This is a genomic window from Pseudomonas fluorescens HK44, from assembly GCF_000217955.3.
Lineage (GTDB): Bacteria > Pseudomonadota > Gammaproteobacteria > Pseudomonadales > Pseudomonadaceae > Aquipseudomonas > Aquipseudomonas fluorescens_AQ.
In genome coordinates, this window is sequence record NZ_AFOY02000005.1 from 114170 (window position 1) to 170808 (window position 56639).

Genomic DNA, 56639 nt, shown 5'->3' on the forward strand with positions numbered 1-56639 from the left:
GCGTCACAAAGCGCCGTACGGGCGATCGATGAACCGCTGCTGTTTCTGGGCATCGCGACGCTGCGCCTGAACCGGTTTTGCTACCGTTTCGGCTTTGCCTGCCTGGCCTTGGCGCTACTGCTGTCGTGGATCAGCCGGCATTTTTGAGGTTCGCATCGCATATGAAAACGGCGCCCCAAGGCGCCGTTTTTGTATTCAGCCGAAACCTTACAGCGGCAAACCCGCTTTGACCCGGTACTGATTGCGCACCGGTGTTGCGTATTGCAGCACCAGGAACGGCCGATGTTCCTCGGGGCAGGCATCAAGGCGGCTTTGCCACACTTGCTGGGCCTTGGCCAGTTCCTCGGCCGGGAACAGTGTGGCTGCGCTCGGCACCTGCAGTTGCGGGTCGGCGTTGCTCCATTGGGCGTACGCCAGGTAGTGCACCGGGAACAACCGGTAACCGCCGAGGATCTGCCGGTCCAGCTCGATTGCCAGTTGCTTGGTGTCTTCGAACAATTCGCTGATCGGTGCCGCAAAGTTCACGTGGACCCGGCCTTTGTAGCCGGTGATGCCCTTGGCGATGCTCACATCGTCCTCGCCGGGCACCTTGGTGTAGCTGCCGGTGGTGGCGCGGATGTACAGCTCGCGGGCCTTGGCCTGATCACACGGGTCGTACTCGTAGCTGATCGACACCGGCGTCAGGTTCAGCGACTTGATGACCTCGCCAAACGGCTCGTCCTTGCGGCTCATGTGGAACATCTTGAGGATCGCCGACTCGGTACGGTCGTCACCGTCCTTGGCGCGGCCTTCGGCCTGGGCGATCCAGATCGACTGGCAGTCGTTAAGGATCGAGTGATTGATATAGGCCGACAGCAACTGATACGCCGCCATTTTCTCGCGACGACCGCTGATGGAACGGTGCACGATAAAGCTCTTGTTCAGGCGCATCAGATCGCTGACGAAGGGCTTTTGCAGCAGGTTGTCGCCAATCGCGATGCGCGGCGTCGGCAGGCCGGCGTGATAGATCGCGTAGTTGACGAAGGCCGGGTCCATCACGATGTCACGGTGGTTGGCCAGAAACAGATAAGCGCTGCCGGACTTGAATTGTTCGACCCCGGTGTAGGTCACGCCGTCGGTGGCACGCTCGATGGTGTGGTCGACATAAAACTCGACCTTGTCCTGCAAGGTTGCAACCGAACGGACGCCGGCAAACTCACGGCGCAGCCGATAAGCTATAAGTGGTTTGAGCATCCAGCCAAAAGCACCGGCAAAACGCGGGAAGCGGAAGTGGGTGAGGATATCTAGAAGCGCCTTGTCGCCCAGCAACCGTGCCAGCACTGCTGGGACTTCGCTGTCGTCGTAAGGTCGGATGGCATCGAATTCGCCCATCATGCTCTCTTGTTAGAAACGGCTAGGGTAAGTAATGGATTAGATCGATTACGGCAGGCGTACAGTCTGAAAAATACGCTCAAACAAAAATGGCCCTGCAAATAGACCGGCGATTATACGCACAAGTCACTTGGGAGACCGCGATGCTGGAAACCGAGCGTTACGAATGTCCTTATTGTGGTGAAGAGTCAGAGGCAGTTCTGGATTTGTCTGGAGGGGATCAGACCTATATCGAGGATTGTCCGGTCTGTTGTCGGCCAATTGTCTTCACGCTGCAAACCGATGGTCAGGAATGGATGCTCGACGTTCACACCGAAAACGAGTGAAAGGGTGGCTTCTATGCAGCGCATCTACGATCCGGAAAACCTGATGGAAGGTGAGTTGTTGCAGGGCATGTTGGCCAGCGAAGGAGTCGAGGCGCATCTGGTGGGGCGTGATCTGCTGGGCGGTGCGGGCGAGTTGCCGGTATTCGGGCTGCTTGGGCTGGCGGTGGATAACGATCAGGCGCAATACGCGCGCGAGTTGATCGCTGCGTACAATGCCGCGCTGCCGATGCCCGGCGACGAACCGGATAGCTTTCCCGACGTCCTGGTCTGTTAGGCTGGCGATTGTTTTCGTTCAGAGTCGTGTTGCCCCATGTGTGGACGTTTTGCCCTGTTTCGTTGGAACCCCGCGTTCGCGGCCTTGCCCGGCTTCCCGGCCGATCAGCAGGCGCAGTGGAATATTTCGCCCAATGATTCGGTGCTGATCCTGCGCGCCGAGGCGGGGCAGCGCACGCTGGCCCGCGCGCGTTGGGGGCTGACGCCAGCGTGGCTGACCGATCTGTCGAAGACTCCGGCCCATGCCCGGGCAGAGACCGTCGCCGAGCAACCGATGTTTCGCGAGGCTTTCCGTCAGCGCCGCTGCCTGCTGCCGGCCAACGGCTTTTACGAATGGCGCGGCACTAGCCGCAAGCGCCCGTACTGGCTGACGCCGGGCGAAGGTTCGGCGCTGTTTTTTGCGGCGATCTGGGAAGCGTATCCGGTGCAGGAACAGGTGTGGCTGAGCACCGCGGTGGTGACTCAGGCGGCCTCGAATCAGCGTCGTCCGTTGATTCTCGATGCCGCCGGTCAAGAGGCCTGGCTCAACCCCGAAACCCCGTTGCACACCTTGCAGGCGCTGCTCGCCAGCGAGCCTGCCGCCTTGCGCGAGCGCGTGCTGGCGAACCTGGTGAACGATCCGAAACTCAATGCGCCGGAGTGTTTGACCCCGGGTTGATTTGGCGCCAGTGCTGACGCTATCGCGAGCAGGCTCGCTCCCACACGGGATTTCCATTGTTCGCGAATTTTGTATCCACTGGAGATCAAATAATGAAATGGCTACCCCCGCCGCCCCCTGTGATCGCCCACTAAGCTTTCGCAGGGGGCTCATCGGAGACCGTTGCCATGAACAAAGTAGCTATTGCCGCCATCGATCTGGGAAAACACTCTTTCCATCTACACGCGCAAGATGATCGTGGTCATGAGCTTTACCGCAAAAAGTTTACTCGTGCGGCGCTCATGCAGCACCTGATGAATCTCGAACCCTGCACCGTTGTGATGGAAGCCTGCGGCGGAGCCCACTTCATGGCGCAGGAGGTCGCGAAGCTGGGACATACGCCCAAGCTCATTGCCCCGCATCTCGTACGCCCTTACGTGAAAAGCAACAAAAACGACTTCGCTGATGCCGAGGCGATCTGCGAGGCGGCGACTCGTCCAACAATGCGCTTTGTACACCCCAAAACCCAGGCTCAGCAGCTGCTGGCCATGCTCAACTCGACACGCGATTCGTTCATCAAAGAGCGCACCGCGACCGTCAATCGGATTCACGCAGCGCTTTTGGAGGTCGGCGTCAGTCTGGCCACAGGCTTCAAGCCCATCAAAGAACTGCCCGCTCGGCTTGAAGCGAGTTCAATTCCTGTGCCCATCAAAAAACTTCTGACGAGGTTGCAGGAGCACTTCACCTATCTGGATGGGCAGATCAAGACGCTGGACAAGGAAGTGGAATGCCAGGCCGCCGAAGATGATCTGGCGGCTCGTTTGATGACCATGCCCTGCGTAGGCCCGATCACCTCCAGCGTCCTGGCTGCCGAATTGGGCGATGGCAAGCAGTTCAAATGCGGCCGAGGCTATTCGGCCTCAATCGGGCTGATACCCAAACAGCATTCTACGGGCGGCAAGACCGTCCTGCTGGGCATCAGCAAGCGAGGTGATCGCAACCAGCGGCGCCTGCTTGTCCAATGTGCCCGTGTTTACCTGATGCAACTGGACCGACAGAAAGGCTGGCTGGCGGACTGGGTCCGGCAGCTATTGGCCCACCATCACTCCAACCATGTGGTCTGCGCGCTGGCCAACAAGCTGGCAAGGATCGCCTGGGCGATTGCTGCCCACCACACTGAATTTGATGCAGGGCCAACCGCGATGAACGCCTGACCCTGCTGTCACCCGAGCACCACCCACCTGGTTTTGCGATGCTGGATAACAGATGACGTGAACGGCTAACCGGCCTGACGACAACCCTGAGCTCCCACACGGCTGAAAGGCCGTTCGAATAATTAGGATCGTTAGGCATCGATTCTCATCGAGGCGCGGGGTTGCCACCCCACACAGACGCCGGATAGATGAAAGCAAGCCAAACACGCATCAAAAACAGTATTGCAGAAAAGGGGGTAACCATAGATGTGGGAGCGAGCCTGCTCGCGATGAACGATGACGCGGTCTTGCTGACCTATCGCATTACACCCACCCGCTGCTCTGCATCGCCTTGTACACCGCGAAGATGGCCAGGATGAAGAACGCCGATGCTGCCAGGCGGCGGATCAGGGTCAGGGGCAGTTTGTCTGCGGCAAAATTGCCCGCCAGCACCACCGGTACGTTGGCAATCAGCATGCCGAGCGTGGTGCCAATGACCACCAGCCACAACTCAGGGTACTGAGCGGCGAGCATCACGGTAGCGATCTGGGTCTTGTCACCGATTTCGGCGAGGAAGAACGCAATCAGCGTGGTCAGGAAAGGCCCGAATTTGCGCGCAGTGCTGGCTTCGTCCTCATCCATCTTGTCCGGCACCAGGGTCCACAGCGCCGTCGCGGTAAAGCTTGCGGCGAGGATCCAGTGCAGCGTCGCATCCGAGAAGAAACTCCCGAACCAGGCGCCGACGGCACCCGCAGCCGCGTGGTTGGCCAGGGTTGCAGCGACGATACCGGCAATGATCGGCCAGGGTTTGCGAAAGCGTGCGGCGAGAATGAGCGCGAGCAATTGCGTCTTGTCGCCGATTTCGGCCAAGGCAACGACAGCGGTGGGAACGAGCAGAGAATCCAGCATCAGGGTTTTCCTAAGGGGCGGGTCGACACGGCTATGACACGTACAGCCTTCCCGCCCCGGGTAAGGTGTGCGTGTCATAGGTCTTGTCAAACCCTGCGATCCATCTGAGTGGACGCTGGGGTCGCATACGCCATGGTCTGAGGACCAAGTATGTTGACGTATGCCGGACGAGCATGGCGCTCGTGGGAGACTACTCCCCTAGGACGGAGCGGATTCTGCCTAGGCAAAATCCATTCGGCAAGCGCTAATTTCTAGCCGCGTTTGGCCCGGTAGATTCGAAAACCCTGACCTTCGGCCTTGATCGCACACGCACCGAGATGCTCCTCGATCAGCGGCTGATACTTCAGGAAACTGTTGGCCACCAGCCGCAATTCGCCGCCGTTTTTCAGATGTTTGGCTGCTTTTCGCAGCAGATTCTCCGTGGCGTGATAATCGGTATGAACCCCGACATGGAACGGCGGATTGCTCAGAATTGCGCTCAACCCCATTGGCGCAGCGTCGATGCCATCGCCGGTCAGCACCTCGGCCTCCAGACCGTTGGCCGCCAATGTCAGGCGGCTGCTGGCGGCGGCGAACGCATCAACGTCCAGCAGGGTGACGGTGTTGTGTGGATAACGCCGTTTCACCGCCGCGCCCAACACGCCGGCACCACAACCGAAGTCGAGCAAGTGACCGCTCGGCAGTTTGTCCAGGTGTTCGAGCAGCAGGGCGCTGCCGCGATCCAGTCGACCGTGACTGAACACGCCCGGCAGGCTGATGACTTTCAGCGGACCTTCAGCCAGCGGCAGTTCGTATTCCTGCGCCAGGCTTTCCAGCGATTTGGCCTCGGGCGCATTGGCCACGGTGACCTGCCAGAGCTGGCAGTGGCGTGCGCTGTCGAGCTTGCGTGGTTTGCCGAAGGGATTCAGCTGTTTGGCCGCGCCTTCGATGCCGCTGCGTTTTTCACCCACCAGGTACAGCTCACGACCGGCCAGGCGCGAGGCGAGGGCGTTGAGGATGTAGTCGGTCAGCTCCTTGGATTTGGGCAGGAACACCACCGCCGTTTCAAACTCGCGGCTCGGAGCATTCACGCCAAAGTGGCTGCGCTCGGCAAAGCGTGCGTCCAGCGCCGCTTGGTCGCCTGCGTGCCAGCACCAGCCGTGAGCGTTGGGCAATTTGCCGAGCAAGTCATCGGCGGGCAAACCGGCCAGCAACAACTCGCCTTGAAACAACTCGGCCTGACGAAGCAGTACTTCACTGCGCGGATCCATACTCTGCTCCTTGAAAAAAAGTGCGGCAGTTTATCAACTGACGACCCGCAGCGCTGTACCGCTGAAGAAGCCTTGAGCGTTTTCGGTCAGTTGACCGACGATCCGCTGCCGCGCCTCGCGACTGCCCCAGGCGTTGTGCGGGGTGACGATCAAGCGCGGGATGTCGGCGGCCAACAGCGGATTGCCGGCGGTGGGGGGCTCGACACTCAAGACATCAGTCGCCGCGCCGCCCAGATGCCCGTTGCGCAACGCATCGGCCAGGGCTTGTTCGTCGATCAGGCCACCGCGTGCGGTGTTGACCACAAAGGCGCCGGGTTTGAGCAGCGCCAGTTCACGGGCGCCGATGAAATTGCGGGTATGCTCGTTGAGCGGACAGTGCAGGGTCAGCGCGTCGATTTGCGGTAGCAGTTCATCCAGCGGCAAGCGGTCGGTGCGGGGCGGGCGCCCTGGCAATTGGCCGAGCAACACGCGCATGCCAAAGGCCTCGGCCAGCCGCGCGACGGCGCCACCCAATTCACCATGGCCGAGCAGACCGAGGGTTTTGCCTTCGAGTTCGACGATCGGGAAATCCAGCAGGCAGAACTGTTTGGCCTGCTGCCAGCCACCTTCAGCGACGGCCTTTTGATAGTCGCCCAGGCGGGTGGCGAGGTTCAGCAGCAACATGATCGTGTGCTGCGCCACCGACGGCGTGCCGTAACCCTGGCAATTGCTCACGGTAATCCCTTGGGCGCGGGCGGCGGCCAGGTCGACATTGTTGGTGCCCGTGGCGGCGATCAGGATCAGCTTCAGTTCGGGGCAGGCTTTGAGGGTTTCGGCGTTCAGCAGGACTTTGTTGCTGATCGCGACACTGGCGCCTTGCAGCCGTTCGACGATGTTGTCGGGCGTGGTCAGTGAGCGCAGCTGCAAGTCGTCGAAGCACTGCTGCAACCCACTGAGGTCGAGGTCGCCGAGGTCCAGGGAACTGTGGTCGAGGAATACGGCGCGGCGATTGTTCGTCATTAACTGTACCTTTTGCACGTGAGTCTGAAGGCGTAATCTGCCGAGCCTACCAGATGAACTGTGGCGAGGGAGCTTGCTCCCGCTCGAGTGCGCAGCAGTCGCAAAACCGCCAACTTGGTACACCTGACGAAACGCGGATGCAGGGTTCAGGGCTGCTTCGCAACCCAGCGGGAGCAAGCTCCCTCGCCACCGGTAGGATGTTTGACCAAGAAATCTTCGATTGATCGGCCTGGCCTAAAGGAGCCCCACCATGTACTGGACAGAGTTTTTGACCGTCGCCCTGATTCACCTGCTTGCCGTGGCAAGCCCGGGTCCGGACTTTGCCGTGGTGGTGCGTGAGGCCGTGACCCACGGTCGTCGCGCCGGGACCTGGACGGCGCTGGGCGTTGGTTCTGCGATCTTCCTGCACGTGGGCTACTCGTTGCTCGGTATTGGCCTGATCGTCTCGCAGTCGATCGTGCTGTTCAACGCGCTGAAATGGCTGGCGGCCGCCTACCTGCTGTACATCGGCTTCAAGGCCCTGCGCGCGCAACCGGCGAAACCGGCCGCCGAAAACCTGCACAAGGAAGCCGGCGAGCGCACTGCACGCGGCGCATTTACCTCAGGTTTCGTGACCAACGGCCTGAACCCCAAAGCCACGCTGTTTTTCCTGTCGCTGTTCACCGTGGTGATCAACCCGCACACACCGCTGGCGATTCAGGCCGGTTACGGCGTTTACCTGGCAGCGGCTACCGCGATCTGGTTTTGCCTGGTGGCGATGCTGTTCAGTCAACAGCGCGTACGCGCCGGTTTTGCCCGCATGGGCCACTGGTTCGACCGCACGATGGGCGTGGTGCTGATTGCCATCGGCGTGAAGCTGGCCCTGACCGAGATGCATTGATCCACTATCGGAAATAAATGCTGGCGCAAAGCTGGCATTTGTACGGCTCTGCAAATCATCCCTTTGGCTGATTTAGCTGGCGCTCCGGCTGACTAAAGTGCTTATCTTTTCAGCCACGACCGTGCAGTCAGATAAAGGGATGCTTATGTTGCAGACTCGCGTTATTCCGCCAGCCGAAGGCGCTTATCAATACCCGCTGTTGATCAAGCGGTTGCTGATGTCCGGCAGCCGTTACGAGAAAACCCGCGAGATTGTCTACCGCGACCAGTTGCGCTACAGCTATCCGACCCTCATCGAGCGTGTCGCGCGGCTGGCCAACGTGCTCACGGCGGCCGGGGTCAAGGCCGGGGATACCGTGGCCGTGATGGACTGGGACAGCCATCGCTACCTCGAATGCATGTTTGCCATCCCGATGATCGGTGCGGTGATCCACACCATCAACGTGCGCCTGTCGCCTGAACAGATTCTCTACACCATGAACCACGCCGAGGACCGCTTCGTGCTGGTCAACAGTGAGTTCGTCGGGCTGTACCAGGCGATTGCCGGGCACCTGACCACGGTCGAGAAAACCCTGCTGCTCACCGATCTACCGGAAAAAACCGCCGACTTGCCCAACCTGATCGGCGAGTACGAGCAACTGCTGGCTGCCGCGAGCACCCAGTACAACTTCGAAGATTTCGACGAAAACTCGGTAGCGACCACCTTCTACACCACCGGCACCACCGGCAATCCCAAGGGCGTGTATTTCACCCATCGGCAACTGGTGCTACACACCATGGGCGTCTCGACGATCATGGGCAGCATCGACAGCGTGCGCCTGCTGGGCACCAACGACGTGTACATGCCGATCACCCCGATGTTCCACGTGCATGCCTGGGGCTTGCCTTACGTGGCGACCATGCTTGGGCTCAAGCAGGTTTACCCCGGTCGTTACGACCCGGAATACCTGGTGGAGTTGTGGCGCAGGGAAAAGGTCAGTTTCTCCCATTGCGTGCCGACCATCCTGCAAATGGTCCTCAACGCCAAGGCCGCGCAAGGCACGGACTTCGGCGGCTGGAAAATCGTCATCGGCGGCAGCGCCCTGAACCGCGCGCTGTACGAAGCGGCCAAGGCCAAGGGTATTCAGTTGACCGCCGCCTATGGCATGTCGGAAACCGGGCCGCTGGTGTCTTGCGCTCACCTTAACGAAGAGCTGATGGCCGGTACCGAAGACGAACGCACCACGTATCGCATCAAGGCCGGCGTGCCGGGGCCCTTGGTGGAAGCGGCGATCATCGACGCTGACGGCAACTTCTTGCCGGCCGACGGGGAGTCTCAGGGCGAACTGGTGCTGCGTGCGCCGTGGCTCACCGAAGGTTATTTCAACGAACCTGAGAAGGGCAAAGAGCTCTGGGCCGGGGGCTGGCTGCACACTGGCGACGTGGCGACCCTGGACAGCATGGGGGTGATCGACATCCGTGACCGGATCAAGGACGTGATCAAGACCGGTGGCGAGTGGATTTCCTCCCTGGACCTCGAAGACCTGATCAGCCGTCATCCGGCGGTACGCGAAGTAGCAGTGGTCGGTATCCCGGACCCGCAATGGGGCGAGCGCCCGTTTGCCTTGCTGGTGCTCCGTGAGGGCCATGCGATAGGCGCCAGGGAACTCAAGGAACACCTCAAGCCATTCGTCGAACTGGGGCACCTGAGCAAGTGGGCCATCCCGAGCCAGATCGCCCTTGTTACTGAAATTCCCAAGACCAGTGTCGGCAAGCTCGACAAGAAGCGTATCCGCGTCGACATCGCACAATGGCAGGCCAGCAACAGCACCTTCCTTTCGACGCTTTAAGCGTCCTTTGCCGTGCCCGAAAGGGCACGGCAAGCCCACCAAGCAAGCGCTTGGCTTGTTTATTCAAAATTTTCAGCCATCCTTGCCGGGCCGACATCTGTCGGATTGGCAACAGGACTATTCCAGAGTGGTGGGGGCTGCAAATCACACTTTAGAGGGATCAAGCAGTACTACCTGCTGGCTATAGTCCGTTCAAGGATTTTTAAGAACGGGGCAAACGCACAAAACGCGGCGATGCAACTTTGAATGACTTCGGGACGACATGGGCTCCCCGTTATTCAGGGCGTTTTTAGAAGTGCTCAATGCCATAACAATAAAAGCACATGGAGTAGCGTCGATGACATCAATAAACCAGTTCTGGCGCCGGGCGAAACTGCCTCTGGCGGTCAGTCTCGCCTCTACGCTCGCCGGGCCTGCATTCGGGGTCAGTTTCAACGTCGGTGAAATCGAAGGTCAGTTCGACTCGTCCCTCTCCCTGGGCATGAGTGTGTCTACCCAGCAGCCGAACAAGAACCTGATCGGTGTCAACAACGGTGGCAAGGGCTTGTCCCAGACCTCCGATGACGGCCACTTGAACTTCAAGAGCGGGCAAGCCTTTTCAAAAATCTTCAAGGGCATCCATGACCTTGAACTGAAATACGGCGATACCGGCGTCTTCGTGCGCGGTAAATACTGGTACGACTTCGCGCTGCAAAACCAGGACCTGGAATTCAAGAACGTCAGCAATGACGGACGCAAGGAAGGCGCCAGGTCGTCGGGTGGGGAAATCCTCGACGCCTTCGTCTACCACAACTACTCCATTGCCGATGAGCCGGGTTCCGTGCGCTTGGGCAAGCAGGTGGTCAACTGGGGTGAAAGTACCTTCATCGGTGGCGGCATCAACTCGATCAACCCGATCGACGTGTCCGCATTCCGTCGTCCTGGTGCCGAGATCAAGGAAGGCCTGATCCCGGTCAACATGTTCTACATCTCGCAAAGCCTGACCGAGAACCTCTCGGCTCAAGCGTTCTACCAGATCGGCTGGGACCAGACCGTTGTCGACAACTGCGGTACCTTTTTCTCCCAGCCAGACATCATTGCCAACGGTTGCACCGACAATCTGCGCGTACTGAACAAGCGTTCGACCATCCCGGCCGTCGCCTTGGGGCCATTGGCCGCGAATGGTGTCGACGTCAACGAAGAGGGTGTACTGGTTCGTCGTGGTCGGGACCGCGAGGCGAGCAACGGCGGCCAGTGGGGTGCGGCCTTCAAGTACATGTTCGATCCGCTGGACACCGAGTTCGGTGCCTACTTCATGAACTACCACAGCCGTGCGCCGATCTTCAGTGCGACCGGTGCTCCGCAGTCGGTCTACAACGGCGTCAAGGCATTGCCCGGTCCGTTCCAGGCCCTCGGGCCGCTGCTGGTCGCGGGTAACTCGCAGTACTTCGTCGAGTACCCGGAAGACATCCGCCTCTATGGCCTGAGCTTCTCCACCACCCTGCCTACCGGTACGGCGTGGAGCGGTGAGATCAGCTACCGGCCGAATGCGCCGGTGCAGTTGAACTCCACCGATATCCTGTTCGCCGGTGTTCGTCCGCTGGGTGGCGCGCTGACCAACGCTTCGTTGCTCCAGGGTGTTCCGGGGGAAGACCTGCACGGCTATCGCCGCAAGGAAATCACCCAGATCCAGACCACCTTCACGCACTTCTTCGATCAGGTCATGGGCGCCCAGCGTCTGACCCTGGTGGGTGAAGTCGGACTGACTCACGTCGGTGGCCTGGAAAGCACGTCCGATGTCCGTTATGGCCGCGATCCGGTCTTCGGCCCAGGCGAACTGCCCGCCACGGGTGGTCTGGACACCTGCTCGCAGATCCTTAACACCTCCACCATCAACGGTGCCGGGGCAGGTGCTGCGACCAACAACCGCAGCAGCAATTGCAACAACGACGGTTTCACCACCGCCAACTCCTGGGGCTACCGCGCCCGCGCCATCTGGGAATACCCGGACGTCTTCGCCGGCGTGAACCTCAAGCCGAACGTGGCCTGGTCGCATGACGTCAGCGGTTACTCGCCAGGCCCTGGCGGCAACTTCGAGGAGGGTCGCAAAGCGGTCAGCCTGGGTCTCGATGCCGAGTACCAGAACACCTACACCGCGAGCCTTGCGTACACCAACTTCTTTGGCGGCAAGTACAGCACCGTGGATGATCGCGACTTCGTTGCGCTCAGCGTCGGCGTGAACTTCTAAGCACTGCATCTTCAGGACAAACAAGAATATGAAAGTAACCAAAAGTCTTTTGCAAGCGGGTGTCCTTGGGCTTTCGCTGCTGGCGACCGCGGTCATGGCAGCGGTTCCGGCCGCTGAAGCGGACAAGTTGGGCAAGAGCCTGACGCCGATGGGCGCGGAAATGGCAGGCAATGCTGATGGCTCGATCCCGGCCTGGAAACCCTTGGAGAAAAACGCCGGCGCCGTCGACAGCAAGGGTTTCCTGTCCAACCCGTATGCCAGTGAGCAACCGCTGTTCACCATCACCGCGAAAAACGTCGACCAGTACAAAGACAAACTGGCACCGGGCCAATACGCGATGTTCAAGCGTTACCCGGACACCTTCAAAATGCCGGTTTACCCGTCTCATCGCGGCGCGACCGTGCCGGATCAGGTGTTCGCCGCCATCAGGAAGAACGCCACCAACACCAACCTGGTGTCCGGCGGCAACGGCTTGGAGAACTTCGAAACCGCCGTGCCGTTCCCGATTCCGAAAAGCGGCGTCGAAGTCATCTGGAACCACATCACCCGCTATCGTGGCGGCAGCGTGACCCGTCTGGTGACCCAGGCCACGCCGCAGCCAAACGGCTCGTATAGCATGGTGTACTTCCAGGACCAGTTCGTGTTCCGCGACAAAATGAAGGATTACGACCCGAAAAACCCGGGCAACATCCTGTTCTACTTCAAGCAGAAAGTGACTGCGCCGGCACGTTTGGCCGGTGGTGTGCTGCTGGTTCACGAAACCCTCGATCAGGTGAAGGAACCGCGTTCGGCGTGGGTCTACAACGCCGGTCAGCGTCGTGTGCGTCGTGCCCCGCAAGTGTCCTATGACGGTCCGGGTACGGCTGCCGATGGCCTGCGGACTTCCGATAACCTGGACATGTACAACGGTGCACCGGATCGTTACGACTGGAAGCTCGAAGGCAAGAAAGAGATGTACATCGCCTCCGACAGCTACAAACTCGACTCACCGACGCTCAAGTACGACGAAATCATCAAGGCCGGTCATATCAACCAGGACCTGGCGCGTTACGAACTGCGTCGTGTCTGGCATGTGGTTGCCACCCTGAAGGAAGGTCAGCGTCACATTTATGCCAAGCGTGACTTCTACATTGACGAAGACACCTGGCAAGCCGCGGTCATCGATCACTACGACGGTCGTGGTCAACTCTGGCGTGTGGCCGAGGCCCATGCCGAGAACTACTACGACCAGCAAGTGCCGTGGTATGCCCTGGAAGCCCTCTACGACCTGCAGTCCGGCCGCTATCTGGCACTGGGGATGAAGAACGAAGAGAAACGCGCGTATGACTTCGGCTTCACTGCGACCACCAGTGATTTCACCCCGGCTGCACTGGCTCAGGACGGCGTTCGCTAACGTGTCGTAGCACAGAGGCTGCATCCTCGAAAAACGCCCCGACTGGTTCGGGGCGTTTTTTTTGTCTCAAAAAAAGATCGGTGCATCACCAGCCCTGCAACTTTTGTTCGTAGTCTTTTTGTAGCCATTTGTAGCAGGAACCTTCAATCCGCTCCGGTTTACCGCTAGTCTGCGGACATCTGCAATGCCGACAACAGCACCTAAACAAGAGTTGGCTATGACTGACCTGTTCCGAATCCAAAGGCCATCCGGCGCGGCAATGCCTGTGCTGGAAGGGCGTTTTTACCGGCCCCCCTTGCCTGACAGCTATGTGCTGCGGCCTCGTCTGTGCGAGCGGCTGAGTGCCGGGTTGCAAGGGCGATTGCTGTTGGTCAGCGCGCCGGCGGGGTTCGGTAAAAGCTCATTGGCGGTGGAGTTCTGTCAGAGCCTGCCGGCGCATTGGCAAAGCCTCTGGCTGGGGTTGAGTCCGCGCGACAATGACCCCGGGCGCTTCCTCGAACGGCTGCTTGAAGGCCTGCAAAACTATTTTCCACAGCTGGGCAGCCAGGCCCTTGGCCTGCTGAAAATGCGTCAACGCCATCAACCGTTCGCCTTCGAAGAATGGCTGGACGGACTACTCGATGAGCTGGCCACTCACCTGTCACCGAGCACGCCGCTGTTGCTGGTTCTGGATGACTATCATTTGGCCCAGGGCCCGGTGCTCGATCGCTGCCTGCAGTTTTTCCTCAATCATTTACCCGATGGCCTGCTGGTGCTGGTGACCAGTCGCCAGCGTCCCGACTGGCACCTGGCGCGTTTGCGCCTGTCGCGGCAATTGCTTGAGCTGAGCGAACAGGACCTGCGCCTGACCCACGACGAATCCCGGGCCCTGCTGGATCGACACAGCAGTTCATTGCGTGGCGAGGCGCTGGAGAGTCTGATCCAGCGCAGCGAAGGCTGGGTTGCGGGGCTGCGTTTCTGGTTACTGGCCGCCTCCGAAGCGCGCAATGGCGGCGCGTTGCCGCAGCCGCTGCACGGTGGCGAAGGCTTGATACGCGACTACCTGCTTGAAGAGGTCATTGACTGCCTGCCCGCCGAGGTGCAGGCATTTCTGTACGACACCGCCCCGCAAGAGCGCTTTTGCAGCGAACTCTGCGACGCCGTGCGCGAAGCCCATGACAGCGCCGAGATCCTGCGCTTTTTGCTGTCCCATCAAGTGTTCCTGGTGCCGCTCGACGAGCACGGCCATTGGTACCGTTATCACCATCTGTTTTCCGACCTGTTGCGCAGCCGGCCGACCGCCAATGCCATGGTGCCCACCGCCAGCCTGCACCTGCGTGCCTGCCGCTGGTTCAACGCCCAGGGCTTGCTCGATGAAGCAGTGGAGCAGGCATTGCGCGCCGGGCACCTGGATGTAGCCGCGAACCTGGTGCAAAACCTTTCCGAAGAACAACTGTTGGCCGAACAGAACGTCGGCATGTTGTTGCGCTGGAAAATGGACTTGCCCGACAGCCTGCTGATCAGCACCCCGCGGCTGATCGTCCTGTACAGCTGGGCGCTGGGGCTGGCCTGCCAACTCGATGCGGCTGAAGAATTGGCCAGCCACTTGAGTCGGTTCCTGCCGGCACCGTCGGCCACCGCGCAGAAATCCATGTTGGCGCAATGGCTGGCGCTCAGCGGGATCGTCGCCCGTGGTCGCGGTCAGCGCGAACTGACGCTGCGCTATTGCACCGAAGCGCTGGAGAGCCTGCCGCACAAACGCTACGGGCAGCGCTTGATGTGCCTGTCGACCTTGTCCAACCTGGCGATCGCCGACGCGGATCTGTGGCGCGCCCGAGGGTTGAACCGTGAGTCGCTGGAACTGGCGCAACGGGTCGGTAATCCGCTGTTCGAGGCGCTGGCCCATTACGACCGCGCCCGGGTGCTGCAAGCGCGTGGGGAAATTCTCCGTTCGCTGGATGAAGTGCATCAGGGCCAGCAACGTTTGCAGGGTTTATCGTCGCAGCGGTTGTACGCAGTTCGCGCACGCCTGACCTTGTACGAAGGTTTCCTGCTGACCCAGCGCTTGCAACCCGAGGCCGGACTGGCGCGATTGCGCACGGGGCTGAATGAAGCACGGGCTTGTCGCGATATCAGCGTGCTGATCGGTCATTGTGTGATCGCCAAGCTTGAGGGCAGCAACGGCGAATTCGCCCGGGCGTTTGCCGAACTGGCCGAGGCCGAACGGCTGATGCACATCTGGGACGTGCCACCGATTTACTACCTGGCGATGATCACGCTGGTGAAATGCGAGCTGTGGCTGGCTCAGGGCCGCACCGATCTGGCCGAAGCCTGGCTGGCGCGACTTGGTCAGACCTACAACGGCGAGCACGCTGCGGCACCACCGGAGTTTCATCCGCAAATGCCGCTGCACATCGAATTGCAACAAGCGCTGCTGGAGTCCATCCAAGGGCAACCGATGCTGGCCGAAGGGCGTTTGAACGCACTGCTGGAACATGGGCAGAAGACCGGAAGGCAGATGCTCAGCGTGATGGTGTTGAATCAGAAGGTGGCTCTGCTGCTGAACAATGGCCGTGAAGCCGAAGCGCGCCAGGCCTTGGGGCTGGCCTTCGAGGCGGCGGCCGGTGGCGTCCTGCAACCCTTTGGTGGGTTACTGAGCGAACGTCCGGACTGGTTGCGTGAGCAACTGGCGCAGTGTCCGGCCGGTGCACTGCGTGAGAGCCTGATCGAGCGCTTGCCCCAAGCCGCTGTCCGCGAGACGGTTGAGCCGCAGCACCCCAGCGAAGCCCTCAGCGTCCGCGAACAGGCAGTCCTGCAATTGATCGCCCAAGGCTGCTCGAACCAGGAAATCAGCGATCAGCTGTTTATCTCGCTGCACACCGTCAAAACCCACGCCAGCCACATCAATAGCAAACTCGGTGTCGAACGCCGCACCCAGGCCGTGGCTCGGGCCAAGGAATTAGGGTTGTTGGTGTAAGCGCCCTCACCACAGTTGATTGATCGTTCCCACGCTGCGTGGGAATGATCATCCACACACCCACCTCACTCAATTCAACCGCAAGAAACGTAGTTCTTGCGTTTGAACACTGAATTACCGTGAATACGTCCTCTGACACAAATGAACGATCGCCTTCAATGTTCAACGACGTCTGAAGCCCCGTCGGATCAAGGAGTCAACCATGTCGTACGTATTCAAACTGATGAAATCCCCCGTCGGCACCCTCACCCTGGTCGCCAAAAGCAGCAAGCTCTGCGCGATCCTGTGGGAGAACGATAAGCCCGACCGCGTCCGCCTCGGTCCGCTACACGAAGATACCCACAGCCCGGTGTTGCTGGAAGCTGAGCGCCAACTTAATCAGTACTTTGCGGGTGAGCGTGATTGCTTTGAGCTGGAGCTTGATTTTGTCGGGACCGATTTTCAGCAAAAGGTTTGGCACGCGCTGTTGACCATTCCGTTTGGCGAGACGCGCAGTTATAGCCAGATTGCCCAGCAGATTGGTAACCCGAAAGCGGTTCGGGCGGTGGGGGCAGCGAATGGGAAGAATCCGATTTCGATTGTTGCGCCGTGCCATCGGGTGATTGGGGCTTCGGGGAGTTTGACCGGGTTTGCGGGTGGGTTGGGGGTGAAGGAGTTTTTGTTGACGCTGGAGGGGAAGGAGACGTTGCAGTTGGCTTTTTGACGGGGAAAACGGGCCGCTTACGACTCAAAGCTACTGTTGGCCAAAGGCAGAAATCGGCCCAGAGTGTGTAAAAACGCTTTCGTATATCGAGTGCGTCAACCAGGCGTTCCTGGGCGATGCGATTGCCCAAGCGTTTTCCGTGATAAGCATTACTGACGTTCCAAAGCGGTTATGTAGCGGTTTAGCGCCTTCTGGGGCTGAGAAAACCGAGACTTTACGCCCTCATCGCCTTCAGCAAGCTTGCTGTACCGATAATGCTCATAACCCGCTTCATGTTGTAGGCGAGTACATTCAGACTCATCTCCGCGCTTACCCCGACCAGTTTGCGCGTCAGGAAATGCGTTGAGCCCATCCATTGTTTGAGCGTCCCGAAGGGATGCTCAACTGTCCTTTTTCGGATTCGCATCATGTCCGGTGCATGGTTCAACCGACGCTGCATTTCCTCCAGCACCGCTTCATGTTCCCAGCGTCTTACTCGACGATTTTTGCTCGGTGTGCACTGCGTTTTCAGCGCGCAGCCCTGGCATTTCGAACTCCAATAACAGTGCATATTCATGCCTTTCTCAATACTGGAGAAGCGCCAGGGCAGCGCCTCTCCCGCCGGACAGATGTATTCGTTTTTCGTCGCGTCATAAACGAAAGCATCTTTGTTGAATCGACCATCCGCCTTGGCGCTTGAAGTCATCGGCTTTGGCACGTAGGCAGTGATGTCCGCGTCGTGACAGGCAAGGATTTCTTCACTCTTGAAGTAACCTCGGTCAGCTACCACCGCCAGCGTTTCTGACGCCATGGCATCGCGAGCCTGCTTCGCCATCGAGCTGAGTTGATCGCGGTCGGAACCGAAGTTGGTGACCTCATGAGCAACGATCAAATGGTTCTGGGTATCAACCGCTGTTTGCACGTTGTAGCCGACGATTCCCGTGCCGCGCGTCATCATGGAGCGGGCGTCTGGATCGGTCAGTGAGACCTGTTTATCCGGCGATTCGTTGAGCTGGATTTCTATCGCTTGAAGCTCTTTCATTTGCGTCTTCAGCTTGGCGATTTTCTCTTCCAGCCGCACGGCGTTGGGCTCGGAGGCTGTTGGTTCTTGCCGATCGGCAGCATCGAGTGCCGTCAGATAACGGTTGATGCTCGATTCAATTTCTTCCATTCGCCGCTTCAGTTTGGCGCTGGTGAAATTGCGGTCGCGGTTGTTGACTGCTTTGAATTTACTGCCGTCGATGGCGACCAGATTTTCTCCAAACAGTCCCAACTGCTGACACAGCACAACGAACTGGCGACAGACGCCTCGGATGGCCTTGCTGTTGTCTTTTCGGAAGCTGGCGATGGTCTTGAAATCCGGCATCAAACGCCCCGTCAACCACATCAGCTCGACGTTGCGCTGGGCTTCTCGCTCCAAACGGCGGCTCGACTGGATGCGGTTGAGATAGCCGTAGATGTAGATCTTCAGCAGGATCGCAGGGTGATAAGCAGGCCGGCCAGTATCAGCTGGAATGGCACTTTCAAAACCCAGATTGACCAGGTCGAGTTCGTCGACAAAGACGTCGACTATGCGCACCGGATTGGTATCGCATACGTAGTCGTCGAGGCTCTCGGGGAGTAAGGTGCCTTGGCCTCGATGTTCACCTTGGATAAAGCGCTTCATGGGCGATCCCTGCAATGAAATCCACAGAAATCATAGCAAGGGTTCGCGAAGGTGTTTTTACACACTCTGGGCCAGGAGCGGACGCACGACTCCAACAATAAATTCCCCCCGTTGCTCGTGAAACTTGTGTTGAGGCCCACAGTCTTAGCCCAGCCTTGGAATCCATTTGCGAGCCAATACAGCGAAACGCTCTGCGGTCATTCCTCAGCCCACTATCGCCATTACCGTCGTCATCCCATCAGAGCCGCCCGCCTCATGCGCCAGACCGTTCGCTCCTCCTGCGTTTTCTCGCTCTGCCTTATTCCTTTGCTCCCCCTGTTCGCCAGTCCCGCCCATGCCGGCGGGGAAAGGCAACTGGTGGAGTACATCAACGACTACCGCGCCCAACCGCAGCGCTGCGCGGGGCGTACGGTCCAAGCCTTGACGCCGCTGGCTCTGAAGTCGAACCTGGCCTTGCCGATCGGCTATGGAGGCGTTACGCGGGAGACGTTGAAGGATTCCGGCTATCAGGCGGTGTCTGTGCGGACTATCCGCTTGGTCGACGCTGAAGATGCCGAGGAGGCCTTTGACATGCTCGAGAGCCGCTACTGTGGGGCCCTGCTCGATACCCAGTTCGCCGATATTGGCGTGTATCGCGACGAGAGCGAATGGCAGGTGGTGCTAGCGCGGCCCTTGCTCGATGGGCATCTGGACGACCCCCGAGCGGCGGGCAAGACGTTGCTGGCAGAAGTCAACGCGGCACGGGCGAAACCGCGCCTGTGTGGTCGTCAGCGCTTCGCCGCTGCACCGCCGCTGACCTGGAATGCCGCCCTGGGGACAGCGGCGCAGGGGCACAGCCGGGCGATGGCCAACGACAATTACTTCGCGCACCAGGACCCCAACGGTGATATGCCGTGGGACCGAGCGAAGGCCGCCGGCTACGGTGGCCGACAGATCGGAGAGAACATCGCCGCCGGGCAGCGTTCGCCGGGCAAGGCTATGGAAGGCTGGCTGGCCAGCCCCGGGCATTGCGCCATTCTGATGAACCCGATGTTTACCCAGGTTGGCGCGGCCTATGCCGCGAACTCGCGTAGCGACAACGGCGTCTATTGGACGATGCTGTTCGGCGCGAAATGAGGAAATGGGGGACACCCGTTAGCCGGTCCTGCGTCAAGATCCAAAGCCTACCCACGAAGACTACGCTGCTGTGCTGTCGGTGAGCCTGAATGGTTTCTTCTACATCACCCAACTCGCCATCGCCGAGATGGAAAAACAAGGCAGCGGCCAAGTCGTCAGCATCACCACCAGTCTGACGTATTCAGCCGGTCGCGACCCGTTGGAAACGACCAACATAGGTAGTTCGATCAGTCCTAGGAGGCGGCTACAGAAATCCCACTTTCGGGAGAATTTTCCGACACCTTTCCAAGGTTGCCGGGTGGGAAGGTCTGTGGATAACCTCCAGGTGTCGCTGCCAATTCAGCGACCGGGTTTAGCGACCTGAACAGGTATAGGTGATACAGCACCCAAAAACTTTGTTTAGGAGCTTCACCATGCACAAGGTCACTCCCGATTCCGTAGAAACCCTCGGCACTTCCCCTTACGCCTCCACCGACTCCAAAAAACTCCACGACGCCGCCGAGCGGGCGCTGGATCATTACCTTAAGCCGCCGTTTGTTCAGGCGCCGCTGTCCGATAAGCGTCCTTCCAATATTTTTACGGTGATTCCTGATCTGGATAACGAGACGCTGCTGGCGCATGCCTCGGAAACGTTGGCGTCGCTGAATGTGATGGCCAGTGATTTGGCGTTTGAGCTGGAAGGCACGCGTCGGCCTGTGGCGTTGGCGATTCAGCAGATGATTTCGTTGGGGGAGTTGTTGGTGAATCGGGCGTTGGATAATTTTGATCAGCCGGAGGCGCCGTAGCACCGCGTTATGGTGAGTGGCTTTTGTGGCGAGGGGGCTTGCCCCCGTCGGGCTGCGAAGCGGCCCCAAAACCTGCTATCGGGTTGCATCAGGCACATTGCGTTTAGCGGATTTGCGAGTGCTTCGCGCTCGAACGGGGGCAAGCCCCCTCGCCACGGGTTGGGTGTTCAGTCTTTGGGGCTGTGCCAGAATAGGCGATCCATTTTTTCAGGAACGCCCATGGACGCTGCCAAACCCGCTCTGATCCGCGAAACCTTCCCCGTCGGCCCTTTGCAGTGCAACTGCACGATCATCGGTGATCCGATCACCAAGAAGGCCATCGTTGTCGATCCGGGTGGCAATCATGAGTTGATTCTGGCGCGGCTGGAGGCGTTGGGGTTGAAGGTGGTGAGCATCATTCATACGCATGCGCACCTGGATCACTTCCTGGCGTCGGGCCAGTTGAAGGAGAAAACCGGCGCCACGTTGCACCTGCATAAAGAGGATCAGTTCCTTTGGGACAATCTGGAGATGCAGTGCCAGATGTTCCGGGTGCCGTACACGCCGGTGCCGTCGCCGGATGTTTGGTTGGCCGATGATGAAGAGTTGGCCTGCGGCTGTGGCGTGGCGTTGCACACGCCGGGGCATACACCGGGTTCCATGAGCTTTTGGTTTTCAGAGGCTAAGCTGCTGATTGCCGGTGACACGCTGTTTCGTCGCGGGGTAGGGCGTACGGACTTGTGGGGCGGTGATCAGGCGACCATCGTGCGTTCGATCAAGCAGCGTCTGTACACCCTTGATGAAGAGGCGACAGTCATAACCGGACACGGTCCCGATACGCGTCTGGGCGATGAAATGCGTGAAAATCCTTTTGTGCGGGCCTGATTTTCCGGGCTGCGGAACGACCTGACGGAATTTTTGCCGCAGGTCGTGTTCCAACGCCCGCACGGGTCTTTTGCCAACGTCCGTTGCACCACAGAATGTAAAAGTAGGAGCTCTCCATGTTCACCTCGAGTCGTTTGATTATTGTCGCTACTGCCGTGGCCATGCTGGCCGGCTGTGCGAACCAGAACCCGTATGACAATCAGGGTCAGGCCGACAGCGGTTCCACGGGCATGAGCAAAACCGCCAAGTACGGCGGCCTGGGTGCGCTGGCCGGTGCTTTGGCCGGTGCTGCCATCGACCACAACAACCGTGGCAAAGGCGCGCTGATTGGCGCCGCCGTTGTGGGTGCTTCCGCTGCCGGTTACGGTTACTACGCCGACCAGCAGGAAAAGAAACTGCGCGCCAGCATGGCCAACACCGGGGTTGAAGTGCAGCGTCAGGGCGATCAGATCAAGCTGATCATGCCGGGCAACATCACGTTCGGTACCGATTCGGCGGACATCGCGCCAAGCTTCTACCAGCCGCTGAACAACCTGGCCGGTTCGCTTAAAGAGTTCAGCCAGAACCAGATTGAAATCGTCGGCTACACTGACAGCACCGGCAGCCGCCAGCACAACATGGACTTGTCCCAGCGTCGTGCTCAAAGCGTGGCAACCTACCTGACGTCGCAAGGTGTCAGCGGTGCCAACCTGTCGGCGCGTGGTGCCGGTCCGGATAGCCCGATTGCCAGCAACGCGGATGTCAATGGTCGGGCGCAGAACCGTCGTGTAGAGGTCAACCTCAAGGCGATTCCGGGTCAGCAGTATGGCCAGCCTGCCCAGCAGCAAGGTCAGCAATACCAGTAACAAAAAACCTGACTGAACCCCAGGTGTAAAAAGCCCGCCCGATTCTCAGCAGATCGGGTGGGCTTTTTTTTATTGTTGTCTGTTCGGGCCTCATCGCGAGCAGGCTCGCACACATTTGAATTTCAGTGACCACACGTTCTGCGACTAATGGAGATCCCCTGTGGGAGCGAGCCTGCTCGCGATGAGGCCCGCACAGGCGATCAAACCCTCAGCAACAAAAAAGCCCTCGGACATCATCTGTCCGAGGGCTTTTTTATGGTTCATCACGGATTACGGGAAAGACGCTCTTGATCTTCATGAAAAAGAACTCGCTATCCCGGTAACCGTACGCCATCCGCTTGATGACCTTTATTCGATTGTTTATTCCTTCCAACTGACCGGTGTGCATCGGCCAGCGAACCCGACTGACGATGCCCCGCCAGTAATCCTTTAGCCGTCTGGCGAACTGGATCAGGGCGGGTATCGCGCTTTCATGAGCATGGCGCAACCATTGCTTCCAGGCCGATCTCCAGCCCCAGGCGGTACTCGGCGTCCAGAGCGTTTTGAGTTCAGCCTTCATCAGATAGACCGTCATCAACGATTGGTTGGCCGCCAGTAAATCCTGTAAATGGACCTGTTGTTCCGGCGTTTTCAGGTTCTGCGGGTTACGCAGCAACAGCCATCGCGCCTGCTTGATGACCTTGCGAGCCGGCTTGTCATGACGCAGCCGGTTAGCCTCGTCGACGCGGACCCGATCAATCACCTCTCGGCCATATTTGGCTACCACATGAAAGAGGTCGTAGACCACTCGGGCTTTGGGGCAGTGCTGGCGAACCTCCAGATCAAAAGCGGTGTTCATGTCCATCGCTACCGCTTCGATTCGAGCACAACCCTCTGGTCCCAGTTCTTCGAAGAACGGTCTGACCGCCGCCCGGCTGCGGCCTTCGCCGATCCACAGCACTCGTCGTGTATCGGCATCCAGGACCACGCTGGCGTAGCGATGACCTTTGAACAGCGCGAACTCGTCCATTACCAGGCGTCGCGGTTGCGCCTTCGGCAGATTACTTAGCGCCGTTTGCAAGGCTCGACGCTCCAGCAACCGGACGGTGTCCCAATGCAGCCCAAACAGTTGAGCCACGTGTAGCGTGGGAAGGCGCTCACAGGCTTGAATGACCGCATCGGCCAAGCGGCGCGTCATGCGGGCATAGCGATCCAGCCAACTGACGGCTTCCATGCGTTTGCCACAGTCACGACAGCCAACCCGCCTGAGCAAAACGCTAAGGCGCACCGCGCGACCGAGAATGGGCAAATCACGAACGACTCGCTCGCAATACTCATGAGTGGTTGAACAGGGTTTTTGGCAGCCGCCACAGGAAGGGAATCGGGTAGCGTGGGGAGTCAGATCGATCTGTAGGGCGTCACCATCAGGCTTGATGTTGACGACAGAAAAAGCCCTCCCAAAAAGGAAGGAAAGTATTAATATCGCGCATAAGAACGCCGGTTTGTTAGATGTGTTTGCTCGCACGAACATCATCAATCAAATCGGCGTTCTTGTTTCTGTGTTCCCGGGATTCCGTGAAGAACCTTTTTTATGTCGCGTGAAACCGGGTTACTTTTTCAAGCCGTAATGCTCGTCGAGCATGCCGGGGGAGTTTGGCATTTTCGGCGCGTAATCGCGTGGTGGCTCCTGATTGCGTGGCGGCGTCAGGCGTTCCCGTGGTGCTTGCACGGCGGCATCGGAGTGCAGGGCGGCCAGCAGGCGTTGGCGAGTCTGTTCGTCCAGGGCCAGGCGGTTGGCACCCTCGGCGAGGTGGTCTTGCACTTCCTGATAGCTCTGAGTGAGCTTCTTGACCAGCGTTGCGGTGCTGTTGAAGTGGGTGACCACTTCATTCTGATAGCGGTCAAAACGTTCCTGAATGTCATCCAGCTGTCGTTGCGTGCTGCTAGGCGCGGCATTCGGCAGAAGGCGGGCAACCAGGAATCCAATGGCGACACCGGCAACCAGGGCAAGAGTCGGCAACAACCAAACTAAGAGCGAGTGTTCCACGAGTCCTTCCTCTATAAACGGCTTTGCTTTACGTTAACGGCTCGGACCTGCGCTGTATACCGCGACGAGATCGCAATCATGCCAGGCACAGACATTTAGCTAGACGAGTCGACCCTTCGAGAGGTCACGGAGTTCCTTCCTTGCTTATGCGTGAAACCCCTGTATTGATTGATGGCCCGGTGGGCCAACTGGAAGCCTTGTACCTGGACTCCCCCGAGCCACGTGGCCTGGCGCTGATCTGTCACCCCAATCCGGTGCAGGGCGGCACCATGCTCAATAAAGTCGTTTCGACCTTGCAGCGCACGGCCCGCGACGCCGGTTTGATCACATTAAGATTTAATTACCGTGGCGTTGGCGCGAGCGCCGGCACGCATGACATGGGCACCGGCGAAGTCGATGACGCTCAAGCCGTGGCTGAATGGTTTCGCGCCAAACACCCCGGTTTGCCAATGACCCTGTTCGGTTTCTCGTTCGGTGGTTTCGTTGCGGCGAGCCTCGGCGGACGCCTGGAAGCCAAGGGCGAGCAGCTCAAGCACGTGTTCATGGTCGCGCCGGCGGTGATGCGTCTGGGCGATCAGGATCAGTTGCCGCAGCACGGCGAACTGACGCTGATCCAGCCAGAATCCGACGAAGTCATCGATCCGCAACGGGTTTACGATTGGTCTGACGCCCTCGATCGCCCCCATGAGCTGCTGAAAGTGGCAGAATGCGGACACTTTTTTCACGGCAAGCTGACCGATCTCAAGGATCTGATCCTGCCGCGCCTTTCGAATTGATTGCAGTCTGATAAGCGATTACCCATGACTACTCGTACGCGCATCCTCACCGGCATCACCACCACCGGCACCCCGCACCTGGGCAACTACGCCGGCGCGATCCGTCCGGCGATCCTCGCCAGTCTCGACAGCAATGCCGATTCGTTCTACTTCCTGGCCGACTACCACGCCCTGATCAAGTGCGATGACCCGCTGCGCATCCAGCGCTCGCGTCTGGAAATCGCCGCGACCTGGCTGGCCGGTGGTCTGGATGTGGACCGGGTAACGTTTTATCGTCAGTCCGACATCCCGGAAATCCCTGAGCTGACCTGGCTGCTGACCTGCGTCGCCGCCAAGGGCCTGCTCAACCGTGCGCACGCCTACAAGGCCTCGGTGGACAAGAACGTCGAAGCCGGTGAAGACCCGGACGCCGGCATCACCATGGGCTTGTACAGCTACCCGGTGCTGATGGCGGCGGACATTCTGATGTTCAACGCGCACAAGGTTCCGGTCGGTCGCGATCAGATCCAGCACGTGGAAATGGCCCGCGACATCGGCCAGCGCTTCAACCACTTGTTTGGCCAGGGCAAAGAATTCTTCACCATGCCGGAGGCGCTGATCGAAGAAAGCGTCGCCACGCTGCCGGGCCTCGATGGCCGGAAGATGTCGAAAAGCTACGACAACACCATTCCGTTGTTCTCCAGCGCGAAAGAGATGAAGGACGCGATTTCGCGGATTGTTACCGACTCCCGCGCACCGGGCGAAGCCAAAGATCCGGACAATTCGCACCTGTTCACGCTGTTCCAGGCCTTCGCCACCCCGGCGCAGGCCGACGAGTTCCGCAGCGAACTGTTGCAGGGTCTGGGTTGGGGCGAGGCGAAGAATCGTCTGTTCCAACTGCTGGACAACGAGTTGGGCGAGTCCCGCGAGCGTTACTACCAACTGATCGAACGCCCGGCAGACCTCGAAGACATGCTGCAGCACGGTGCCAAGAAGGCTCGCGCCGTGGCCACGCCGTTCCTCAACGAGCTGCGTGAAGCGGTCGGCCTGCGCTCTTTCGTCAATCAGACGCACGTGGCGGCCACCACCAAGAAGAAAGCCGCGAAAGCCGCACGCTTCGTCAGCTTCCGTGAAGACGACGGCAGCTTCCGCTTCCGCCTGCTGGCGGCCGATGGCGAGCAACTGCTGCTGTCGCGCAACTTCGCTGACGGCAAAACCGCAGGCCAGGTGACCAAACAGCTGCAATCCGGGCAGGCGCTGGATGTTCGCAGTGAAGACCTGAGCTTCAGTGTCTGGCTCGAAGGCGAGTGCGTCGCCGACAGCCCGGCGTTCGCTGACAGCACCGCGCGTGATGTCGCCATCGACGCCTTGCGGGTGGCGCTGACGCCTGTTCAGGAATAATCAACGGTTCGGCCCGACCAAGGGCTGATTGCCATTCTCAAGGGTCGTCGCTACAGTGTCGGCCCGTTTTTGTTGCCTTGCTAACGAATTATGACGCCCCTAGAACGATATCAAGTTGATCTGAAACGCCCGGAATTCTTCCATGACGCCGCCCAGGAAACTGCCGTGCGTCATTTGCAGCGCCTGTACGACGACCTGGTCGCGGCCTCGCAGAACAAACCGGGCCTGCTCGGCAAACTGTTTGGCAAGAAGGACCAAGCGCCGGTCAAGGGCCTGTACTTCTGGGGCGGCGTAGGTCGCGGCAAGACTTACCTGGTCGACACCTTCTTTGAAGCGCTGCCGTTCAAGGAAAAGGTCCGCACTCACTTCCACCGCTTCATGAAGCGCGTGCACGAAGAGATGAAGACCCTCGGCGGCGAGAAAAACCCGCTGACCATCATCGCCAAGCGTTTCTCCGACGAAGCGCGGGTGATTTGTTTCGATGAGTTCTTCGTGTCCGACATCACCGACGCGATGATCCTCGGGACCTTGATGGAAGAGCTGTTCAAGAACGGCGTGACCCTGGTCGCCACCTCGAACATCGTGCCGGACGGTCTGTACAAGGACGGTCTGCAACGTGCGCGCTTTCTGCCAGCCATCGCGCTGATCAAGCAGAACACGGACATCGTCAACGTCGACAGCGGCGTCGACTACCGTCTGCGTCACCTTGAGCAAGCCGAGCTGTTCCACTCACCACTCGACGAAGCGTCCCACGAGAGCCTGCGCAAAAGCTTCCGCGCACTCACGCCGGAATGCACTCAGGCCATCGAAAACGATGTGCTGATGATCGAGAACCGTGAGATCCGTGCCGTGCGTACATGCGATGACGTGGCCTGGTTCGACTTCCGCGAACTGTGCGACGGCCCGCGTAGCCAGAACGACTACATCGAACTCGGCAAGATCTTCCACGCCGTGTTGCTCAGCGGTGTGGAGCAGATGAGCGTCACCACTGACGACATCGCCCGACGGTTTATCAACATGGTCGACGAGTTCTACGACCGTAACGTCAAGCTGATCATTTCCGCTGAAGTCGAGCTCAAAGACCTCTACACCGGCGGTCGCCTGAACTTCGAGTTCCAGCGCACCCTCAGCCGTCTGCTGGAAATGCAGTCCCACGAGTTCCTGGCGCGGGCGCACAAGCCGTAGGACGTTTCGGAAAATAAAAAAGGGCCTGCATTGCAGGCCCTTTTTTATGCGTCAGTTTTGAAACCGGATGTCGTCGTTGAGATAGTGGGTCAGCTCATCTAGTCGCTGGCAGCCAACAAGCAGCCAAAGCAGGATTCTGGCTTTGCGCGGACAGAGAAATCCAGCCATCGCTGCGCCTTTACGGATCAGATCCATCTCGCTGCCGATAAAGCCGTAGGAGGAGTGAGCGGTGGAGCCTGATCCGGTCCGGGTCGCAATGATGACCGGGATTTCTTTTGCGATTGCTTCGACGGCGTCTGCCCAGCGCTCTGAGACGTGTCCTGCGCCGAAACCAGCAATCACCAGCCCGTCGTAGCCCAGTTCGAGGATGTTTTCCAACATCAAGGTGTCGGCAGACAGAGACGCTTCCAGCATGGCAATCGTCTGTGTTGTCTGTTGTGGCAAGGGTAAAAGCTTCCGGCGGGACGGCTGGCGTAGATAACGGACGGTTCCCTCCAGGAGCATCCCTGCGGGACCCGCGACTGGGGAGGAAAACGCCTGCAACGCCAATGAATCGGTTTTGCGGACGACGTTCGCTTGGTGAATCTGGCCGTTCATTACCACTAGAACGCCTCGCTGACGGCTGTTTTCAGCCCGTGCGACTCGGCAAGCATCCAGCAGATTTGCCGGACCATCGGCCCCTGCCTGGGCAGCCGAACGCATGGCGCCGGTCAGGACCAGTGGTTCGTCGTGGTCCCATAAGTAATCGAAAAATGTTGCGGTTTCTTCGAGGGTGTCCGTGCCCTGAGTGATGACAACGCCAATAGCGCCTTGCTCAATCTGGTATCTCGCCCAGGAAAGGACGCTCAGCAAGAGCTCGAAATCCAGTGAGGCACTTGGGAATAGGCCGAGTGTTTCAACGGTCACCCGGGCCAGTTCCTTCAGTTCCGGTACTGAGGCCAGCAGGGTTTCACCGCTGACGGTCGGGATAACACCTTCACCAGCATGCCTGGCTTGCATGCTCACAGTACCGCCGAGCGCCGCAATAGCCAGTTTGGGGAGGTTCATGTCATACCTCGTTCGATTGGATGTGATTAAAAAGGTGGCTGTACCCGGTCTTGAGCGACAGGACTTCGGTACAGCCGAATGGGAGAGGTACGGCATGAAGTTTATTGGGTTATGAGGAACCCGATTAGCGGAACAATCAGCAAGGTGCTGATGGCCATGGACAGGACATTCCCTATGTAGGGGTGCATATCAGCCGGTAACCTCTTGGCGATCACGCACGCCAAAGGTGGGGCAATAAGCGCCCCTAGCAGCGCACTTGAACCTATTACCTGCCAACTGCCGCCATAGGTCAGAACCGCTGCCGGCACTACGGACACCAGCGGAATGTAGGTGGGATACCAGCCGCGCAATATCCATTGTCGACGCCAGATCACCACGCCTAAAGCTGACGTCAAAGCCTGCGCTCCGATCAGTTGTGGCAGCAAACCTGAGCCGTATACCGGACTCATGGGGTTCAAGGTGTAAGCCAGCAATGCTCCCAGTAACAGCCCGAGGCTGGCCAGTTCATTGCCAAAGAAGGGCGCTTCCGAAAAGTCTGCCAACACCCGGCGCAGGCTCCAGAAGATTCCGTAGTCGGGCGTCTTTGATAGGGCAGGTGTGGCCGCAGAATCGAATGGCTCCTCAGATGGGGCGGATTGCTCGGACTTCACCAGGCTCGGCACGTAGCGACAGAGCAGAAAGGCAAAGACGCTGGCGACGGCCATGCCCGTGACATTGCCGATCACGGCTGGCAGGCCCAGTGGATTGCAGACGTAGTTAACGATTAGTAGACACATCAGGGTGACAAGAATGGCACCCATGATGGCTCCGTTGATCGTCACTTTCCAGCCACCGCCAAACATCAGCACCATCGCCGCTGGCAGTGAAACAAAGGCTGCAAACGTCGGTTGCCAACGGGTGGCCGTGACCGTCCAGCCCCACAGCAGGTTACTTAGCAGCAGTCCAAGCAGCGAACTGGTGATCAGCCACGGCCATAGCCCGCTGCCATAGGAGATTGCAAAGCCTTGCCAGGATTTCCCCGTTCGATTGGCCCAGTAACCCAGATAGGCTCCCGCCAATAGTCCAATAGAGGCGAACTCGTGTTTGTAGAATGCAACCTCGCTGATGTCTCCCAGTACCCAGCGCAACCAGGCACTCGGCTCGGGGAGGCTCGTCACCATGTGACTGTAGTCTGGCCAATGGGCTGACCAGGAAGAACGGTTGGTGAGTGAAATCCAGAAAATCAGCAGTGTCGTGCCGATCATGAGGAGGATGATCGCAGTATCAAACGGCGATCTGCCGACAAGTCGATTCAGCCGATGTTTTTCGGTTGTGGTGTCCATGAGTGATGACCCCTTATCAGCGCGGGAGACAAGGGTGTTGGGTGTAACCAAGCATTTTATCGTAGAGATCGGCTCGACGATCGCGATGCAGATCGTTCAAGTTGTTCCAGATGGGCGCGCTACGGGAGCTGGTCAGGTCGATGTCGGCAAACAGGATTTCCTGCTTGTCCGCTGAAGCTACTGCGCCAATCGGCCAGCCATTGGTGCCGGCAATCAGTGAGCAGCCCAGGTATCGGGCACCTCGTTCTTCGCCGATCCGGCTGGCGGCTGCAATAAACACGTTGTTGACGTGAGCTGCCGTCATCGTCAGATACGAAGCCATGCATTTGCCGGCGTCATCGAACAGCGGCGGAGGCGTCCAGACCCAGTTGTTCAAACTGCAAATGATGTCCGCGCCTTGCTGACTCAGGATGCGCGGCACTTCCGGGAACCAGATATCCCAGCAGATCAACAATCCGATACGGCCTATTGGTGTATCAAAAACCGGGAAGCCCAGATCGCCTGGAGTGAACCAGAGTTTTTCCAGGTTCCACAAATGGGCTTTCCGATATTTCCCGATAAAACCGTCAGGTCCAACAAGAACACCGGTGTTGAAGAGCCGCATGCCGTCGCGTTCGGTTAGGCCGGCCACGAGGTAAACCTTGTGTTTGCAGGCGAAATCCATCCAGCTCTGCATGCTCGGTCCGCCGGGAACTGCCTCGGAATGGTCGAAAGCATCCTGCCGATTGCTGAAGAAATAGCCGGTATTTGTAAGCTCAGGCATAACGATGAGATTTGCCCCGCCATTGACCGCTTGTAGCGCCAGTTCCAGGCTGTGATGCAAATTCCCTTCACGATTCTCTATGCCGACTTGTGGGTCGAATTGCACGACTGCAACACGAACAGGACTCGTTGACTCACTCATTTACGCTGACCTCTTATTATTGTTTTTCAACCTGTGTAGTTGTGTGTTTATAAGAGTTGAACCGGTGAGTGAGCGAAAGTCAGCGGCTTCCGTTAAGCGTGTAGTCCTTTTCCCAAGATGAACGAGGTTGAGCCAATACACGGCGTGCATCGGCTTTTTAGCGGGGAAAGCTTAGGTCAGGTCCTGAGCTTGTACTCTGGATAGTCACTCATGGAAAAGCCGCCATTGAATGTAGCTTCGGTTTTATTGCAGATATGAATGACTGCATCGACGGCACCTCGAAAGCAAGGCTCTGTCCAGCCGGCATCGACTGAAAAAGACTCGCCAGAAAAATAGAGGCCAGAAATATGTGAAAAATCTCTGTTGTACTTCATCAAACCCACTGCGTCGTAGTAGGTTCCGGGTCTGTACAACTTTGCACACCCCAAAGCATTTTTATCGGTCATCCAGCGTTGGACGACTGCTTGATCAATGCCAATATAGGGAGAGATTTTTTCCTGGATATTGGCGGAGTTCATAAGGATTCGATCAAGCTCTTTTGCGCATTTCGTAACCAGCTCTTTGTCAGTGAAGGACGCGAGTTTGGTTGCGTCATCCTCCCATGTGTAACTCAGAAGGATGCAGTCATAATTATAGTTGTCGTTATAGCGATAGGTATAAATGTCGTGAATGAAACTATCTGTGACTATGGCTTGTGGGATTTTGGTGTTTTTTGATAAGAATGATTTTTTAATGGTGCATAGACTTTGCAACTGGTTTCCCAGTGAGCGGTTTTATAGGCATTGATCGTTTCGAATGGAAGCATTTCTTGATTGAAGTTCTCGAGCTTGATTCGAGTTTCGATCAGCCATGAGGGAAGGGTCATGATGATTGAATCAAAGTCGTCGAATAATTCCTGAGTTTGCCTGGGGTGGCTCGATTTCCAGTTGTAGTAGACGCGTATTTTTTGATTGTCCAGTTTTTTCAGTTTTGTGACGGACGAGTCCGTCAGGAAACCATTACTGCGCTCAAGGCAGTGTTCGTAGAAGGATTTTCCGGTTTCGTCTGTTTTCATGAATAACAGGCATTCATCCAAAGAGGCGAGCCCGATATAGCGAGGTCTGTCGAAACCCAGCCCCTTGGAGTCAAAAACGGCTTCGCTGTGCAGGTGTGGTGAGGCTATCGGTTCACCGGTCGCGTCCACTCGGCCATGAATCAGTTGCAGCTGGCTGCTGAATCCAAAAATTGCCGTACGCAGGGGATAAAGCGAGCAGACATCGTAGAAGGCGCCCCAGCTACCGTCACCGATGCCTATCGAATAGAAAATGGCGGACTCGTCCGGGGACATTCCCATCCCTCCGAAGTCTCCTGGCGAGCTTTCATGCCAAGCGTCTACTATTGGCATGCTGACCAGGTCACGAAAAGAAATGCCCTCGTATTTTTTGACGATACCAGCCCACATGGCTTCCCATCGTTGGCTGGCATAAACCTCTGCTACGTGGCGGGTCATGCGGTCAGCAAATGCTTTCCACTTGGCGTAAACCCGTTGAAGCTCCTCGCCAGGAGGTGGTGTCATGCCGTCTTCATTTGTCCATATCAACATCTGTGGAGTAGCGCTGCCTCCCATGCTTCCTTCTCGAAGATAGATGCCAGTCGACGTTACCCACTGGCTTCCGGGATTTGGGAAGTCTGAAATAGCCAAGTCAAACTCCTTGGCGTAGTAAGCCATCAGAGACTTACCTTCTTTAGGCGGTTCGTCTGCTGTGTTGAAGAAGGGCATGCGCATCGCCCCCATTTCAAAGGGTGTATGACTTTCTACGGAGTTTCGGCTGCCGGGAATTGTAAGGTGTCTGCCGCCTATGCGTTTGGATTGTTCTATAAGCGTTATATTGGTAAAGCCGCAACGATAAAGCTCTCTGGCGGCAGTGAGCCCAGTCACACCTGCACCAATGATGCATATTTTATGATGTGGGTTGGACGCGTTTGCGATGCCGTTTTCTTGTTCTACCAATGCTCGATAGTCAAAACATAAGTCTGGCGGGTTCGGGAAACGAGCGCTCCACTTGTTGTCAGATGAGCGCTTTGTTCGAGTAATATCTTTAGCAATATGTGACGGGTAGTTGTAACTAGAGCCGATGGTCATTGTTGATCTTCCCTGATGTGTGCATATTTTGTTTGCAGGGATGTATGTTGAGGTCTTGAACAGCAGGCTAACAAGTGTAAGTCTGAGTTATCCAGCACTCTGGTTTCCGACTTTCTCGTAGGATAAAGGCCCGCGAAGCGAGGTGTTGCGTTTAGATCGCAATGTCGAGTTGGAATTGTTAGTTACATAAAGCTGCTGAAACAGGCGCTGCTCCTCAGCCGTCTGCTGGAAATGCAGTCCCACGAGTTCCTGTCGCGGGCGCACAAGCCGTAACGGTCTGCATAAAAGGCCTGGTTGACCCTTTCTAAGGGGCAACCGCGCCCTTATTGATCCGCCAGGGTCGGGAATTCCAGCACGTCCCCGTCGTTCGGAATCCGTAGGCGCGACTCGATGCCGACCTGTCGGGCGGCGCTGGCCAGTGACTGGCGTGTCACCGGGCAGTGGCTGAGTGCTTCAAGGTGATTGGCGACCACTGTGCCTGACGACTGCCGAGTGAATGCCAGCACCTCATCAATCCCCATGATGATATCCCCACCCAAATCGAAACGCGCACCGCCAGCCGGCACCACGGAAACGTCTGGGTTGTGCCGCGCAACGAACGCCTGAACAGCCGGCGTGAGCAGCGTATCGCCCGTCAGGTAGAGGCTGGGCTCGCCGGGCATTTCAATCAAATAGCCCACGCCATGCTCCATCATCTTGCCTACCAGACCTCGGCCATGGGTGCAGCGAATCGTGCGGATCTGACCGCCGAGGAAGGCGCTCGGTTGCTCGTGATCGGTCGGTAAAGACTGAACATTCAAATCGTGCTCGGCCAGATGAGCGGCGTCGTGCGGTGTGCAGATGACTGGAATCCGCGTCTCGCGCAGCCACTTCTTTGCGGCGCGATCCAGGTGGTCGAAGTGTCCTTTCTGGCAATGAGTGATCAGGCAGTGGGTGACGGACTCCAGTGCGGCAGTTGCCGAGCCGGGTAACTCGACCAGTGGGTTGCGGTCCCGTGCGCTGAATATTCGAAGGGGTGGAAGTGTGTGTTTTCGCGCCAGCATCGGGTCGACCAAGATACGATGAGGGCCGAGTTCCACAATAATCGTCGCGTTGCGTAGCTGATGAATCTTCATGGCGATTCCTCTGGGAAGAAGCGCCATTGTGTCCAGTCGCGTTGCGCTACAGAATGGCAGGCTCGGACATAATTAATTCGATTTCAGCCATGCCCCCACCTCTTCGAATCGGTTTGCTGCTTTTTCCTCGTTGCATGCCAGCGGGCTTGTTGGCTTTTGCCGATTTGTTGCACGCCGCCAATCGTCGTGCCTCGCGTGTGTTCTTTGAAACGCGCTTCGTGGCCTTGCAGGCCGGTACGGTGGAATGCGCTCAGGGCCTGTCGTTACAGGTCGACAGCGCATTGGCGGAGGCTGACTGTGACGCGCTGTTGATCCCCGGTTTCTGGGCCGAGTCGGCCCGGCAGGTCGACGAGACGCTGGCTGCCAATGCCCCTTTGGTGGCGGCGCTGTCGGCACGTTCGAAGAAACAGCAGCTGTGGAGTTATTGCAGTGGGGTCTGTCTGTTGGCCGCGAGCGGGAAGCTGGACGGTCAACCGGCAACGGTGACGTGGTGGCTGGCAGACGTTATGGCGCAGCGCCATAACGCGGTGAAGTGGCAAAGCGAGCGTCACAGCATCATTAACGAGCGGACGGCTACCGCGTCCGGCGTGAACGGTTACTTGCCCATCGCTCAGGCCTTGATTGAGCGGTACGTCAGTGCGGAAGTGTTTCGCGACCTCACCAAGCTGATGGTGCTTGCGCGTCCGGCCCAGGCACATAGCGCCTTTGCGGCCATGAGCCTGATTGAGCAGTCGAGCTCTCTGTTGCGCCAATTGCATGCGCTCGTTGAGCAATTGCCGGCTGAACAGATAACCGTGCAGCGATTGGCAGAGCAACTCGGAATGTCTGAGCGCACGCTGTCGCGTAAGGTGAGCAGTGAAACCGGTGTTGCCGTTGCAACCTATGCTCGCTGCATCAAGCTGAACCAGGTCAGCGAACGCCTCATCCTCACGTCCGTAGCGGTCAATACGATCAGTGCCGAGTTGGGTTTCAGCAGCGACTCCAACCTGCGGCGCATGTTCAAGGAACTGACAGCGTTGACTCCACTGGAATACCGGCAGCAGTTCGGGCGGTATTGATGGGAAGGGCGGACTCGAACGCGAATACCTCGAAAAAGGGCCTGCAATGCAGGCCCTTTTTGTGCGCCGAAGATCCCAGTGTGGGAGCGAGCCTGCTCGCGATGACTGAGTGCCAGTCGACATCAATGTTGGATGTCAGACCGCAATCGCGAGCAGGCTCGCTCCCACAGGGGGGGATTGGCCCTTGGATTAAGCGGCTTGCTGGAACTGCTGCCGATACTGGTTCGGCGACAGTTCGGTGTGCTGGCGGAACAGTCGGGCAAAGAAGCTCGCGTCGTCGTAGCCGACTTCGTAGCTGATGGTCTTGATGCTTTTGCGGCTGGCGGACAACAAGCCCTTGGCGGTTTCGATGCGCAACCGTTGCAGGTAGTGCAGCGGCTTGTCGCCGGTGGCGGTCTGGAAGCGCCGCATGAAGTTGCGGATGCTCATGCCGTGCTCGCGGGCGACGTCTTCGAAGCGGAACTTGTCGGCAAAATGCTCTTCGAGCCAATGCTGGATCTGCAGGATGATCACATCCTGGTGCAGCTTCTGCCCGCCGAAACCGATACGGCCAGGTGAATAACTGCGCTGCACTTCATACAGAATGTCACGGGCCACGGCCTGGGCCACGTTGGCCCCGCAGAAGCGCTCGATCAAGTAAATGTAGAGGTCACAGGCCGAGGTGGTGCCGCCGGCGCAGTAGAGGTTGTCGGCGTCGGTCAGGTGCTTGTCCTGATTGAGCTGAACGTTGGGGAAGCGCTCTTCGAAGGTGTTGAAGAAGCGCCAGTAGGTGGTCGCTTCCTTGCCATCGAGCAGGCCGGCCTCGGCGAGCCAGAACACCCCGGTGGCTTCACCGCAGAGCACCGCGCCGCGTGCGTGTTGCTCGCGCAGCCACGGCAGCACCTGTGGATAACGTTTGCAGAGGGTGTCGAAATCGTCCCAGAACGCCGGGAGGATGATGATGTCGGCGTTTTCCAGGCCGCCGTCCACCGGCATGATCACATCGCTGAAGCTGTTGACCGGTTTGCCGTCGGGGCTGACCAGGCGGGTTTCGAACACAGGGGTCAGGCCGTGGCCCAGTTGTTTGCCGTAACGCAGGCTGGCCAGATGGAAGAAATCCTTGGCTTGCATGAGGGTGGAAGCAAAAACCCGGTCGATAGCCAGGATGCTGACGCGCCGCAGGGGCGTGGAGAGTTGGATAGACATATTCAATTTATTCTTATAGGGGAAAGTGGTCACCAAGCGGCTGGATCGTCTTATTTTTTGTCTGATGTGTCCAGTGTCCTGTTATCAGCGGGAGGCTTAGGCTCTGGGAGTCATTAGCGATCAACCATAACCACAGGTGCCCCGATGATCCCCAGAACCTTGTTCAGTTCCGAGCACGAACTGTTTCGCGACAGCGTACGAACCTTCCTCGAAAAAGAGGCCGTACCGTTTCATGCGCAGTGGGAAAAGCAGGGCCATATCGACCGCACGCTGTGGAACAAGGCGGGGGAGGCGGGGATGCTTTGCTCCCATCTACCGGAAGCGTACGGTGGGTTCGATGCGGACTTCCTCTACAGTGCCGTGGTGATCGAAGAGGTGGGGCGACTGGGGTTGACCGGTATCGGTTTCTCTCTGCATTCGGACATTGTGGCGCCGTACATCCTGCATTACGGCAGTGAAGTGCTGAAGCACAAGTACCTGCCGAAACTGGTCTCCGGCGAAATGGTTACCGCGATTGCCATGACCGAACCAGGCGCCGGCTCCGACCTGCAAGGGGTGAAAACCACAGCGGTGCTGGACGGTGACGAGTACGTGATCAACGGCTCGAAAACCTTCATCACTAACGGCTTCCTCGCGGACCTGGTGATTGTCGTGGCCAAGACCGATCCCAAGGCCGGGGCCAAGGGCACCAGTCTGTTTCTGGTGGAGGCAAACACTCCGGGCTTCGAAAAGGGCAAGCGCCTGGAGAAGGTCGGGATGAAAGCGCAGGACACCTCGGAGCTGTTCTTCCAGGACGTCCGTGTGCCCAAGGAAAACCTCTTGGGCCAGGCCGGGATGGGCTTCGCCTATCTGATGCAGGAATTGCCGCAGGAGCGTCTGACGGTCGCCATCGGCGGTCTGGCCTCTGCCGAGGCGGCGTTGCAGTGGACCCTGGATTACACCCGCGAGCGCAAGGCGTTCGGCAAGGCGATTGCGGACTTCCAGAACACCCGCTTCAAACTGGCGGAGATGGCCACGGAGATCCAGATTGGCCGGGTCTTCGTCGACCGCTGCCTGGAGCTGCACCTGCAAGGCAAGCTCGATGTGCCGACGGCGGCGATGGCCAAATACTGGGGCACCGACCTGCAATGCAAGGTGCTCGACGAGTGCGTGCAGCTGCATGGCGGTTACGGGTTCATGTGGGAATACCCGATCGCCCGGGCCTGGGCGGATGCGCGGGTGCAGCGGATTTATGCCGGGACCAATGAAATCATGAAGGAGATCATCGCGCGTTCGCTTTGAATTCAGGGTGAATGGAAGACCGCTTTCGCGAGCGGGCTCGCTCCCACAGGTACAGCGTAATCCTCGTGGGAGCGAGCCTGCTCGCGATTGGGCTCATGAATCGATCAAGGAGCCGGGTTCGGGTGATCCTTGTGAATCGCCTCGATCCCCGCCAGCACTTCATCCGACAGTTTCAGGTCGAAACTGGCAATGTTGCTGTCCAGCTGTTCCAGCGTGGTCGCGCCAATGATGTTGCTGGTGACGAACGATTGCCGGGTCACGAATGCCAGGGCCATTTGTGCCGGGTCCAGGCCGTGTTCACGGGCCAGCGCCACATAACGGCTGCACGCAGCTTCCGACTGCGGGTTGAAATAGCGGCTGAAACGGCTGTAAAGGCTCAGGCGACCTTTTGCCGGGCGCGCCCCGCCTTCGTACTTGCCGGACAGAAAACCAAACGCCAGCGGCGAGTAGGCGAGCAGCCCGCATTGTTCGCGGATGGCGATTTCCGACAGGCCGATTTCAAAGCTGCGATTGAGCAGGTTGTAGGGATTCTGGATCGACACCGCACGCGACCAGCCGCGGGCTTCGGCCAGCGCGAGGAACTTCATGGTGCCCCATGGCGTTTCGTTGGACAGGCCGATGTGGCGGATCTTGCCGGCCTTGACCTGTTCGTCGAGAGCTTCGAGGGTGTCTTCCAGCGGGGTCAGGTTGACTTCGCTCTTGTGGGTGTAGCCCAGCTGACCGAAGAAATTGGTGCTGCGTTCCGGCCAGTGCAGTTGATAGAGGTCGATATAGTCGGTCTGCAAGCGCTTGAGGCTGGCGTCCAGAGCCTGGACGATGTGTTCGCGGTTGTGCTTGAGGTGGCCGCCGCGAATGTAGTCGATGGTGTTGCCGGGGCCGGCGATTTTGCTCGCCAGAATCCAGTCGGTGCGATCGCCACGACTCTTGAAGTAGTTGCCGATGTAGCGCTCGGTGGTGGCGTAGGTTTCAGCCTTGGGTGGCACCGGGTACATCTCGGCGGTGTCAATAAAATTGATCCCGGCGCTCTTGGCCCGTTCAATCTGTGCGAAGGCCTCTGCCTCGCTGTTTTGCTCACCCCAGGTCATGGTCCCGAGGCAAATTGCACTCACGTTCAGATCGGTACGGCCCAGCTGTCGATAGTCCATGGGGTAGTCCTTGGAGGAAAACAATCATAAAAGCAGGTTGAATTTTTTTTCGCAATCTGCATAATTGCGCACCTCTTTCTGCAGTGGAAGTGATGCGCCGCCTGCCGAAGAATCTTGCCGTTGAACGGACGCGCCGACCCGAGCCCCCGATAGCGTCTGTACCCGGCTGCCTTTGACTTGTCAAAGTACGCACTATTCAGTAAGATCCGCCGTCTAAATTTACAGGGCGGCCCCTGAGGCTATAAAGAATGAAAACTTTTACTGCTAAACCGGAAACAGTAAAGCGCGACTGGTTTGTCGTCGACGCTGCTGGTCAGACCCTGGGTCGTCTGGCCACCGAGATCGCGAGCCGTCTGCGTGGCAAGCACAAGCCTGAGTACACTCCTCACGTTGACACCGGCGACTACATCGTCGTTATCAATGCCGAGCAGATTCGTGTGACCGGTGCTAAAACCACCGACAAAATCTACTACTCCCACTCCGGTTTCCCGGGCGGCATCAAGTCGATCAACTTCGAAAAGCTGATCGCTAAAGCCCCTGAGCGCGTGATCGAGACCGCGGTCAAAGGCATGCTGCCTAAGAACCCGCTGGGTCGCGACATGTATCGTAAGCTGAAAGTCTATGCGGGCGCTGCTCACCCTCATACTGCTCAGCAGCCCCAAGAACTGAAGTTTTAACGGAATAGTTCATTATGTCGGCGACTCAAAATTACGGCACTGGCCGTCGCAAGACCGCAACCGCACGCGTTTTCCTGCGTCCGGGCACTGGTAACATCTCCATCAACAACCGTTCCCTGGATAATTTCTTCGGTCGCGAAACTGCCCGCATGGTAGTTCGTCAGCCGCTGGAATTGACTGAGACTGTCGAGAAGTTCGACATCTACGTCACCGTGATCGGTGGTGGTGTAAGTGGTCAAGCTGGCGCAATCCGCCACGGTATCACTCGCGCTCTGATGCAGTACGACGAAACTCTGCGCGGCGCTCTGCGCAAAGCGGGCTTCGTTACTCGTGATGCACGTGAAGTTGAACGTAAGAAAGTTGGTCTGCGTAAAGCGCGTAAGCGTCCGCAGTACTCGAAGCGTTAATTCGCTTTTGCGTTCAAAAGCGCCCAGTCTCCTTACGGAGCTGGGCGTTTTTTTTGCTCAAAGATTTATGATGTGACAACTTGCCACATCCGTAGAGCCCCTATACTACAAGGCTTGGCGCTGACCCCGGATGGTAATTACCTTGTCAGAACTGGGGCTTTTCATTACCATTCTGCAAAATTTTTATAAGTTCAGATTTTTACTTAGTAGATGCCTGATTTAACAGGCCACAAAGCTGATGGGAGAGGACTGAATGAGCAATGACGGCGTGAATGCAGGCCGGCGTCGCTTCTTGGTAGCAGCCACATCCGTGGTGGGTGCTGCAGGAGCGGTGGGGGCTGCGGTCCCGTTCGTGGGGTCATGGTTTCCCAGTGCCAAGGCGAAAGCCGCAGGTGCACCGGTGAAAGTGAATGTCAGCAAAATCGAACCAGGTCAGCAAATGATTGCTGAATGGCGCGGTCAGCCGGTATTCATCGTCCGCCGTACGCAGGAGATTTTGGGGAATCTTGCAAAGATCGAGGGTGATCTCTCTGATCCAGACTCCAAGAATTCGGTACAACCGACTTACGTGGACCCCAAGACGCGTTCGATCAAGCCGGAAGTTCTGCTGCTGATCGGTATTTGCACGCACCTGGGTTGTTCTCCGACCTTCCGTCCAGAAGTAGCGCCTGCCGATCTTGGCCCAAAATGGGTAGGTGGTTATTTCTGCCCTTGCCACGGTTCCCACTACGATCTGGCAGGCCGCGTCTTCAAGTCGCAACCTGCGCCTTTGAATCTGCCAGTTCCCCCGCATTCCTATGAGTCGAACGACATCATTGTCATCGGCGTCGATACGGAGAAAGCGTGATGAGCAAGTTCATGGATTGGGTTGATGCGCGCTTTCCTGCCACTAAAATGTGGGAAGACCATCTCAGCAAGTACTACGCCCCGAAGAACTTCAACTTCTTCTATTTCTTTGGCTCCCTGGCGCTGTTGGTTCTGGTTAACCAGATCGTAACCGGTGTCTGGCTGACCATGAGCTACACCCCGTCGGCGGAAGAAGCATTCGCTTCCGTCGAATACATCATGCGCGACGTCGAGTACGGCTCGATCCTGCGTCTGCTGCACTCCACCGGCGCTTCGGCGTTCTTCATCGTGGTTTACCTGCATATGTTCCGTGGCCTGCTCTACGGTTCGTACCAGAAGCCGCGTGAGCTGGTGTGGGTCTTCGGCATGCTGATCTACCTGGCGCTGATGGCTGAAGCCTTCATGGGCTACCTGCTGCCGTGGGGTCAAATGTCCTACTGGGGTGCCCAGGTGATCATCTCGCTGTTCGGTGCGATCCCGGTCATCGGTAACGACCTGACCCAGTGGATCCGTGGTGACTACCTGATTTCGGGCATCACCCTGAACCGCTTCTTCGCCTTGCACGTCGTGGCCTTGCCGATCGTGATTCTCGGTCTGGTGGTGCTGCACGTTCTGGCGCTGCACGAAGTCGGCTCGAACAACCCGGACGGCGTGGACATCAAGAAACACAAGGACGAAAACGGCGTACCGCTGGACGGCATTGCCTTCCACCCGTACTACACCGTGAAAGATATCGTCGGCGTGGTGGTGTTCCTGTTCATCTTCTGCGCGATCGTGTTCTTCTTCCCGGAGATGGGCGGTTACTTCCTCGAGAAGCCGAACTTCGAGGTGGCGAACGCCTTCAAGACCCCGGAACACATTGCCCCGGTCTGGTACTTCACGCCGTTCTACGCGATTCTGCGTGCGGTTCCGGACAAGCTCCTGGGCGTTGTGGCCATGGGGGCTTCGATTGCCTTGCTGTTCGTCCTGCCGTGGCTCGACCGTAGCCCGGTCAAGTCCATGCGCTACAAGGGCTGGCTGAGCAGGATCTGGCTCTGGGTGTTCTGCATCGCCTTCGTGATTCTTGGCTGGCTGGGCGTCATGGCGCCTACCCCGGAACGTACGTTGCTGTCGCAGGTCTGTACCTTCCTGTACTTCGCCTACTTCATTTTGATGCCGTTCTACACCAGGCTCGAGAAGACCAAACCGGTTCCGGAAAGGGTGACTGGCTGATGAAAAAGCTATTTGCTGTACTGATTCTTGCTGCGTTGCCTGTCTTGTCCTTCGCGGCCGAGCACGGTGGTCCAGAGCTCGAAAAAGTCGATATCGACGTCTCCGATAAAGCGGCAATGCAAGATGGCGCGCGTACGTTCGCCAACTACTGCATGGGTTGCCACAGTGCCAAGTTCCAGCGCTATGAGCGCGTTGCCGACGATCTGGGGATTCCTCATGATCTGATGCTGAAGAACCTGGTGTTCACGGGCGCCAAGATCGGTGACCACATGAGCATCGGCATGCAGCCGGCAGACGCCAAGTCCTGGTTCGGCGCTGCGCCGCCCGACCTGACGCTGGTGGCTCGCGTTCGAGGTACTGACTGGCTCTACGGCTACCTGCGGTCGTTCTATGAAGACCCGACTCGTCCTTGGGGCGTGAACAACAAGGTGTTCCCGAACGTCGGTATGCCTAACATTCTGGTCGGCCTGCAGGGTCGTCAGGTGGTAGGCTGCAAACAAGTTCAAATCGTCGAAAACGGCAAGAAGCAGTATGATCCGCTGACCGGCACGCCGCTGACTCATGAAGCGTGCGATCAGCTGACTATCGTGCCGAAAACCGGTGCACTGAACGAACAGCAGTTCGACGAGAAGGTCAAGAATCTGGTGACCTTCCTGGCCTATTCGGCCAACCCGGTGAAGCTGCAGCATCAGCGCATCGGTACCTATGTGTTGCTGTACCTGGCGTTCTTCTTCGTATTCGCTTACTTGCTCAAGCGTGAATACTGGAAAGACGTGCATTGATAAAGCTTTAAGCAATTGCTGTTAATCGCGCGCGCCCAAGGGCGTCTCTGAACGTGTAACGAGTCTGGTCATCCAGGCGTTACGGGAGGCGCCCTCTGGGCGCGCTCGTTTTTCCGCTCCCGATCATTTCAACAAGCGAGGAGGACCGCCATGGGCGTGACCAATCGGTTGGCCTGTTACTCCGACCCCGCCGACCACTATTCCCACCGAGTGCGTATCGTACTGGCAGAGAAGGGTGTCAGCGCCGAGATCATCAGTGTGGAGGCGGGCCGTCAGCCGCCAAAGCTGATCGAAGTGAACCCTTACGGCAGCTTGCCCACCCTGGTCGATCGTGACCTGGCGTTGTGGGAGTCGACCGTGGTGATGGAATATCTGGATGAGCGTTACCCGCATCCACCGTTGTTGCCGGTTTATCCGGTGGCGCGTGCCAACAGTCGCCTGCTGATTCACCGTATTCAGCGTGACTGGTGTGTTCTGGTGGATCTGATTCTGGATTCGCGGACCAAGGAGCCGGCACGTGTGCAGGCTCGCAAGGAATTGCGTGAAAGCCTGACGGGCGTTTCGCCGCTGTTCGCCGACAAGCCGTTTTTCTTGAGTGAGGAACAAAGTCTGGTGGATTGTTGCCTACTTCCAATACTCTGGCGTTTACCGATTCTGGGTATTGAACTGCCGCGGCCTGCCAAGCCGCTGCTTGATTACATGGAGCGTCAGTTTGCGCGTGAGGCTTTCCAGGCGAGTCTGTCTGGTGTCGAACGCGATATGCGCTAAGGCTTAAGGAGCCGCTATGAACTCCAGTCGACCTTATTTGGTCCGCGCGCTCTATGAGTGGATTGTGGACAACGATTGCACCCCGCATCTGCTGGTCAATTCCGAGTATCCCTCGGTGCAGGTGCCGCAAGGCTTTGCCAGCGACGGGCAGATTGTCCTGAACGTATCGCCTGCGGCAGTGCGTCATTTGCACATGGACAACGATGCGGTCAGCTTCGAAGGGCGTTTCGGCGGCGTGCCGCATACGTTGTACGTGCCTATCGCTGCGATCCTTGGCATTTACGCCCGGGAGAATGGTCAGGGCATGGTGTTCGATCTGGAATCGCCTATGGACGACGAGGAAGAGATCGAGTCGGATGATGATCTTCCACCGCCCGACAGCGAGCCACCGCGTCCTAGCGGCCGGCCAAGTTTGAAGGTAGTGAAGTAATAAAAAAGGCGATCCGCAAGGATCGCCTTTTTTGTGCCTGCTCTTCTGTAGGTCTGTAGGGGCAAAGCTTGCTCGCGATGGCGGCCTCAAGGACGCCATCGCCGGCAAGCCGTGCTCCTGCAGGGGCGCGGCAGGTATCAGTCGATGTACTCGAACAGCTTCACAATCTTCTGTACGCCAGAAACGCCCTGCACCAGGTTGGTGGCCTGGCCGGCTTCCTGCTTGGTCACAAGGCCCAGCAAGTAGACGATACCGTTCTCGGTCACGACCTTGATGCGCGAGCCCGGGATGCTGGCGTCGGCGAGCATCTGGGTTTTGATCTTGGTGGTCAGCCAGGCATCGTTATTGCGGGCCAGTATCGACGAAGGCTGCATCACTTGCAGTTCGTTGTGTACGGTCTTTACCCGCTGAACTGCAGCGGCAGCTTGCCCGGCCAGTTCCTTGAGGTCAGGGCGTGGCGTTTGCCCGGCGAGCAGCACCACACCGTTGAAGCTGGTGACGATGATGTGCGAGCCCGTGTCCAGGTCCGGGCTGGCCTTGGCCACGTTCACGCCGACCTTGGTTTCGATCAGGGAGTCGTCGATCTTGCTGCCGAAGGTGCGAGTGCCGCGATCGTCTTCAATGGGGGCTTCGCGGGTCGCGGTGAGTACCGAGGTGCAGCCGCTGATGCCCAGGCTTAGAGTCAAGGCCAGAAGGCCAAGGCGATTAAGGGTCATTCTTCACTCCCGAACAATTGGCTGTCGATCAAGTCGCAAAGACAATGGATCGCCAGCAGGTGGACTTCCTGAATGCGTGCGGTGACATTGGCCGGGACGCGTATTTCGACGTCTTCGGGTAATAGCAGCGATGCCATGCCGCCGCCGTCACGTCCAGTCAATGCTACGACAATCATTTCGCGATCATGTGCGGCCTGGATCGCTTGAATAATGTTTGCCGAGTTGCCGCTGGTGGAAATCGCCAGCAGCACGTCGCCGGGCTGACCGAGCGCGCGGATCTGTTTGGAGAAGATTTCGTTGTAACTGTAGTCGTTGGCGATCGAGGTGATCGTCGAACTGTCGGTCGTCAGCGCAATGGCTGGCAGGCTCGGGCGTTCGCGCTCGAAGCGGTTGAGCAGCTCGGAGGAGAAGTGTTGCGCGTCACCGGCTGAACCGCCGTTGCCACACGAAAGCATTTTACCTTCGTTGAGCAGGGCGTTGACCATCACTTGGCTGGCTTGCTCGATGTGCGGTGCAAGTACGTCCATCGCCTGTTGCTTGGTATCGATACTGGCCTGAAAAAGCTGGCGAATTCGCGATTGCATGTCCATCTGTGTGACCTTAAGTGGCGCGGCTTGGTGGCACAGCAATGTGCAGCCCGCAAAGCAAAGAGCAAAAGTGTTGAGTGAAGATCGGCCTTGCCTTTGAGCAGTCAGCTGTCAAAGGCGTTCCTTAGCCAGTTCAAATGAGCCGCGCTGCCGTCTATGGCAACTACGTCGAAACGGCAGGGGGAGTTGGCCCAGCGCGACTCGCGCTGCAGAAAATACTGCGCGGCGAGTATCAATTTCTGACGCTTGCGCGCATCGATGCTGCCGAGCGCGCCACCCCATTGGGTGTTTTGTCTGTAGCGGACTTCGACGAATACTACTGTATCGCCGTCAAGCATGACCAGATCAAGCTCGCCGCGTTTACACAACCAGTTCTGCGCCAGGAGGCGCAGACCTTGTTGCTGGAGATGCTTGAGCGCCTGGCTTTCAGCATCTCGACCGCTTTGTTGGCGTGACCTGTCAGGCATCAGCGTGGTGTGTCAGGCAGGCGTTGAACCTGGCCGTTGATGAACTGTGCCCACGGCAGCTGACGTTGAATGCGTTGCGAGGAGGTCATGCTCAGGGTGCCCGACTGACCTTCGATGGAGCTTTCTGGCAGTGCCTTGAGTTGGCCCAGGCGCGGCGCCAGGCGATAGGCGTCGACACCCATTGCATAGAGGCGGCCCAGACTGCCCGCGGCTTGTGGCCATTGAGCGGCCACTTGCCTGCGCAGCGGGTCGTTGGCATCCAGCAGCCATGGGGTTTCGCAGAAGCGAATGCCGTTCATGTCGTTGTACTGGTTCTGGTCGCCGCTGGCGCTGAACACGTGGGACGTGGCGTAAACCGGTACGTCGCCTGCGTATTGGAAGTTCAGCGTTGGCTTGATCTGCTGGGCTTGCTGCGGTGTCGAGGCGAGGAAAATGAACTCGATGTCCTGACGGCGCGAAGGCTGTGCCGCTACCTGCGAACCTACGGTGCTTTGCAGGCTCTTGGCGCGACCTTCGCTCTGACGCAGCTGGAACAGGTCGGCGATTTGCTGAGCCAGGGCCACCGGCTGATCAACGCGTTCGATACCAATGACGGTGCCGCCGTTGGCTTCCCAATCCTGACGGAAGGCTTTAAGCACGCGATCGCCCCATTCACCTTTCGGCACCAGGGCGGCGGCGCGGTGCAGGCCATCGGCGCGTGCCCGGCGGGAAACTTCGCGGGCTTCGTCTTCGGCAGCCAGGCCGAACTGGAACAATTGGGCTGGACCTTGTTCGCCTTCGCTGTAGTTCAGCGCCAGCGTAGTGATCGGCAGTTGCGGGCGAGTGCTGAGTTGTTTGACCAGCGGTTTTTCCAGCGGGCCGATGACCAACTGCACGCCGTCGGCTTGTGCCTTGCGATAGAAGTCGTCCAGCGAGGTCAGGTGCGAGCTGTCATAGAACTCGATGGCAGGCGGCTTCTGTCCGGCTTGCTGGGCCTGGTAGTGAGCGGCCAGGAACCCTTCGCGCAGGGCCTTGGCGACCGACGCCAGAGGACCGTCTTGCGGCAGCAGCAGGCCGATCTTGCTGACCGGTTGGCTGGCCAGTTCCTTGAGCTTGGTCAAAGGCAGAGGCAGCACAAGTGCAGCGGGATGTTTAGGGTGCTGTGCGCGCCAGTTGTCGATGGCGGCTTGTTGCTGTTCCAGCGTGCCGGCGTTTTTCACCGCAATAGCCAGGCTCATCCAGCCGCCGAGGTCGTCGGTGGTGATGGGTTGCAGTTGATCGGTCGGCAGGGACGAAATGAGTGCCCAGATGGCCTCGTGGTTTTTGCTGGCCGCGTCATCCTTGAGCAGTGGCGCGATAAAGATGCGTTCGCGGGCGGCGGCCAGGGTCTGGCCGTCGGCTTCAAGGGCGCGGGCATGGACGATGCCGGTGCGCACTTGCTGCTCGACCGGCAACTCGCTCAGGTGTTGCAGGCTCGGATGGCTCAAGGCGGTCAGTGCCGCCTTGGGCTGGTTGCGAGTCAGCGCCAGTTCGGCGGCCAGGGTGCTGGCGAACACCTGTTGGCCGGGTTTCAACTGGTCCATCGGGATCTGCTGAAGAATTTGTGCAGACTGGCCGGCGTTACCTTGGCGGTAGGCCAGGTCTGCCGCGCTCAAGCGTAACAGGGCGGCCTTCTCCGGCGTTTTGCTGGTGGCAGCCTGTTCGAGCAGTTGCTCGATACTGGCATCCGCAGTCCGTGGAAGTTCGCCAAGGCTGGAGGAGGGCGAGCTGGCGCAAGCCGTCAACAGGGCAGCGAGGCAGAGGGCAGAGAACAGCCGCAGGCAAGCGATCATGTAATGTTCCTGATACTCGATCAAATTAGCGTGGAATTGTACCCAAGCGCTGGCCGGGGCGCGATGTTACTGGCGTGAAACCTTCAATTTAGGTCGTGTAAATGTTACGGCGATCAACAAAAGGGCGTGGAGCACGATGATCGCTGCGCGTATTCAAGGTACTTCTACGCGCTACAATGCCGGTTTTACCGATCATGAGGTGTGCGCTTTGACTGCTCCAGGTGCTTTGAATTCCGTTGCTGGCTCGCTTTATGTGGTGGCGACGCCCATCGGCAACCTGGATGACATCAGTGCGCGGGCGCTGAAAATCTTGCGTGAAGTGGCGCTGATCGCGGCTGAAGACACTCGTCACTCCCTGCGGTTGCTGCAACATTTCGGGATCGCCACGCCGCTGGCGGCGTGTCATGAACACAATGAGCGCGATGAAGGCAGTCGTTTCATCACGCGCTTGCTGGCCGGTGACAATGTTGCGTTGATCTCTGATGCGGGAACGCCGCTGATCTCTGACCCGGGTTATCACCTGGTGCGTCAGGCGCGGGCGGCAGGTATCAATGTAGTACCGGTTCCCGGTGCTTGCGCGTTGATTGCGGCGTTGTCTGCGGCGGGGTTGCCATCTGACCGGTTCATCTTCGAGGGTTTTCTGCCGGCCAAGGCGGTGGGGCGACGTGCGCGTCTGGAGTCCATAAAGGAAGAGCCGCGCACGTTGATCTTTTACGAAGCGCCACACCGGATTCTCGAGTGCTTGCAGGACATGGAACTGGTGTTCGGTCCTGAGCGTCCGGCGCTGCTTGCTCGCGAGCTGACCAAAACCTTCGAAACCCTCAAGGGGCTGCCGTTGGCCGAGTTGCGGGCATTCGTCGAAAACGATAGCAATCAGCAGCGCGGCGAGTGTGTGGTGTTGGTGGCGGGCTGGTCGGCGCCGGAGAGTGAGGAGGCGGTGAGTAGCGAGGCAATGCGTATTCTCGATCTGCTGCTCGAAGAAATGCCACTCAAGCGTGCTGCGGCGTTGGCGGCGCAAATTACCGGTGAGCGCAAGAACGTTCTCTATCAGGTGGCCCTGGATAAACAGAAAAGCGAGTAAAAACGCGGGTTGCAGGGCGGCCAAAGGCTTTTATCGCTTGTTCTTCGGGCGCTCTGCCGTTAACCTTTGCGGCGGAGAGTCGATTGGACAGTCGCTGCCCTCTATGAAAATTAGGGGGGGGAGGAAAGTCCGGGCTCCATAGGGCGAAGTGCCAGGTAATGCCTGGGAGGCGTGAGCCTACGGAAAGTGCCACAGAAAATAACCGCCTAAGCACTTCGGTGCCGGTAAGGGTGAAAAGGTGCGGTAAGAGCGCACCGCACGACTGGCAACAGTTCGTGGCTAGGTAAACCCCACTTGGAGCAAGACCAAATAGGGTCCCAAGGCGTGGCCCGCGCTGGGACCGGGTAGGTTGCTAAAGATGTCCAGTGATGGCCATCGTAGACGAATGACTGTTCAAGACAGAACCCGGCTTATAGATCGACTCTCCACCTTTTTGTTCCTTCCGCTTGAATCTTTGGCGCAAGGACGTAGTAATACTGATTGGCCATTTGCTGAATCCCTGGCAGAGGCTCCGATACAGTAGTGATTACCCTCCCTGCTTGAATCCGTGACAGAAGGGCTTTGTAATACCGATAAGCCAGCGCTCGAATCGTTAGTCGCGTCACTCAGGTACTGGTCAATTCCCTCCCTGCTTGAATCAGTGGCAGAAGGGCTTGGTAATACCGATTAGCCAGCGCTCGAACCGTTAGTCGCATCACCCGGGTAGTGGCCAATTCCCTCCCTGCTTGAATCAATAGCAGAGGCGCTTTTGTAATACCGAAAAAATCTTACTCTTAACAAATCACTTTAACTTCTGAACGTAGCCTTCAGTGCTGCTTCAAGTTATTGAGATAAATCATCCACCAAATACTCGTAACCCCTTCTTTTACAGCGCTAAATCTCCGATCTGTAAGGGTTTTCCTTCGATCCGCGCCTTGACGGTGTGGTGGGCGCATTCCTATAGTGTGCGCAAGTGGCGGAAAGTGGCATGAAGTGGGTTTTTTAAGCGCAAAACGCTAAAATTTGGAGAAACGCTGACGTGTTTCGCGGAGCTAACGCTATCAGTCTCGATGCAAAAGGCCGTCTCGCCATGCCGAGCCGGTATCGTGACGAGCTCGTTTCGCGAAGTTCCGGGCAATTAATTGTCACAATTGATGCCGTTGATCCTTGTTTATGTGTTTACCCGCTCGATGAGTGGGAGCTGATTGAAACCAAACTGCGCGCACTGCCTTCGCTTCGCGAAGAGAACCGCCGTTTGCAACGTTTGCTGATTGGTAATGCCGTCGACCTCGAGCTCGATGGCAGTGGTCGTTTTCTGGTCCCGCCGCGTCTGCGCGAATACGCCAAATTGGATAAGCGCGCGATGCTGGTAGGCCAACTGAACAAGTTCCAATTGTGGGACGAGGATGCCTGGGATGCGGTTTCTGCTGCTGACCTGGCTGCTATTCAACAACCGGGCGCCATGCCTGATGAACTGCGTGATTTGATCCTGTGACTATTGATAGCGGCTTTAACCACATCACCGTACTGCTTGACGAAGCCGTTGAGGCTCTCGCCGTACGCCCTGATGGCTGCTATCTGGATGGCACGTTCGGGCGTGGCGGGCATAGCCGTCTGATTCTTAGCCAGCTCGGTCCCGATGGTCGGTTGCTGGGGTTCGACAAAGATCCTCAGGCGATTGCCACCGGGCAAACGCTAGCGGCCGAAGACGGCCGCTTTGTCGTTGTGCAGCGCAGCTTTGCCGAACTCGGTTCGGAAGTTGCCGAGCGCGGCCTGGCCGGCAAGGTCAGCGGCGTCCTGCTCGACCTGGGCGTGTCTTCGCCACAGCTCGACGACCCGGAGCGTGGCTTCAGTTTCCTCAATGACGGCCCGCTGGACATGCGCATGGACCCGTCTCGCGGGATCAGTGCGGCAGAGTTCGTCAACACCGCACCCGTCGAAGAAATTGCCCGCGTGTTCAAGGAATACGGCGAAGAGCGTTTCTCCGGCCGTATGGCCCGTGCCGTGGCCGAGCGTCGCGATATCAAGCCCTTCGAGCGCACTGGCGATCTGGCTGAAGTCCTGAAAGTCGCCAACCCTGCCTGGGAAAAAGGCAAGAACCCGGCGACCCGTGCGTTCCAGGGCCTGCGAATTCACGTCAACAACGAGTTGGGCGATCTTGAGACCGGCCTCGAAGCCGCGCTTGAAGCTCTCGAAGTGGGCGGTCGCCTGGTAGTGATCAGCTTCCACTCGCTGGAAGATCGCATCGTCAAACAGTTCATGCGCAAACTGGTCAAGGGCGAAACCGATAACCTGCCGCGCAACCTGCCGGTACGTTTCGAAGCCTTTGTGCCGAAAATCAAGATTCATGGCAAACCGCAGTTCGCTGGCGAAGCCGAACTCAAAGCCAACCCTCGTTCCCGTAGCGCCGTCATGCGTGTCGCGGAGAAACTTCGGTGAGCAAGCTCTTCGCCAAGCCACTTCCAGGCGGAAGCTTTTTCATGCTGCTGCTTTTTGTCGCCGTATTGGTCTCCGCGATCGGGGTTTCCTATAGCGCTCACTGGAACCGCCAGTTGCTGAACTCGCTGTACAACGAGTTGAGTGTGCGCGACAAGGCGCAGGCAGAGTGGGGCCGGTTGATTCTCGAGCAGAGCACCTGGACCGCCCACAGCCGTATCGAAGTATTGGCCACCGAACAACTGAAGATGCGCATTCCCGGCGCTGCTGATGTACGGATGGTGGCGCCATGATGAAACTCGAAGGGGCACTCTTTCCTTGGCGGTTTCGTGTGGTGCTTGGCTTGCTGGGCGTCATGGTGGCCGCCATCGCGTGGCGCATTGTCGACCTGCAGGTGATCGACCGTGACTTCCTGATTGGTCAGGGCGATGCGCGCAGTGTTCGACACATCCCGATTCCGGCTCACCGTGGTTTGATCACCGACCGTAACGGCGAGCCGCTGGCTGTGAGTACCCCGGTCACCACCCTGTGGGCCAACCCCAAGGAAATGCAACTGGCCAAGGAAAAGTGGCCGGCACTGGCGGCTGCGCTAGGGCAGGATCCTAAAGTCCTGGCCGAGCGACTCGACGCTCAGGCAAATAAAGAATTCATCTATCTGGTGCGCGGGCTGACCCCCGAGCAGGGCCAGGTCGCGCTCGATCTGAAAGTGCCGGGCGTTTACGGCATCGAAGAGTTCCGGCGTTTCTACCCGGCCGGCGAAGTTACCGCGCACATGGTCGGCTTTACCGACATTGATGACCACGGGCGTGAAGGCGTGGAATTGGCGTATGACGAATGGCTGGCCGGTGTCGCTGGCAAGCGTCAGGTCATCAAGGACCGGCGCGGCAGGCTGATCAAAGACGTTCAAGTGACCAAAAACGCCAAGGCCGGCAAGCCCTTGGCGTTGTCGATTGACCTGCGTCTGCAATACCTGGCCAACCGCGAGTTGCGCAACGCGATCATCGAGAACGGCGCCAAGGCTGGCAGCCTGGTGATCATGGACGTCAAGACCGGCGAGATCCTCGCCATGGTCAACCAGCCGACCTACAACCCGAACAACCGTCGCAACCTGCAACCGGCGATGATGCGCAACCGCGCCATGATTGACGTGTTCGAGCCGGGTTCGACCATGAAAGCGATCTCCATGAGCGCCGCGATCGAAACCGGGCGCTGGAAACCGAGCGACACCGTCGAGGTGTACCCGGGCAGCTTGCAGATTGGTAAATACACCATCAAGGACGTATCCAAGACCGAAGGCCCGGTGCTTGACCTGACCGGCATTCTGATCAACTCCAGTAACGTCGGCATGAGTAAGGTCGCCTTCGATATCGGCGGCGAAACGATTTTCCGCCTGGCGCAGAAAGTCGGCCTCGGCCAGGACACCGGCCTGGGTTTCCCGGGCGAGCGGGTCGGCAACCTGCCGAACTACCGCGAATGGCGCAAGGCCGAGACGGCCACGCTGTCGTACGGCTACGGTATCTCGGTGACCGCGATTCAACTGGTCCACGCCTTCTCGGCGCTGGCCAACAACGGCCGTATCGCACCGCTGACCCTGATCAAGACCGACAAGGCCGCGCAAACTACCCAAGTGATTCCGGAAGCCGTGGCGAAAACCATGCAGGGCATGTTGCAGCAGGTGATCGAAGCGCCGCGCGGTGTATTCCGTGCGCAAGTGCCGGCCTATCACGTCGCTGGCAAATCCGGTACTGCACGTAAGACATCGGTGGGCACCAAAGGCTACGCCGAGAACTCCTACCGCTCGCTGTTCGCAGGTTTTGGTCCCATGAGCGACCCGCGCTACGCAATCGTTGTGGTCATCGATGAGCCGAGCAAGGCCGGCTACTTCGGTGGTCTGGTTTCGGCGCCGGTGTTCAGCAAAGTGATGTCCGGGACCCTGCGTCTGATGAACATCACGCCGGACAACCTGCCGGCCACCCAGCAAGCCAACGCGGCACCGGTTACCCCTGTTAAAGCCAATGGAGGGCGTGGCTGATGTCGCTTAGCCTGAACAAGATTTTCGCCCACGCCGGCCGTGATCTGTTGATTCGCGAACTGACCCTGGACAGCCGTAATGTCCGTGCGGGCGACCTGTTTCTGGCCGTTCCAGGCGCTAAATTCGACGGTCGTACGCACATTGCCGACGCGTTGCAACGTGGCGCCGCCGCAGTCGCCTACGAAGTCGAAGGCGCGACCGTTCTGCCGATTACCGATGTGCCGCTGATTCCGGTCAAAGGCCTGGCCGCGCAGCTGTCGGATATTGCCGGGCGTTTTTACGGCGACCCGAGCCGTAACCTGAACCTGATTGGCGTGACCGGCACCAATGGCAAGACCAGCGTGACCCAATTGGTCGCACAAGCGCTGGACCTGTTGGGGCAGCACTGCGGCATTGTTGGCACCCTGGGCACCGGTTTCTACGGCGCACTGGAAAGCGGTCTGCACACCACGCCGAACCCGATTGCAGTACAGGCAACCCTGGCCGACCTGAAAAAGGCCGGTGCCAAAGCCGTGGCCATGGAAGTGTCCTCCCACGGTCTGGATCAAGGGCGCGTGACGGCACTGGCGTTCAATGTGGCGGTGATGACCAACCTGTCGCGCGATCACCTGGATTATCACGGGACCATGCAAGCCTATGGCGAGGCCAAGGCCAAGCTGTTCGCCTGGAACGATCTGAAGTGCCGGGTGATCAACCTCGACGACGCGTTCGGTCGGCAACTCGCGGCTGAAGAGGGTGAGTCGCGCCTGATCACTTACAGCCTCGAAGACGCCAGCGCCTACCTCTATTGCCGTGAAGCGCAGTTCGACGATGAAGGCGTGCGCGCCACACTGGTGACGCCGCAGGGCGAACACCATTTGCGCAGCGCCTTGCTCGGTCGCTTCAATCTGAGCAACGTACTGGCCGCTGTCGGTGCCTTGCTCGGCCTGGATTATGCGCTGGATGAAATCCTCCACGTACTGCCACAACTCGAAGGGCCGGCCGGTCGCATGCAGCGTCTGGGTGGCGGTACTCAGCCGCTGGTGGTGGTCGATTACGCCCATACCCCGGATGCGTTGGAAAAAGTCCTGATGGCCCTGCGTCCACACGCCAGGGGCAAATTGCTCTGCCTGTTCGGTTGCGGCGGTGATCGCGATCGTGGCAAGCGTCCGCTGATGGCCGAAGTGGTCGAGCGTCTGGCCGACGGCGTGCTGGTCACCGATGACAATCCGCGCACCGAAGACCCTGCACAGATTTTCGACGACATCCGCGCCGGTTTCACGGCGGTGGATGACGTCCGTTTCGTCGCCGGCCGTGGCCAGGCGATTGCCCAGTTGATCGCCAGCGCCAGCGCGGATGACGTGATCGTGCTGGCCGGTAAAGGTCACGAGGACTATCAGGAAATCAACGGCGAACGCCATGATTTCTCCGATCTGGTGGAGGCCGACCGTGCCTTGACCGCGTGGGAGGTGGCGCATGCTTAAAGCCTTGAAATTGAGCGAAGTGGCGGGCCCATTGGCCGGCCGTCTGCTGACTGCCGACAGCAGCTTCGATGGCGTCAGCATCGACAGCCGGGCGATCCAGCCGGGCCAGTTGTTTGTTGCCCTGACCGGGCCGCGTTTCGATGGTCATGACTACCTGAACGACGTGGCTGCCAAAGGCGCGGTCGCGGCGCTGGTCGAGCGTGAGGTGACGAACTCCACGTTGCCGCAGTTGCAGGTCTTGGATACTCGTCAGGCCCTTGGCGAACTCGGCGCGCTGAATCGTGCGGCGTATTCGAACCCGGTCGCGGCGATTACCGGATCCAGCGGCAAAACCACGGTCAAGGAAATGCTCGCGAGCATCCTGCGCACGCGGGGGCCGGTACTGGCGACCCGTGGCAACCTGAACAATGACCTCGGCGTTCCGCTGACCTTGCTCGAACTGGCCGCGGAACACACCGCGGCCGTCATCGAACTGGGTGCTTCGCGGATCGGCGAGATTGCCTACACCGTCGGCATGACCAAGCCGCATGTGGCTGTGATCAACAACGCCGGGAGTGCCCACGTCGGCGAATTCGGCGGACCGGAAAAAATCGTTGAAGCCAAGGGCGAGATTCTCGAAGGGCTGGACGCCGATGGCGTCGCCGTCCTGAATCTCGACGACAAGGCTTTTGATATCTGGAAGAAGCGCGCCGCGGGCCGTCAGGTGCTGAGCTTTGCCCTGAACGACAGCCGTGCCGATTTCCATGCCACTGATCTGGCTCGTGACGCCCGCGGTTGCCCGTCCTTCACGCTGCACAGCCCGCAAGGCGTCGAGCAGGTTCAACTGAACCTGCTTGGCAACCACAACGTTGCCAATGCCCTGGCCGCCGCGGCGGCCGCGCATGCGCTGGGTGTGTCGCTGTTCGGTATCGCCACGGGGCTGAATGCAGTGCAACCGGTCAAGGGCCGTGCGGTGGCGCAACTGGCGAGCAATGGCATGCGCGTCATTGATGACTCTTACAACGCGAACCCCGCCTCAATGTGCGCGGCCATTGATATACTCGCCGGCTTTTCCGGTCGCACCATTCTGGTGCTCGGGGATATTGGCGAGTTGGGCGAGTGGGCGGAGCAGGGGCACCGCGACGTTGGCGCGTACGCCAGCGGCAAGGTTTCCGCGCTTTACGCTGTTGGCCCGATGATGGCGCATGCCGTCGCAGCCTTCGGTGAGCAGGCTCGTCACTTTGCCAATCAGGCTGATCTGATCGCGGCGCTGGGCGCCGAACACGATACAAACACCACTATTTTGATCAAGGGCTCGCGAAGCGCTGCGATGGAAAACGTCGTTGCAGCTTTGTGCGGTTCGAGCGGGGAGAAACATTAATGCTGCTGTTGTTAGCGGAGTATCTGCAACAGTTCTACAAAGGCTTCGCGGTCTTTCAGTACCTGACCCTGCGCGGGATTCTCGGTGTACTGACCGCGTTGTCGTTGTCGCTGTACCTGGGTCCATGGATGATCCGCACGTTGCAGAACCGCCAGATCGGCCAGTCTGTCCGTAATGACGGCCCGCAATCGCACTTGTCCAAGTCGGGCACGCCGACCATGGGCGGCGCACTGATTCTGACCGCCATCGGCGTCAGCACCTTGCTTTGGGCAGACCTGCACAACCGCTATGTCTGGGTCGTGTTGCTGGTCACCCTGCTGTTCGGGGCCGTGGGCTGGGTCGACGATTACCGCAAAGTGATCGAGAAAAACTCCCGTGGCTTGCCGAGCCGCTGGAAATACTTCTGGCAGTCGGTGTTCGGCCTGGGCGCGGCGATCTTCCTTTATATGACTGCACCCAGTGCGGTTGAAACGACCTTGATCGTGCCGATGTTCAAAGACGCCAGCATCGCACTCGGCATTGGCTTCGTGGTCCTGACCTACTTCGTGATCGTCGGCTCGAGCAACGCGGTCAACCTGACCGACGGCCTCGACGGCCTGGCGATCATGCCGACCGTGATGGTCGGCGGCGCGCTGGGGATCTTCTGCTACCTGTCGGGTAACGTGAAATTCGCCGAATACCTGCTCATCCCTTACGTACCGGGCGCAGGTGAGCTGATCGTGTTCTGCGGCGCGCTGATCGGTGCGGGCCTGGGTTTCCTCTGGTTCAACACGTACCCGGCTCAAGTCTTCATGGGCGACGTCGGCGCACTGGCGCTGGGCGCGGCCCTGGGCACCATC

51 protein-coding genes, 1 other RNA gene, 3 pseudogenes and 1 riboswitch (2 of these 56 running past the window's edge) are annotated in these 56639 nt (G+C 58.6%); of the genes and pseudogenes, 37 read left to right on the top strand and 18 right to left on the bottom strand.

Annotated elements, in window-relative coordinates:
• Positions 1-147, top strand: partial view of a hypothetical protein gene (locus HK44_RS05260; RefSeq protein WP_019693606.1) — the 3' portion only. Its footprint begins 141 nt before the window's first position; the window shows 147 of its 288 coding nt (coding positions 142-288); its start codon lies off the left edge, out of view; its stop codon occupies positions 145-147.
• A gap of 60 nt (positions 148-207) precedes the next feature.
• Here HK44_RS05260 and HK44_RS05265 read toward each other — a convergent pair whose 3' ends face one another.
• Positions 208-1371 (bottom strand): 1-acyl-sn-glycerol-3-phosphate acyltransferase, encoded by a 1164-nt coding sequence (locus HK44_RS05265; RefSeq protein ID WP_024264759.1) that lies wholly within the window; start codon positions 1369-1371, stop codon positions 208-210.
• A gap of 143 nt (positions 1372-1514) precedes the next feature.
• Between HK44_RS05265 and HK44_RS05270 the strand changes: the two genes are divergently transcribed.
• The 4 genes from HK44_RS05270 (at position 1515) to HK44_RS05285 (ending at position 3821) form a co-directional block, all read left to right on the top strand.
• Positions 1515-1697: a CPXCG motif-containing cysteine-rich protein gene (locus tag HK44_RS05270; protein WP_024264760.1), complete on the top strand. Its 183-nt coding sequence runs from the start codon at positions 1515-1517 to the stop codon at positions 1695-1697.
• 13 nt (positions 1698-1710) lie between these two features.
• Positions 1711-1971, top strand: a complete 261-nt coding sequence (locus HK44_RS05275; RefSeq protein ID WP_019693603.1) for a putative signal transducing protein — start codon at positions 1711-1713, stop codon at positions 1969-1971.
• Between the two features lie 36 nt (positions 1972-2007).
• Complete coding sequence (locus HK44_RS05280; RefSeq protein ID WP_019693602.1) at positions 2008-2628, top strand: SOS response-associated peptidase; 621 nt, start codon at positions 2008-2010, stop codon at positions 2626-2628.
• Between the two features lie 167 nt (positions 2629-2795).
• Positions 2796-3821 (top strand): IS110 family transposase, encoded by a 1026-nt coding sequence (locus tag HK44_RS05285; RefSeq protein ID WP_024264761.1) that lies wholly within the window; start codon positions 2796-2798, stop codon positions 3819-3821.
• 303 nt (positions 3822-4124) lie between these two features.
• Here HK44_RS05285 and HK44_RS05290 read toward each other — a convergent pair whose 3' ends face one another.
• From HK44_RS05290 to HK44_RS05300, 3 genes are all read right to left on the bottom strand, one after another.
• Positions 4125-4709: a TMEM165/GDT1 family protein gene (locus tag HK44_RS05290; protein WP_019693601.1), complete on the bottom strand. Its 585-nt coding sequence runs from the start codon at positions 4707-4709 to the stop codon at positions 4125-4127.
• Positions 4710-4797: 88 nt separating this feature from the next.
• Positions 4798-4921, bottom strand: a riboswitch (yybP-ykoY riboswitch).
• A gap of 39 nt (positions 4922-4960) precedes the next feature.
• Positions 4961-5959, bottom strand: a complete 999-nt coding sequence (locus tag HK44_RS05295; protein WP_019693600.1) for a class I SAM-dependent methyltransferase — start codon at positions 5957-5959, stop codon at positions 4961-4963.
• A gap of 33 nt (positions 5960-5992) precedes the next feature.
• On the bottom strand, positions 5993-6958 hold the full coding sequence (locus HK44_RS05300) for a 2-hydroxyacid dehydrogenase (RefSeq protein WP_019693599.1): 966 nt from the start codon (positions 6956-6958) through the stop codon (positions 5993-5995).
• A 250-nt stretch (positions 6959-7208) separates the two neighbouring features.
• Here HK44_RS05300 and HK44_RS05305 point away from each other — a divergent pair, with 250 nt between their 5' ends.
• The 6 genes from HK44_RS05305 (at position 7209) to HK44_RS05330 (ending at position 16945) form a co-directional block, all read left to right on the top strand.
• Complete coding sequence (locus tag HK44_RS05305; RefSeq protein ID WP_019693598.1) at positions 7209-7838, top strand: LysE family translocator; 630 nt, start codon at positions 7209-7211, stop codon at positions 7836-7838.
• Between the two features lie 145 nt (positions 7839-7983).
• Positions 7984-9666 (top strand): fatty acid--CoA ligase, encoded by a 1683-nt coding sequence (locus tag HK44_RS05310; protein WP_019693597.1) that lies wholly within the window; start codon positions 7984-7986, stop codon positions 9664-9666.
• Positions 9667-10003: 337 nt separating this feature from the next.
• Positions 10004-11893, top strand: coding sequence for a DUF1302 domain-containing protein (locus HK44_RS05315; RefSeq protein WP_019693596.1), 1890 nt, complete (start codon positions 10004-10006; stop codon positions 11891-11893).
• A 28-nt stretch (positions 11894-11921) separates the two neighbouring features.
• The gene (locus HK44_RS05320) at positions 11922-13286 is read left to right on the top strand and encodes a DUF1329 domain-containing protein (protein WP_019693595.1); all 1365 of its coding nucleotides are present in this window, start codon (positions 11922-11924) and stop codon (positions 13284-13286) included.
• 217 nt (positions 13287-13503) lie between these two features.
• Entirely contained in the window at positions 13504-16242 is a 2739-nt protein-coding gene (locus tag HK44_RS05325; RefSeq protein ID WP_019693594.1) for a LuxR C-terminal-related transcriptional regulator, read from the top strand.
• A 202-nt stretch (positions 16243-16444) separates the two neighbouring features.
• Complete coding sequence (locus tag HK44_RS05330) at positions 16445-16945, top strand: methylated-DNA--[protein]-cysteine S-methyltransferase (RefSeq protein ID WP_019693593.1); 501 nt, start codon at positions 16445-16447, stop codon at positions 16943-16945.
• 214 nt (positions 16946-17159) lie between these two features.
• Here the strand turns inward: HK44_RS05330 and HK44_RS05335 are convergent, their stop codons facing one another.
• Positions 17160-18590 carry an IS1182 family transposase gene (locus HK44_RS05335; protein WP_024264657.1) on the bottom strand — a complete coding sequence of 477 codons (1431 nt, stop codon included), beginning with the start codon at positions 18588-18590 and terminating at the stop codon, positions 17160-17162.
• 255 nt (positions 18591-18845) lie between these two features.
• On the opposite strand from HK44_RS05335, the gene HK44_RS05340 reads away from it, so the two are divergent.
• The 5 genes and pseudogenes from HK44_RS05340 to HK44_RS05360 all read left to right on the top strand — a co-directional run bounded on the left by HK44_RS05340 (position 18846) and on the right by HK44_RS05360 (position 22200).
• Positions 18846-19706 (top strand): CAP domain-containing protein, encoded by an 861-nt coding sequence (locus tag HK44_RS05340; RefSeq protein ID WP_019693592.1) that lies wholly within the window; start codon positions 18846-18848, stop codon positions 19704-19706.
• A 49-nt stretch (positions 19707-19755) separates the two neighbouring features.
• A pseudogene (locus HK44_RS05345) lies at positions 19756-19881 on the top strand (3-oxoacyl-ACP reductase); the annotation flags it as partial.
• Between the two features lie 238 nt (positions 19882-20119).
• The gene (locus HK44_RS05350; protein ID WP_019693591.1) at positions 20120-20491 is read left to right on the top strand and encodes a DUF6124 family protein; all 372 of its coding nucleotides are present in this window, start codon (positions 20120-20122) and stop codon (positions 20489-20491) included.
• A gap of 219 nt (positions 20492-20710) precedes the next feature.
• Positions 20711-21355, top strand: coding sequence for an MBL fold metallo-hydrolase (locus HK44_RS05355; protein ID WP_019693590.1), 645 nt, complete (start codon positions 20711-20713; stop codon positions 21353-21355).
• 116 nt (positions 21356-21471) lie between these two features.
• Positions 21472-22200 carry an OmpA family protein gene (locus tag HK44_RS05360; protein WP_019693589.1) on the top strand — a complete coding sequence of 243 codons (729 nt, stop codon included), beginning with the start codon at positions 21472-21474 and terminating at the stop codon, positions 22198-22200.
• Between the two features lie 253 nt (positions 22201-22453).
• Here HK44_RS05360 and HK44_RS05365 read toward each other — a convergent pair.
• Both HK44_RS05365 and HK44_RS05370 read right to left on the bottom strand, forming a co-directional pair.
• A pseudogene (locus HK44_RS05365) lies at positions 22454-23669 on the bottom strand (ISL3 family transposase).
• A gap of 119 nt (positions 23670-23788) precedes the next feature.
• Entirely contained in the window at positions 23789-24226 is a 438-nt protein-coding gene (locus tag HK44_RS05370; RefSeq protein WP_019693588.1) for a YhcB family protein, read from the bottom strand.
• Positions 24227-24372: 146 nt separating this feature from the next.
• Between HK44_RS05370 and HK44_RS05375 the strand changes: the two genes are divergently transcribed.
• The 3 genes from HK44_RS05375 to zapE all read left to right on the top strand — a co-directional run bounded on the left by HK44_RS05375 (position 24373) and on the right by zapE (position 27567).
• Positions 24373-25002, top strand: coding sequence for an alpha/beta hydrolase (locus HK44_RS05375; RefSeq protein ID WP_019693587.1), 630 nt, complete (start codon positions 24373-24375; stop codon positions 25000-25002).
• Between the two features lie 24 nt (positions 25003-25026).
• Positions 25027-26382 carry a tryptophan--tRNA ligase gene (locus HK44_RS05380; RefSeq protein ID WP_019693586.1) on the top strand — a complete coding sequence of 452 codons (1356 nt, stop codon included), beginning with the start codon at positions 25027-25029 and terminating at the stop codon, positions 26380-26382.
• A 90-nt stretch (positions 26383-26472) separates the two neighbouring features.
• Positions 26473-27567 carry a cell division protein ZapE gene (zapE, locus tag HK44_RS05385; protein WP_019693585.1) on the top strand — a complete coding sequence of 365 codons (1095 nt, stop codon included), beginning with the start codon at positions 26473-26475 and terminating at the stop codon, positions 27565-27567.
• Between the two features lie 51 nt (positions 27568-27618).
• Here zapE and HK44_RS05390 read toward each other — a convergent pair whose 3' ends face one another.
• The 5 genes and pseudogenes from HK44_RS05390 to HK44_RS05410 form a co-directional block, all read right to left on the bottom strand.
• A complete protein-coding gene (locus HK44_RS05390; protein WP_019693584.1) occupies positions 27619-28614 on the bottom strand; it encodes an asparaginase in 996 nt (331 codons plus the stop codon).
• A gap of 101 nt (positions 28615-28715) precedes the next feature.
• On the bottom strand, positions 28716-29936 hold the full coding sequence (locus HK44_RS05395) for a membrane protein (RefSeq protein WP_019693583.1): 1221 nt from the start codon (positions 29934-29936) through the stop codon (positions 28716-28718).
• Between the two features lie 16 nt (positions 29937-29952).
• On the bottom strand, positions 29953-30840 hold the full coding sequence (locus tag HK44_RS05400; RefSeq protein ID WP_024264765.1) for a nitrilase family protein: 888 nt from the start codon (positions 30838-30840) through the stop codon (positions 29953-29955).
• A gap of 176 nt (positions 30841-31016) precedes the next feature.
• A pseudogene (locus HK44_RS05405) lies at positions 31017-32962 on the bottom strand (flavin monoamine oxidase family protein).
• Between the two features lie 323 nt (positions 32963-33285).
• Positions 33286-34077 carry an MBL fold metallo-hydrolase gene (locus HK44_RS05410; protein WP_019693581.1) on the bottom strand — a complete coding sequence of 264 codons (792 nt, stop codon included), beginning with the start codon at positions 34075-34077 and terminating at the stop codon, positions 33286-33288.
• An 89-nt stretch (positions 34078-34166) separates the two neighbouring features.
• On the opposite strand from HK44_RS05410, the gene HK44_RS05415 reads away from it, so the two are divergent.
• The gene (locus tag HK44_RS05415) at positions 34167-35135 is read left to right on the top strand and encodes a GlxA family transcriptional regulator (protein ID WP_024264766.1); all 969 of its coding nucleotides are present in this window, start codon (positions 34167-34169) and stop codon (positions 35133-35135) included.
• Between the two features lie 189 nt (positions 35136-35324).
• On the opposite strand, the gene HK44_RS05420 is transcribed toward HK44_RS05415, so the two are convergent.
• Positions 35325-36221 (bottom strand): GlxA family transcriptional regulator, encoded by an 897-nt coding sequence (locus tag HK44_RS05420; RefSeq protein WP_187682481.1) that lies wholly within the window; start codon positions 36219-36221, stop codon positions 35325-35327.
• 243 nt (positions 36222-36464) lie between these two features.
• Here HK44_RS05420 and HK44_RS05425 point away from each other — a divergent pair, with 243 nt between their 5' ends.
• A complete protein-coding gene (locus tag HK44_RS05425; RefSeq protein WP_019693578.1) occupies positions 36465-37601 on the top strand; it encodes an acyl-CoA dehydrogenase family protein in 1137 nt (378 codons plus the stop codon).
• A 104-nt stretch (positions 37602-37705) separates the two neighbouring features.
• On the opposite strand, the gene HK44_RS05430 is transcribed toward HK44_RS05425, so the two are convergent.
• Positions 37706-38746, bottom strand: a complete 1041-nt coding sequence (locus HK44_RS05430; protein ID WP_019693577.1) for an NADP(H)-dependent aldo-keto reductase — start codon at positions 38744-38746, stop codon at positions 37706-37708.
• Positions 38747-38994: 248 nt separating this feature from the next.
• Between HK44_RS05430 and rplM the strand changes: the two genes are divergently transcribed.
• The 7 genes from rplM to HK44_RS05465 all read left to right on the top strand — a co-directional run bounded on the left by rplM (position 38995) and on the right by HK44_RS05465 (position 43868).
• The gene (gene rplM, locus HK44_RS05435) at positions 38995-39423 is read left to right on the top strand and encodes a 50S ribosomal protein L13 (protein ID WP_019693576.1); all 429 of its coding nucleotides are present in this window, start codon (positions 38995-38997) and stop codon (positions 39421-39423) included.
• Positions 39424-39437: 14 nt separating this feature from the next.
• On the top strand, positions 39438-39830 hold the full coding sequence (rpsI, locus tag HK44_RS05440) for a 30S ribosomal protein S9 (RefSeq protein WP_002555064.1): 393 nt from the start codon (positions 39438-39440) through the stop codon (positions 39828-39830).
• A gap of 253 nt (positions 39831-40083) precedes the next feature.
• Complete coding sequence (gene petA, locus HK44_RS05445; RefSeq protein WP_019693575.1) at positions 40084-40677, top strand: ubiquinol-cytochrome c reductase iron-sulfur subunit; 594 nt, start codon at positions 40084-40086, stop codon at positions 40675-40677.
• A complete protein-coding gene (locus HK44_RS05450) occupies positions 40677-41888 on the top strand; it encodes a cytochrome b (protein WP_019693574.1) in 1212 nt (403 codons plus the stop codon). The genes petA and HK44_RS05450 overlap by 1 nt, the downstream gene beginning before the upstream one ends.
• Positions 41888-42670 (top strand): cytochrome c1, encoded by a 783-nt coding sequence (locus tag HK44_RS05455; protein ID WP_019693573.1) that lies wholly within the window; start codon positions 41888-41890, stop codon positions 42668-42670. Before HK44_RS05450 ends, HK44_RS05455 begins: the two co-directional genes overlap by 1 nt.
• Positions 42671-42820: 150 nt before the next feature.
• A complete protein-coding gene (locus HK44_RS05460) occupies positions 42821-43438 on the top strand; it encodes a glutathione S-transferase N-terminal domain-containing protein (RefSeq protein WP_019693572.1) in 618 nt (205 codons plus the stop codon).
• 16 nt (positions 43439-43454) lie between these two features.
• Entirely contained in the window at positions 43455-43868 is a 414-nt protein-coding gene (locus HK44_RS05465; protein ID WP_019693571.1) for a ClpXP protease specificity-enhancing factor, read from the top strand.
• Between the two features lie 137 nt (positions 43869-44005).
• Here HK44_RS05465 and HK44_RS05470 read toward each other — a convergent pair whose 3' ends face one another.
• The 4 genes from HK44_RS05470 to HK44_RS05485 all read right to left on the bottom strand — a co-directional run bounded on the left by HK44_RS05470 (position 44006) and on the right by HK44_RS05485 (position 47449).
• Positions 44006-44584 carry a BON domain-containing protein gene (locus tag HK44_RS05470; protein WP_019693570.1) on the bottom strand — a complete coding sequence of 193 codons (579 nt, stop codon included), beginning with the start codon at positions 44582-44584 and terminating at the stop codon, positions 44006-44008.
• Positions 44581-45174 carry a phosphoheptose isomerase gene (locus HK44_RS05475; RefSeq protein ID WP_007904374.1) on the bottom strand — a complete coding sequence of 198 codons (594 nt, stop codon included), beginning with the start codon at positions 45172-45174 and terminating at the stop codon, positions 44581-44583. The genes HK44_RS05470 and HK44_RS05475 overlap by 4 nt, the downstream gene beginning before the upstream one ends.
• A 101-nt stretch (positions 45175-45275) precedes the next feature.
• A complete protein-coding gene (locus HK44_RS05480; RefSeq protein WP_019693569.1) occupies positions 45276-45638 on the bottom strand; it encodes a YraN family protein in 363 nt (120 codons plus the stop codon).
• Positions 45638-47449, bottom strand: a complete 1812-nt coding sequence (locus HK44_RS05485; RefSeq protein ID WP_019693568.1) for a penicillin-binding protein activator — start codon at positions 47447-47449, stop codon at positions 45638-45640. The genes HK44_RS05480 and HK44_RS05485 overlap by 1 nt, the downstream gene beginning before the upstream one ends.
• 208 nt (positions 47450-47657) lie before the next feature.
• Here HK44_RS05485 and rsmI point away from each other — a divergent pair, with 208 nt between their 5' ends.
• The 9 genes from rsmI to mraY form a co-directional block, all read left to right on the top strand.
• Complete coding sequence (rsmI, locus tag HK44_RS05490; RefSeq protein ID WP_024264767.1) at positions 47658-48530, top strand: 16S rRNA (cytidine(1402)-2'-O)-methyltransferase; 873 nt, start codon at positions 47658-47660, stop codon at positions 48528-48530.
• 75 nt (positions 48531-48605) lie between these two features.
• An RNA gene (gene rnpB / locus HK44_RS05495) (RNase P RNA component class A) lies at positions 48606-48959 on the top strand.
• Between the two features lie 589 nt (positions 48960-49548).
• Positions 49549-50004, top strand: coding sequence for a division/cell wall cluster transcriptional repressor MraZ (gene mraZ, locus HK44_RS05500; RefSeq protein WP_019693566.1), 456 nt, complete (start codon positions 49549-49551; stop codon positions 50002-50004).
• Positions 50001-50948, top strand: a complete 948-nt coding sequence (gene rsmH / locus HK44_RS05505) for a 16S rRNA (cytosine(1402)-N(4))-methyltransferase RsmH (protein WP_019693565.1) — start codon at positions 50001-50003, stop codon at positions 50946-50948. The genes mraZ and rsmH overlap by 4 nt, the downstream gene beginning before the upstream one ends.
• Positions 50945-51238, top strand: a complete 294-nt coding sequence (ftsL, locus tag HK44_RS05510; protein ID WP_019693564.1) for a cell division protein FtsL — start codon at positions 50945-50947, stop codon at positions 51236-51238. The genes rsmH and ftsL overlap by 4 nt, the downstream gene beginning before the upstream one ends.
• Entirely contained in the window at positions 51238-52977 is a 1740-nt protein-coding gene (locus HK44_RS05515) for a peptidoglycan D,D-transpeptidase FtsI family protein (protein WP_187682483.1), read from the top strand. The genes ftsL and HK44_RS05515 overlap by 1 nt, the downstream gene beginning before the upstream one ends.
• Complete coding sequence (locus tag HK44_RS05520) at positions 52977-54440, top strand: UDP-N-acetylmuramoyl-L-alanyl-D-glutamate--2,6-diaminopimelate ligase (RefSeq protein WP_019693562.1); 1464 nt, start codon at positions 52977-52979, stop codon at positions 54438-54440. Before HK44_RS05515 ends, HK44_RS05520 begins: the two co-directional genes overlap by 1 nt.
• Positions 54433-55800 carry a UDP-N-acetylmuramoyl-tripeptide--D-alanyl-D-alanine ligase gene (locus tag HK44_RS05525; protein ID WP_019693561.1) on the top strand — a complete coding sequence of 456 codons (1368 nt, stop codon included), beginning with the start codon at positions 54433-54435 and terminating at the stop codon, positions 55798-55800. The genes HK44_RS05520 and HK44_RS05525 overlap by 8 nt, the downstream gene beginning before the upstream one ends.
• A protein-coding gene (gene mraY / locus HK44_RS05530) for a phospho-N-acetylmuramoyl-pentapeptide-transferase (protein ID WP_019693560.1) crosses the window boundary here: on the top strand, positions 55800-56639 show its 5' portion. Its footprint extends 243 nt past the window's final position; only the first 840 of its 1083 coding nucleotides appear in the window; the start codon lies at positions 55800-55802; its stop codon lies off the right edge, out of view. Before HK44_RS05525 ends, mraY begins: the two co-directional genes overlap by 1 nt.

Bases quoted from the DNA above. Each gene is read 5' to 3' on its own strand.
- HK44_RS05525 (WP_019693561.1), top strand. From the start codon at position 54,433: ATGCTTAAAGCCTTGAAATTGAGCGAAGTGGCGGGCCCATTGGCCGGC.
- HK44_RS05285 (WP_024264761.1), top strand. From the start codon at position 2,796: ATGAACAAAGTAGCTATTGCCGCCATCGATCTGGGAAAACACTCTTTC.
- HK44_RS05320 (WP_019693595.1), top strand. From the start codon at position 11,922: ATGAAAGTAACCAAAAGTCTTTTGCAAGCGGGTGTCCTTGGGCTTTCG.
- HK44_RS05450 (WP_019693574.1), top strand. From the start codon at position 40,677: ATGAGCAAGTTCATGGATTGGGTTGATGCGCGCTTTCCTGCCACTAAA.
- HK44_RS05315 (WP_019693596.1), top strand. From the start codon at position 10,004: ATGACATCAATAAACCAGTTCTGGCGCCGGGCGAAACTGCCTCTGGCG.
- HK44_RS05430 (WP_019693577.1), bottom strand. From the start codon at position 38,746: ATGGACTATCGACAGCTGGGCCGTACCGATCTGAACGTGAGTGCAATT.
- HK44_RS05460 (WP_019693572.1), top strand. From the start codon at position 42,821: ATGGGCGTGACCAATCGGTTGGCCTGTTACTCCGACCCCGCCGACCAC.
- HK44_RS05350 (WP_019693591.1), top strand. From the start codon at position 20,120: ATGCACAAGGTCACTCCCGATTCCGTAGAAACCCTCGGCACTTCCCCT.
- HK44_RS05400 (WP_024264765.1), bottom strand. From the start codon at position 30,840: ATGAGTGAGTCAACGAGTCCTGTTCGTGTTGCAGTCGTGCAATTCGAC.
- HK44_RS05325 (WP_019693594.1), top strand. From the start codon at position 13,504: ATGACTGACCTGTTCCGAATCCAAAGGCCATCCGGCGCGGCAATGCCT.
- rpsI (WP_002555064.1), top strand. From the start codon at position 39,438: ATGTCGGCGACTCAAAATTACGGCACTGGCCGTCGCAAGACCGCAACC.
- HK44_RS05330 (WP_019693593.1), top strand. From the start codon at position 16,445: ATGTCGTACGTATTCAAACTGATGAAATCCCCCGTCGGCACCCTCACC.
- HK44_RS05295 (WP_019693600.1), bottom strand. From the start codon at position 5,959: ATGGATCCGCGCAGTGAAGTACTGCTTCGTCAGGCCGAGTTGTTTCAA.
- HK44_RS05300 (WP_019693599.1), bottom strand. From the start codon at position 6,958: ATGACGAACAATCGCCGCGCCGTATTCCTCGACCACAGTTCCCTGGAC.
- HK44_RS05290 (WP_019693601.1), bottom strand. From the start codon at position 4,709: ATGCTGGATTCTCTGCTCGTTCCCACCGCTGTCGTTGCCTTGGCCGAA.
- HK44_RS05480 (WP_019693569.1), bottom strand. From the start codon at position 45,638: ATGCCTGACAGGTCACGCCAACAAAGCGGTCGAGATGCTGAAAGCCAG.
- HK44_RS05415 (WP_024264766.1), top strand. From the start codon at position 34,167: ATGCCCCCACCTCTTCGAATCGGTTTGCTGCTTTTTCCTCGTTGCATG.
- HK44_RS05425 (WP_019693578.1), top strand. From the start codon at position 36,465: ATGATCCCCAGAACCTTGTTCAGTTCCGAGCACGAACTGTTTCGCGAC.
- rplM (WP_019693576.1), top strand. From the start codon at position 38,995: ATGAAAACTTTTACTGCTAAACCGGAAACAGTAAAGCGCGACTGGTTT.
- HK44_RS05310 (WP_019693597.1), top strand. From the start codon at position 7,984: ATGTTGCAGACTCGCGTTATTCCGCCAGCCGAAGGCGCTTATCAATAC.
- petA (WP_019693575.1), top strand. From the start codon at position 40,084: ATGAGCAATGACGGCGTGAATGCAGGCCGGCGTCGCTTCTTGGTAGCA.
- HK44_RS05380 (WP_019693586.1), top strand. From the start codon at position 25,027: ATGACTACTCGTACGCGCATCCTCACCGGCATCACCACCACCGGCACC.
- HK44_RS05410 (WP_019693581.1), bottom strand. From the start codon at position 34,077: ATGAAGATTCATCAGCTACGCAACGCGACGATTATTGTGGAACTCGGC.
- HK44_RS05280 (WP_019693602.1), top strand. From the start codon at position 2,008: ATGTGTGGACGTTTTGCCCTGTTTCGTTGGAACCCCGCGTTCGCGGCC.
- HK44_RS05270 (WP_024264760.1), top strand. From the start codon at position 1,515: ATGCTGGAAACCGAGCGTTACGAATGTCCTTATTGTGGTGAAGAGTCA.
- HK44_RS05485 (WP_019693568.1), bottom strand. From the start codon at position 47,449: ATGATCGCTTGCCTGCGGCTGTTCTCTGCCCTCTGCCTCGCTGCCCTG.
- HK44_RS05515 (WP_187682483.1), top strand. From the start codon at position 51,238: ATGAAACTCGAAGGGGCACTCTTTCCTTGGCGGTTTCGTGTGGTGCTT.
- HK44_RS05360 (WP_019693589.1), top strand. From the start codon at position 21,472: ATGTTCACCTCGAGTCGTTTGATTATTGTCGCTACTGCCGTGGCCATG.
- HK44_RS05465 (WP_019693571.1), top strand. From the start codon at position 43,455: ATGAACTCCAGTCGACCTTATTTGGTCCGCGCGCTCTATGAGTGGATT.
- HK44_RS05340 (WP_019693592.1), top strand. From the start codon at position 18,846: ATGCGCCAGACCGTTCGCTCCTCCTGCGTTTTCTCGCTCTGCCTTATT.
- HK44_RS05455 (WP_019693573.1), top strand. From the start codon at position 41,888: ATGAAAAAGCTATTTGCTGTACTGATTCTTGCTGCGTTGCCTGTCTTG.
- HK44_RS05395 (WP_019693583.1), bottom strand. From the start codon at position 29,936: ATGGACACCACAACCGAAAAACATCGGCTGAATCGACTTGTCGGCAGA.
- HK44_RS05475 (WP_007904374.1), bottom strand. From the start codon at position 45,174: ATGGACATGCAATCGCGAATTCGCCAGCTTTTTCAGGCCAGTATCGAT.
- zapE (WP_019693585.1), top strand. From the start codon at position 26,473: ATGACGCCCCTAGAACGATATCAAGTTGATCTGAAACGCCCGGAATTC.
- HK44_RS05390 (WP_019693584.1), bottom strand. From the start codon at position 28,614: ATGAACCTCCCCAAACTGGCTATTGCGGCGCTCGGCGGTACTGTGAGC.
- HK44_RS05355 (WP_019693590.1), top strand. From the start codon at position 20,711: ATGGACGCTGCCAAACCCGCTCTGATCCGCGAAACCTTCCCCGTCGGC.
- HK44_RS05335 (WP_024264657.1), bottom strand. From the start codon at position 18,590: ATGAAGCGCTTTATCCAAGGTGAACATCGAGGCCAAGGCACCTTACTC.
- HK44_RS05265 (WP_024264759.1), bottom strand. From the start codon at position 1,371: ATGGGCGAATTCGATGCCATCCGACCTTACGACGACAGCGAAGTCCCA.
- HK44_RS05520 (WP_019693562.1), top strand. From the start codon at position 52,977: ATGTCGCTTAGCCTGAACAAGATTTTCGCCCACGCCGGCCGTGATCTG.
- HK44_RS05305 (WP_019693598.1), top strand. From the start codon at position 7,209: ATGTACTGGACAGAGTTTTTGACCGTCGCCCTGATTCACCTGCTTGCC.
- HK44_RS05470 (WP_019693570.1), bottom strand. From the start codon at position 44,584: ATGACCCTTAATCGCCTTGGCCTTCTGGCCTTGACTCTAAGCCTGGGC.
- HK44_RS05275 (WP_019693603.1), top strand. From the start codon at position 1,711: ATGCAGCGCATCTACGATCCGGAAAACCTGATGGAAGGTGAGTTGTTG.
- HK44_RS05375 (WP_019693587.1), top strand. From the start codon at position 24,373: ATGCGTGAAACCCCTGTATTGATTGATGGCCCGGTGGGCCAACTGGAA.